Origin of the sequence: Yinghuangia seranimata (genome assembly GCF_029953285.1) — a bacterium.
Taxonomy (GTDB): Bacteria; Actinomycetota; Actinomycetes; order Streptomycetales; family Streptomycetaceae; genus Yinghuangia; species Yinghuangia seranimata.
This window is the reverse complement of the sequence record NZ_JASAOI010000082.1, coordinates 1-57,226: the sequence shown is the minus strand read 5'-3', so window position 1 is coordinate 57,226 and position 57,226 is coordinate 1. Positions and strand designations below refer to the sequence as shown.

At 72.1% G+C, this 57,226-nt stretch carries 52 protein-coding genes (1 of these 52 cut by a window edge); 27 read left to right on the top strand and 25 right to left on the bottom strand.

Features of this window, described 5'->3' with window-relative positions; genetic code table 11:
• From QI554_RS40065 to QI554_RS40055, 3 genes are all read left to right on the top strand, one after another.
• On the top strand, positions 1–2,059 hold the 3' portion of the coding sequence (locus QI554_RS40065; RefSeq protein WP_281477691.1) for an ABC transporter permease. Its footprint begins 530 nt before the window's first position; only the last 2,059 of its 2,589 coding nucleotides appear in the window; its start codon lies off the left edge, out of view; its stop codon occupies positions 2,057–2,059.
• Between the two features lie 869 nt (positions 2,060–2,928).
• The gene (locus tag QI554_RS40060; protein ID WP_281477689.1) at positions 2,929–3,495 is read left to right on the top strand and encodes an NUDIX domain-containing protein; all 567 of its coding nucleotides are present in this window, start codon (positions 2,929–2,931) and stop codon (positions 3,493–3,495) included.
• 122 nt (positions 3,496–3,617) lie between these two features.
• On the top strand, positions 3,618–4,169 hold the full coding sequence (locus QI554_RS40055; protein WP_281477688.1) for a TetR/AcrR family transcriptional regulator: 552 nt from the start codon (positions 3,618–3,620) through the stop codon (positions 4,167–4,169).
• A 130-nt stretch (positions 4,170–4,299) separates the two neighbouring features.
• Here the strand turns inward: QI554_RS40055 and QI554_RS40050 are convergent, their stop codons facing one another.
• The gene (locus tag QI554_RS40050; protein ID WP_281477687.1) at positions 4,300–4,860 is read right to left on the bottom strand and encodes a YceI family protein; all 561 of its coding nucleotides are present in this window, start codon (positions 4,858–4,860) and stop codon (positions 4,300–4,302) included.
• 149 nt (positions 4,861–5,009) lie between these two features.
• Entirely contained in the window at positions 5,010–6,215 is a 1,206-nt protein-coding gene (locus QI554_RS40045; RefSeq protein WP_281477686.1) for a PucR family transcriptional regulator, read from the bottom strand.
• Between the two features lie 375 nt (positions 6,216–6,590).
• Here QI554_RS40045 and QI554_RS40040 point away from each other — a divergent pair, with 375 nt between their 5' ends.
• Positions 6,591–8,681 (top strand): hypothetical protein, encoded by a 2,091-nt coding sequence (locus QI554_RS40040; protein ID WP_281477684.1) that lies wholly within the window; start codon positions 6,591–6,593, stop codon positions 8,679–8,681.
• 1,002 nt (positions 8,682–9,683) lie between these two features.
• Here the strand turns inward: QI554_RS40040 and QI554_RS40035 are convergent.
• A complete protein-coding gene (locus QI554_RS40035; protein WP_281477683.1) occupies positions 9,684–10,379 on the bottom strand; it encodes a hypothetical protein in 696 nt (231 codons plus the stop codon).
• 308 nt (positions 10,380–10,687) lie between these two features.
• On the opposite strand from QI554_RS40035, the gene QI554_RS40030 reads away from it, so the two are divergent.
• From QI554_RS40030 to QI554_RS40015, 4 genes are all read left to right on the top strand, one after another.
• Positions 10,688–12,001 carry a hypothetical protein gene (locus QI554_RS40030; protein ID WP_281477681.1) on the top strand — a complete coding sequence of 438 codons (1,314 nt, stop codon included), beginning with the start codon at positions 10,688–10,690 and terminating at the stop codon, positions 11,999–12,001.
• A gap of 373 nt (positions 12,002–12,374) precedes the next feature.
• The gene (locus QI554_RS40025; protein WP_281477680.1) at positions 12,375–13,448 is read left to right on the top strand and encodes a serine hydrolase; all 1,074 of its coding nucleotides are present in this window, start codon (positions 12,375–12,377) and stop codon (positions 13,446–13,448) included.
• A 47-nt stretch (positions 13,449–13,495) separates the two neighbouring features.
• Positions 13,496–14,260 carry an enoyl-CoA hydratase-related protein gene (locus QI554_RS40020; protein ID WP_281477678.1) on the top strand — a complete coding sequence of 255 codons (765 nt, stop codon included), beginning with the start codon at positions 13,496–13,498 and terminating at the stop codon, positions 14,258–14,260.
• Between the two features lie 138 nt (positions 14,261–14,398).
• Positions 14,399–15,427 (top strand): ketopantoate reductase family protein, encoded by a 1,029-nt coding sequence (locus QI554_RS40015; RefSeq protein ID WP_281477676.1) that lies wholly within the window; start codon positions 14,399–14,401, stop codon positions 15,425–15,427.
• Here QI554_RS40015 and QI554_RS40010 read toward each other — a convergent pair.
• Positions 15,399–15,884, bottom strand: a complete 486-nt coding sequence (locus tag QI554_RS40010; protein WP_281477675.1) for a DUF2000 family protein — start codon at positions 15,882–15,884, stop codon at positions 15,399–15,401. The genes QI554_RS40015 and QI554_RS40010 overlap by 29 nt on opposite strands.
• A 50-nt stretch (positions 15,885–15,934) precedes the next feature.
• Here QI554_RS40010 and QI554_RS40005 point away from each other — a divergent pair, with 50 nt between their 5' ends.
• On the top strand, positions 15,935–16,762 hold the full coding sequence (locus tag QI554_RS40005) for a helix-turn-helix domain-containing protein (protein ID WP_281477674.1): 828 nt from the start codon (positions 15,935–15,937) through the stop codon (positions 16,760–16,762).
• On the opposite strand, the gene QI554_RS40000 is transcribed toward QI554_RS40005, so the two are convergent.
• The 12 genes from QI554_RS40000 to QI554_RS39945 all read right to left on the bottom strand — a co-directional run bounded on the left by QI554_RS40000 (position 16,740) and on the right by QI554_RS39945 (position 29,271).
• The gene (locus tag QI554_RS40000; protein ID WP_281477672.1) at positions 16,740–17,669 is read right to left on the bottom strand and encodes a LysR family transcriptional regulator; all 930 of its coding nucleotides are present in this window, start codon (positions 17,667–17,669) and stop codon (positions 16,740–16,742) included. The two genes, QI554_RS40005 and QI554_RS40000, sit on opposite strands and share 23 nt — an antisense overlap.
• A gap of 165 nt (positions 17,670–17,834) precedes the next feature.
• Entirely contained in the window at positions 17,835–18,749 is a 915-nt protein-coding gene (locus QI554_RS39995; protein WP_281477671.1) for an SGNH/GDSL hydrolase family protein, read from the bottom strand.
• A 131-nt stretch (positions 18,750–18,880) separates the two neighbouring features.
• Entirely contained in the window at positions 18,881–20,725 is a 1,845-nt protein-coding gene (locus QI554_RS39990; protein ID WP_281477669.1) for an LVIVD repeat-containing protein, read from the bottom strand.
• Between the two features lie 56 nt (positions 20,726–20,781).
• Positions 20,782–22,056, bottom strand: a complete 1,275-nt coding sequence (gene kynU / locus QI554_RS39985; protein WP_281477667.1) for a kynureninase — start codon at positions 22,054–22,056, stop codon at positions 20,782–20,784.
• Complete coding sequence (gene dmpG, locus QI554_RS39980; protein WP_281477665.1) at positions 22,053–23,114, bottom strand: 4-hydroxy-2-oxovalerate aldolase; 1,062 nt, start codon at positions 23,112–23,114, stop codon at positions 22,053–22,055. Before dmpG ends, kynU begins: the two co-directional genes overlap by 4 nt.
• Positions 23,111–24,040 carry an acetaldehyde dehydrogenase (acetylating) gene (locus QI554_RS39975; RefSeq protein WP_281477664.1) on the bottom strand — a complete coding sequence of 310 codons (930 nt, stop codon included), beginning with the start codon at positions 24,038–24,040 and terminating at the stop codon, positions 23,111–23,113. The genes dmpG and QI554_RS39975 overlap by 4 nt, the downstream gene beginning before the upstream one ends.
• Positions 24,037–25,071 (bottom strand): amidohydrolase family protein, encoded by a 1,035-nt coding sequence (locus tag QI554_RS39970; protein WP_281477663.1) that lies wholly within the window; start codon positions 25,069–25,071, stop codon positions 24,037–24,039. The genes QI554_RS39975 and QI554_RS39970 overlap by 4 nt, the downstream gene beginning before the upstream one ends.
• A complete protein-coding gene (locus tag QI554_RS39965) occupies positions 25,068–25,703 on the bottom strand; it encodes a 3-hydroxyanthranilate 3,4-dioxygenase (protein WP_281477662.1) in 636 nt (211 codons plus the stop codon). The genes QI554_RS39970 and QI554_RS39965 overlap by 4 nt, the downstream gene beginning before the upstream one ends.
• Before the next feature lie 40 nt (positions 25,704–25,743).
• Positions 25,744–26,172 carry a RidA family protein gene (locus tag QI554_RS39960; protein WP_281477701.1) on the bottom strand — a complete coding sequence of 143 codons (429 nt, stop codon included), beginning with the start codon at positions 26,170–26,172 and terminating at the stop codon, positions 25,744–25,746.
• A gap of 23 nt (positions 26,173–26,195) precedes the next feature.
• Positions 26,196–26,978 carry a 2-keto-4-pentenoate hydratase gene (locus QI554_RS39955; RefSeq protein WP_281477661.1) on the bottom strand — a complete coding sequence of 261 codons (783 nt, stop codon included), beginning with the start codon at positions 26,976–26,978 and terminating at the stop codon, positions 26,196–26,198.
• A complete protein-coding gene (locus tag QI554_RS39950) occupies positions 26,975–27,784 on the bottom strand; it encodes a 2-keto-4-pentenoate hydratase (protein WP_281477660.1) in 810 nt (269 codons plus the stop codon). Before QI554_RS39950 ends, QI554_RS39955 begins: the two co-directional genes overlap by 4 nt.
• Positions 27,781–29,271 (bottom strand): 2-hydroxymuconic semialdehyde dehydrogenase, encoded by a 1,491-nt coding sequence (locus QI554_RS39945; RefSeq protein ID WP_281477658.1) that lies wholly within the window; start codon positions 29,269–29,271, stop codon positions 27,781–27,783. The genes QI554_RS39950 and QI554_RS39945 overlap by 4 nt, the downstream gene beginning before the upstream one ends.
• A 160-nt stretch (positions 29,272–29,431) precedes the next feature.
• On the opposite strand from QI554_RS39945, the gene QI554_RS39940 reads away from it, so the two are divergent.
• A complete protein-coding gene (locus tag QI554_RS39940; RefSeq protein ID WP_281477656.1) occupies positions 29,432–30,373 on the top strand; it encodes a LysR substrate-binding domain-containing protein in 942 nt (313 codons plus the stop codon).
• Between the two features lie 102 nt (positions 30,374–30,475).
• Here the strand turns inward: QI554_RS39940 and QI554_RS39935 are convergent, their stop codons facing one another.
• The 3 genes from QI554_RS39935 to QI554_RS39925 all read right to left on the bottom strand — a co-directional run bounded on the left by QI554_RS39935 (position 30,476) and on the right by QI554_RS39925 (position 35,612).
• Positions 30,476–32,716 carry a terpene synthase family protein gene (locus QI554_RS39935; RefSeq protein ID WP_281477654.1) on the bottom strand — a complete coding sequence of 747 codons (2,241 nt, stop codon included), beginning with the start codon at positions 32,714–32,716 and terminating at the stop codon, positions 30,476–30,478.
• Between the two features lie 128 nt (positions 32,717–32,844).
• On the bottom strand, positions 32,845–35,058 hold the full coding sequence (locus QI554_RS39930) for a bifunctional polysaccharide deacetylase/glycosyltransferase family 2 protein (protein WP_281477653.1): 2,214 nt from the start codon (positions 35,056–35,058) through the stop codon (positions 32,845–32,847).
• A complete protein-coding gene (locus QI554_RS39925) occupies positions 35,058–35,612 on the bottom strand; it encodes a hypothetical protein (protein WP_281477651.1) in 555 nt (184 codons plus the stop codon). Before QI554_RS39925 ends, QI554_RS39930 begins: the two co-directional genes overlap by 1 nt.
• A gap of 247 nt (positions 35,613–35,859) precedes the next feature.
• Between QI554_RS39925 and QI554_RS39920 the strand changes: the two genes are divergently transcribed.
• Positions 35,860–36,696, top strand: coding sequence for a hypothetical protein (locus QI554_RS39920; RefSeq protein ID WP_281477649.1), 837 nt, complete (start codon positions 35,860–35,862; stop codon positions 36,694–36,696).
• A 192-nt stretch (positions 36,697–36,888) separates the two neighbouring features.
• A complete protein-coding gene (locus QI554_RS39915) occupies positions 36,889–37,656 on the top strand; it encodes a helical backbone metal receptor (protein ID WP_425528132.1) in 768 nt (255 codons plus the stop codon).
• 40 nt (positions 37,657–37,696) lie between these two features.
• On the opposite strand, the gene QI554_RS39910 is transcribed toward QI554_RS39915, so the two are convergent.
• Positions 37,697–38,557, bottom strand: a complete 861-nt coding sequence (locus QI554_RS39910; RefSeq protein ID WP_281477645.1) for an SCO6745 family protein — start codon at positions 38,555–38,557, stop codon at positions 37,697–37,699.
• A gap of 273 nt (positions 38,558–38,830) precedes the next feature.
• Between QI554_RS39910 and QI554_RS39905 the strand changes: the two genes are divergently transcribed.
• Positions 38,831–39,043, top strand: a complete 213-nt coding sequence (locus tag QI554_RS39905; protein WP_281477643.1) for a hypothetical protein — start codon at positions 38,831–38,833, stop codon at positions 39,041–39,043.
• A 192-nt stretch (positions 39,044–39,235) separates the two neighbouring features.
• A complete protein-coding gene (locus tag QI554_RS39900) occupies positions 39,236–39,781 on the top strand; it encodes an SRPBCC family protein (protein ID WP_281477641.1) in 546 nt (181 codons plus the stop codon).
• A 510-nt stretch (positions 39,782–40,291) separates the two neighbouring features.
• On the opposite strand, the gene QI554_RS39895 is transcribed toward QI554_RS39900, so the two are convergent.
• Complete coding sequence (locus QI554_RS39895) at positions 40,292–42,040, bottom strand: bifunctional 3'-5' exonuclease/DNA polymerase (RefSeq protein ID WP_281477639.1); 1,749 nt, start codon at positions 42,038–42,040, stop codon at positions 40,292–40,294.
• 444 nt (positions 42,041–42,484) lie between these two features.
• Between QI554_RS39895 and QI554_RS39890 the strand changes: the two genes are divergently transcribed.
• The 3 genes from QI554_RS39890 (at position 42,485) to QI554_RS39880 (ending at position 46,883) form a co-directional block, all read left to right on the top strand.
• A complete protein-coding gene (locus tag QI554_RS39890; RefSeq protein ID WP_281477637.1) occupies positions 42,485–43,267 on the top strand; it encodes an AfsR/SARP family transcriptional regulator in 783 nt (260 codons plus the stop codon).
• A 30-nt stretch (positions 43,268–43,297) separates the two neighbouring features.
• Positions 43,298–46,288: an ATP-binding protein gene (locus QI554_RS39885; RefSeq protein ID WP_281477636.1), complete on the top strand. Its 2,991-nt coding sequence runs from the start codon at positions 43,298–43,300 to the stop codon at positions 46,286–46,288.
• A gap of 160 nt (positions 46,289–46,448) precedes the next feature.
• Positions 46,449–46,883 (top strand): hypothetical protein, encoded by a 435-nt coding sequence (locus QI554_RS39880; RefSeq protein ID WP_281477634.1) that lies wholly within the window; start codon positions 46,449–46,451, stop codon positions 46,881–46,883.
• Between the two features lie 53 nt (positions 46,884–46,936).
• Here the strand turns inward: QI554_RS39880 and QI554_RS39875 are convergent, their stop codons facing one another.
• Positions 46,937–47,407 (bottom strand): SRPBCC family protein, encoded by a 471-nt coding sequence (locus tag QI554_RS39875; protein ID WP_281477632.1) that lies wholly within the window; start codon positions 47,405–47,407, stop codon positions 46,937–46,939.
• Positions 47,404–48,330 carry an enoyl-CoA hydratase-related protein gene (locus tag QI554_RS39870; RefSeq protein WP_281477630.1) on the bottom strand — a complete coding sequence of 309 codons (927 nt, stop codon included), beginning with the start codon at positions 48,328–48,330 and terminating at the stop codon, positions 47,404–47,406. Before QI554_RS39870 ends, QI554_RS39875 begins: the two co-directional genes overlap by 4 nt.
• A 196-nt stretch (positions 48,331–48,526) precedes the next feature.
• On the opposite strand from QI554_RS39870, the gene QI554_RS39865 reads away from it, so the two are divergent.
• From QI554_RS39865 to QI554_RS39845, 5 genes are read left to right on the top strand one after another with little or no spacing between them, the layout of a single operon-like run.
• Positions 48,527–49,792 (top strand): aspartate aminotransferase family protein, encoded by a 1,266-nt coding sequence (locus tag QI554_RS39865; protein ID WP_281477628.1) that lies wholly within the window; start codon positions 48,527–48,529, stop codon positions 49,790–49,792.
• Complete coding sequence (locus QI554_RS39860; protein ID WP_281477627.1) at positions 49,789–50,856, top strand: SDR family oxidoreductase; 1,068 nt, start codon at positions 49,789–49,791, stop codon at positions 50,854–50,856. Before QI554_RS39865 ends, QI554_RS39860 begins: the two co-directional genes overlap by 4 nt.
• Before the next feature lie 16 nt (positions 50,857–50,872).
• On the top strand, positions 50,873–51,346 hold the full coding sequence (locus tag QI554_RS39855) for a type II toxin-antitoxin system RatA family toxin (protein ID WP_281477625.1): 474 nt from the start codon (positions 50,873–50,875) through the stop codon (positions 51,344–51,346).
• Positions 51,347–51,389: 43 nt separating this feature from the next.
• Entirely contained in the window at positions 51,390–51,935 is a 546-nt protein-coding gene (locus QI554_RS39850; protein ID WP_281477623.1) for an AAA family ATPase, read from the top strand.
• A 49-nt stretch (positions 51,936–51,984) separates the two neighbouring features.
• Positions 51,985–52,482 (top strand): GNAT family N-acetyltransferase, encoded by a 498-nt coding sequence (locus QI554_RS39845; RefSeq protein ID WP_281477622.1) that lies wholly within the window; start codon positions 51,985–51,987, stop codon positions 52,480–52,482.
• A gap of 4 nt (positions 52,483–52,486) precedes the next feature.
• Here QI554_RS39845 and QI554_RS39840 read toward each other — a convergent pair whose 3' ends face one another.
• Together QI554_RS39840 and QI554_RS39835 are read right to left on the bottom strand one after the other, a co-directional pair.
• Positions 52,487–52,672: a DUF397 domain-containing protein gene (locus QI554_RS39840; RefSeq protein ID WP_281477619.1), complete on the bottom strand. Its 186-nt coding sequence runs from the start codon at positions 52,670–52,672 to the stop codon at positions 52,487–52,489.
• Positions 52,669–53,121: a DUF5753 domain-containing protein gene (locus QI554_RS39835; protein WP_281477699.1), complete on the bottom strand. Its 453-nt coding sequence runs from the start codon at positions 53,119–53,121 to the stop codon at positions 52,669–52,671. Before QI554_RS39835 ends, QI554_RS39840 begins: the two co-directional genes overlap by 4 nt.
• Before the next feature lie 37 nt (positions 53,122–53,158).
• On the opposite strand from QI554_RS39835, the gene QI554_RS39830 reads away from it, so the two are divergent.
• From QI554_RS39830 to QI554_RS39810, 5 genes are all read left to right on the top strand, one after another.
• Complete coding sequence (locus QI554_RS39830) at positions 53,159–53,284, top strand: ATP-binding protein (protein WP_281477703.1); 126 nt, start codon at positions 53,159–53,161, stop codon at positions 53,282–53,284.
• 189 nt (positions 53,285–53,473) lie between these two features.
• A complete protein-coding gene (locus QI554_RS39825; protein ID WP_281477617.1) occupies positions 53,474–54,751 on the top strand; it encodes a hypothetical protein in 1,278 nt (425 codons plus the stop codon).
• Between the two features lie 211 nt (positions 54,752–54,962).
• A complete protein-coding gene (locus QI554_RS39820; protein ID WP_281477616.1) occupies positions 54,963–55,472 on the top strand; it encodes a hypothetical protein in 510 nt (169 codons plus the stop codon).
• Positions 55,469–56,533 (top strand): hypothetical protein, encoded by a 1,065-nt coding sequence (locus QI554_RS39815; RefSeq protein WP_281477614.1) that lies wholly within the window; start codon positions 55,469–55,471, stop codon positions 56,531–56,533. The genes QI554_RS39820 and QI554_RS39815 overlap by 4 nt, the downstream gene beginning before the upstream one ends.
• Positions 56,533–56,835 carry a hypothetical protein gene (locus QI554_RS39810; protein WP_281477612.1) on the top strand — a complete coding sequence of 101 codons (303 nt, stop codon included), beginning with the start codon at positions 56,533–56,535 and terminating at the stop codon, positions 56,833–56,835. Before QI554_RS39815 ends, QI554_RS39810 begins: the two co-directional genes overlap by 1 nt.
• Positions 56,836–57,226: the final 391 nt, after the last annotated feature.

Sequence of the window (57,226 nt, the reverse complement as noted above, 5' to 3'; positions counted from 1 at the left end):
GCCCGGCGACCACATCACCGTGCTGACCCCGGCGCCGGTGGCGGCGACGATCGTCGGTGTCGCCACTTTCGGCGACGTCGACGCGTTCGGCGGCAGCTCGTACGCGGGCTTCAGCCTCGAAGGCGCCCGCGCCCACGTCGCCCGCACCCCGGGCGAGATCACGTCCGTCTCCGTACGGCTCGCCGGCGACCCGGACAAGGCCGGCCAGCGCGCCGCCGCCGCCACGATCCAGAAGGTCCTGCCCCCGGGCACCCAGGCCCTGCCGGGCAGCGACGCCACACAGGAGCAGGTGGACGCCGTAGCGGACGGATTCCTCAAGGTCTTCCGCACGTTCCTGACCGCCTTCGCCGGGATCGCGCTCGTGGTGGCGGCGTTCAGCATCAACCACACGTTCTCCGTCGTGTCGGCGCAGCGCACCCGAGAGGCCGCGCTGCTGCGCGCGCTCGGCGCGTCGCGCAGGCAGATCCGGACGCAGGCGCTGGCCGAGGCGCTGATCATCGGCGTCACCGCGTCGGTGCTCGGCCTGCTCGCCGGTGCGGGGCTGGCAGCCGGCCTCAAGGCGCTGTTCAGCGCGGTCGGCATGGAACTCCCGGGCACGGGGCTGACGCTGCGTGGCGTGACCGCCGCGATCGTGCTGCCGGTGGGCATCGTCGTCACGCTGGTGTCGGCGCTCATCCCGGCGCTGAAGGCGTCGAAGGTCCCGCCGGTCGCCGCACTGCGGAGCTCGGCCGCCGAGACATCGGGTATCCCGGCCCGGCGCACCATCGCGGGGGTCGCGCTCACCGTGGCCGGCGCGGTGCTGGTCGCCCTCGCCGACAACGCCCTGGTCCTCGCGGCGGGAGCGCTGGCCGCACTCGCCGGTGTGCTGCTGGTGGCGCCGGTCGTCGTCCGGGCCGTCGGACGCGTGCTGACCGCCCCGTTCGCGAAGCTGGGCGCCGGCCCGATGCTGGCCCGCGGCAACGTGCTGCGCAGCCCGCGCCGCACCGCCGGAGCCGCGACCGCGATGGTCGTGGGCATCGCCGTCGTCACGGTCTTCGCGGTCTTCGCGGCCTCGCTCAAGCACGGCACCGAGCACGAGACGAACAGCACCCTCACCGACGGAGTCGTCATCGCCTCCTCGACCGGCGGCTACGCCGGCACCGGGCACAGCCCCGAACTGACCCGCAAGACGGCGGCGTTGCCGGGCGTCGCGGAAGCGGTGGGGCTCCAGCGCGGCAACATCCTGGCGAACGGCTCCAGCGTCGCGGTCATGGCCGGCGACACGGCGCACCTCGACCGCGCGCTCGACCTCGACCTCACCCACGGCACCGCCAACGCGCTCGGCACCGACAAGATCGCCGTCTCGCGCAAGGCCGCCGACGAGGACGGGCTCAAGGTCGGCTCGACCGTGCACGCCCTCTACCCCGACGGAGCGAAGGCCGACCTCACCGTCGCGGGCGTGTACGAGCGCAACTCGGTCGTCGGCGACTACCTGATCGACCGCACCGCCTGGGCCCCGCACTCCGTCGCCGACCTGGACGCCCTCGCGGTCCTGGCACTCGCGCCGGGCGCGAAGGCCGACACGGTGAAGGCCGAAGTGGAGGCGCTGGCGACCGCGTACGGCAACCCGAAGGTCTACGACCGCGCGGGCTACGTCGACGCCTCGCTGGCCCTGGTCGACATGTTCGTGATGGTCGTCTACGTGCTGCTCGCCCTGGCACTGCTGATCGCACTGGGGGGCATCGCCAACACGCTGTCGCTGGCCGCACACGAACGACGCCGCGAGATCGGCCTCCTGCGCGCGATCGGCGCCGAACGCGGCCAGGTCCGCGCGTCGCTGCGCTGGGAGTCCGCGTACGTCGCGGCCCTCGGCGCGCTGACCGGCGTGCTCCTCGGCGGCTTCCTGGCCTGGTCGGCGGTCGGCGTGCTGTCGGGCGCCGAGGACATCCCGGTCAGCGTCCCGGCGGGCCAGCTGGCCATCCTGGTCGCGGCAGGCGTACTCGGCGGCCTGCTGGCCGGCACCCGCCCGGCGGCCCGCGCCGCGAAGATGGACGTCCTGAGCGCGGTGGCGGCGGACTAGCAGTACTGCCTCGTGGGGTGGGCCTCGCCTGTTGCGGCGTGGAAACCGCCGGCCATGCACGGTCCCCGGACCTGCACGCCGGCGGTGGCCACCTCCCCCTCCCGATTGTGGATTGTCCGCGCGGCCGGTCGCCTGTCAAGGCGCGGTGGACCGGTCCTCGACAGGTGGCCTGTCCCGTGTCGGGGAGGCGCCTTGACAGCCGCCCGGCCGCGCTTCAAACCGCGGCAACTATCGGGAGGGGGAGGCGGTGTGGAGGCGCAATGCGTGCTTCGCGTCGCCGGGCTGCGGTCCCAGCGTGGGCGGGCGACCGCCTTTGACGACCGGTGACCGGGCTCCATGGGTCTCATATCGCACCAAATCCGGGCATTGGGGCGGCCGAACCCCTATTGACTTTGCGTCAAAAGAACCAAATGGCCACATGTTGCCATCTGGTTCTTTTGAAAACCGTTGTCAGTGAGAGGTGAGAGATCGGCGACCGCGGCCCGGCGGCGCGACCCGTCCCGGCACCCGGCCGACACCGACCGGCAGCGCCGCGCGCCCACCACGCTGGGACCGCAGCCCGGCGACGCGAAGCGAGGGAGCGGCGCCACACCTCCCGCCCCTCCCGCAGGTGCCGAGGATGTTCAGCGCGGACGGCCCGCGGGTCAAGCCGCCCCCTCCTGCACGGGACAGGCCGCCGGTACTTCAAAGGTCCACCGCGGCTTGACGCGCGGGGCGGCCGCGCGAAAATCAAAAGCGGGAGGGGCGGGAGGCCACCGACCACGGAGCAGGCCAGGAACGGTGCAGCTCAAAAGTGGTGCCAGCCGCAACGGACCAGGCCGGCAACGGTTCAGCCCCAACGCAGCCCCGACAGCAAGGAGGAACCACCCTTGACGACGTACCAGCCGCCCACCGACGCCGACCCCACGGCCATCCCCGACCCCACGGCCATCCCCGAACCCGACCAAGGCCTCCGAGACTTCGTAGCCTCGCTCCCCGGCGACCCGTCCGCGTCGATGGCCCTCATCCTCGACCCGGACCAACGCCTGGTCGTCGTCAACCCGTCCTACAAGGACGGCTGGGAGCTCCCCGGCGGCATGGTGGAGCCAGGCGAGTTGCCGCACGAGGCCATGGTGCGCGAGGTGGCGGAGGAGATCGGACTCGACGTCGTCCCCGGGCGCCTCCTCGTCGTCGACGCCACCTCCACCGCGGTGTTCGGCCGGGTCATCCTCAACTTCGTCTTCGACGCGCCGCCGCTCACCGCCGACCAGACCCGCGACCTCCAAGCCGTCGACATCGAGCTGATCGGCGCCGCCGCGCTGCCCGTCGACGAGGCGCTGGCCGCGCTGCACCCGCGTACCGCACGACGCGCGGCCGCCGCACTCCGTGCCCGCGAGACCGGCGGGTGTGCCTACCTGGTGAACGGTTGCCCGTTGCCCGGCGCCCAGGATTTGTAGACTCCCTGCACAACGGCAAGAGATACACCGAACACAGGCAAACGAACCGAAACCCACTCACAACCCCGGACCTGATCACGGACACAGCAACCCCGTCGAACGAAGCCGCACCGGTCCGCCGCATGCGCCGAGTCGAGCGCCGAGAGCAGATCCTGGACGCCGCGACCCGAGCCATCGTCCGGACCGGCTTCGCGAACACCAGCGTCGACGACATCGCCGCCGAAGCCGGCATCACCCGCGTTCTGCTGTACCGCCACTTCGACTCGAAGCACGACCTGTGCCTAGCCGTCTTCGTGCGCGCCCGCGACCGTCTGATGGCAGGCGTCGGATCGGGGAACTACGGCGAGCACAGCCTCGCGGCGTTCCTCCGCGCGGCCGCCGCCGACCCCGACGGGTTCCGTGTGCTGTACCGGTGCGCCGCACGCGAACCGGAATTCCGCGAGCTGTACGACGAGTTGGCCCAGGTGTCGGAGCATCTGGCCGGCCGCAGCCTGGCAGGCGTCCTACCACCCGGCGCATGGACGGACTGGGCCGCGCGTCTGCTGCCCGGTGTCGCCGTAGACGCCGTCATCGCGTGGCTCGATCTCGGACAGCCGGACCCGGAAGAGGCGGCCGACCGCATCCTCAGAGTCATGAACGGCGTCCTCGACGCAGCGCGTTCTAGCCGGACGTAGCCGGGAAGCCGCAGCCACCACCACACGCAACCCCGGCAAGAAACACGAACACAACCCACAGCAACAAACACGGACGCCGCCGCGCCCGCTCCCCGGGGCACGGCGGCGTCGGCCGCTTAGGCGTGGCGCGTCAGCTCGCGAGCGCCGCCTCGATCTCCAGGTCGATGCGCACCTTGTCCGCGATGGCGGCCTTGCCCGACGGCAGCGGGTAGTGCGGTCCGACCTCGAAGTCGCTGCGCAGGATGGTCGTGGTCGCGCTGAAGCCGGCCTTGAGCGCGCCGCTCTGCGGGTCGGTCTCGGTGCCGTTGAAGGTCAGCGTGAGCTCGACCGGCTTCGTGACGCCCTTGAGCGTCAGCTCGCCCTTGACGTCGAACGTCTCGGCGTCGACCTGGGACACCGCACTGGACGTGAACACCGCGGTCGGGTGCTCCTCGGCGGCGAAGAAGTCGGGGCTGAGCAGGTGCCCGTCGCGGGCCTCGTTGAAGGTGTGGATCGACGGGATGGCGATCTCCGCCCGCACCGAGCCGGCGAGGACGTCCTCGCCGACGGTGATCTGGCCGGAGAACTCGCGGAAGCCGCCGCGCACGGCCGCGAGGCCGAAGTGCCGGACGCTGAACGTCACGGCGGAGTGGGCCGTGTCGATCACCCAGGTGCCGGCGGAGAGTTCGGGGCGTGCGAGGGCGGTGGTCATGGTGACTCCCGGGGTGCTGTGGGGGGTGTGAGCCTGACGCCGGGCGGAGTCGCGCGCCCCCGCTGCGGTCGTTCCGAATTCAACCACCAGATCATTGCGTCTTCAACCATGTTTGAAGATCAACGATTTTTGTTCATCAATAATTAGCATCAGACCCGCCCGGCAGGCCCGGCACGCCCGGCAGCCTCGGCAGGCCCGGCACGCCCGACAGGGCCGGCCCGAAGGGCCACCAGCGCCGCCCGGATCCTCGGCAGGTCGGTGGCCCGGGCCGCGTTGAGACCCGTCAACACGGCGATCCGCCGCACCCGGTAGTCCACCGTGTTCGGATGAACATGCAATCGAGCCGCGGCCTTCCGCCGGCTCAACCCCGACTGCACGAACACCTCCAACGTCTCCAGTAGTTCCGGACGCGTCGCCAGCGGAAGCAGGAGCCGGGCAAGCTGCTCCCTGGCCTCGCCCGGACGGCTCAGTTGGTAGTCGAGCAGGACGTCCGCCAGCCGGAACAGCCCCGTCCCACGCCCGGTACGCCGTACCAGGTCCACGACCTCCGCGGTCTGCCGCGCCGCCTCCGGCACCCCCGACGGTGCGGCCACAGCACCCGCCGCCGTGATCTCCGCTCCGGCGGCCTTCGCCGTACGGTCCACCAGCCCGCACAGTTCCTCCCATGCCGGAGGCCCGCCCGCCGCGGGAAGCAGCACCGTCCCACCGCTCGCATCGATCACCATCAGCGCGGGCTCGTCGGTGAACCGCTCCAACTCGCCCTGCACTCGCCGCAGTTTGCGACGGGCCGCGATCTTCGGGCTGCCCGAGCCCGGCGCCTCGTCGGGGTGCGGACCGATCACCAGCGTGAGCACGACGTAGTGCGGCGCCGGACGCAGTCCCGCCCGCTCCGCGATGCCGTCGACCGGGTCGCCCGCCATCAGCGCGGTCATCAACGACCGGCGGCCGTGGTGCTCCTGCGTCTCCAGCGTCCGGCGCTCCTCCAGATACGCCGCGCTCACCGCGACCGTCACCTGCCGTAGCATGTGGAGCAACAGTCGCAACGCGGCCTTCACATCAGCGATTTCGTCTGGGGCGGCGGCCTCGGACAGCTCCTCCCACGCCGCCTGCATGCCGACGTGGTACGCGCCGAGCACCGCGTCCAACGGCACGCCTTCTTCGGCCCGCCGTGCCGCCGACAACCGCTGCGCCGCCAGTTCCTCCTCCGAGGCCCCGCGCCGGTCCGCGAACACCCGTGCCAGCACGCGCAGGTTGTGCTCGACGATGTCGGCGATCTCGCCGGTGACCTCCTCGCGCGGCAACTGCCGGTACACCGGCAGCTCGTCGACGATCCGCCGTACGACGTCCCCGCTCATCCGCGCCGCGCGCCCGGCCAGCCACTCCCCGATCGGCCGCCCTCCAAGCGTGAGCGGAGGCACCGCAACCGACGGAACGTCAGAACACGCGGCGGAGCCGACTTCCGAGCTGGGGCCGGGCCGGGCGCCACCCCCCGCTCCGGGGGCCTTTGCTCGGCCCGCACCACCCGCTCCGGGGGCGTCGGGCCGTGCGCCACCATCCGCTCCGGCCTTGTGACGGGTCACCACGCACCCCCGTTAAGTCTGCGTAACTTCCCAGGTGGCATTGCGTTGTTCGACCAGCAGGATGTCAGTGAACCACGTCCGTCGCAGGCCTCGCAGGTCCGTCCCAGGCTCGTCCCAGGCTCGTCCGCGTCGTTCCCCGGAGGTGGCCCGTTGCGTTCCAGACCCCTGTCCGACAGCATCCGCCCCGCTGCCCGATCCGCCCGGCGGAGTCGTGCGTTCGCCGCGGTCGCGGCCTGCGCGCTCGTCCTCACCGGGCCCGCGGCGACCGCGTCCGCAGACACGGGGGCGGGAAGCGACCCCGGTGACGGCGGCGAACTCGCCGCCGCCGAGGCCGCGTCCACGCCCAGCTGCGACCCGATCGACCCGACTGCGTGCCTGCTGCCGTTCCCCAACGACTGGTACACCGTGCGCGACCGGTCGACCGAGACCGGGCGTCGGGTCGCGTTCACCTCGGCGATGCTGCCCACCAACGCCCTTGGCGCGTCCGTCGATCCGGCCGCGTGGAACCGCTCCGACGGGTTCTCGCCAGGCTCGATGCTCGTCGTCCACGTGCCGGGGCTGGACCTCGCCCGCAGCGGCGCGGCGCCCGTCACCGACGTCGCCCGCTCGCTCGCGCCAGACGCGCCGATCGTCATCGTCGACACCGAGACGGGACGCCGCTGGCCGTACTGGGCCGAACTCGACGCCACGGCCACCGACCCGGCGCGCCAGGCGCTGCTCGTCCACCCGGCCCGCTCCTTCACGCCGGGGCACACGTACGCCGTCGGCCTGCGCGGGCTGCGCGACACGGCAGGCGCGCCCATCGCCGCCGGGCCGGTCTTCAGCCGGCTCGTCGGCGGCAACCTGCCGCGCACCGACCCGCTGTGGGCCCGGCAGAAGCGGCTGCGGCCCGCGCTGCGCGAACTCGCCGACCACGCACACGTGGATGTGCGCGGGCTGTACCTCGCCTGGGACTTCACTGTGGCGAGCACCGAGAACCTGACCGGGGCGCTGCTGCACATGCGCGACGACGCGTTCCGGGACCTGCGGGGTAAGGCGCCCTCATACACGATCACCTCGGTCACCGACCGCACGCCCGACCAGGACCCGCGGATCGCGCGGGAGGTCAGGGGCGTCGTCACCGTCCCGAGCTACCTCAACCAGCCCGACGGGCCGCCGGGTTCGTCGTTCAACTACGGGCGCGACGGGCTGCCGCGGCAGCTGCCGGGCAACACCCAGCAGGCGGCGTTCCAGTGCGAGATCCCGCGCTCGGCCTTCGACGCGCCGTCGCAGGCCTCGCTGTACGGGCACGGCCTGCTCGGCAGCGAACGCGAGGTTGCCGCGGGCAACGTCAAGGCGATGGCGCAGGAACACGACTTCACGTTCTGCGCGGCGAAGTGGATCGGCATGAGCGAGGACGACATCCAGGTCGTCGCCGGCAGCCTGACGAACATCGCGAACTTCCCGGCCGTCGCGGACCGGCTCCAACAGGGCGTCCTCGACACGCTGTTCCTCGGCCGGCTGCTCGCCCACCCGAAGGGGCTGTCCGCCGACCCGGCGTTCCGCACCCCCGACGGTCGGCCGCTCGTCGACCAGCGCAAGGGCGTCGTGTACGACGGCAACAGCCAGGGCGGCATCATGGGCGGCACGGTCGTGGCCGTCTCGCAGGACGTGCGCCGCGCGGTGCTCGGCGTGCCCGGCATGAACTACAGCCTGCTACTGAGCCGCAGCACGGACTTCGTGCCGTTCGGGCAGCTGATGAACCAGAGCTACCCCGACAAGCTCGACCAGGAAACGGTTTTCTCCCTCCTGCAGATGCTCTGGGACCGCGCCGAACCCGACGGCTACGCCGCGAACATGACGGACCATCCGCTGCCGGAGACCCCGCGCCACCAGGTGCTCATGCACATCGCCTTCGGCGACCACCAGGTCACCAACGTCGCCGCCGAGGTCGAGGCCCGCACCATCGGGGCCCGCGTCCACACCCCGGCGATCACTGACGGCCGCAACCCCGACGTGACCCCGTACTGGGGCATCACGCCGATCGGCGACTACCCCTACCGGGGTTCGGCCTTCGTCGTCTGGGACAGCGGCAGCCCGGCCCCGCCGACCACCAACCTGCCTCCGGTCGGACCGCAGTACGGCCGCGACCCGCACTCGGATCCGCGCAACAGCGCCCTCGCCCGCGAGCAGAAGGCCGTGTTCCTGACCACGGGAACGGTCGTCGACGTCTGCGCCGGCGCGCCGTGTAAGGCCGGCTGACCGGTCACCCGGCCTCGGGGCCACCGCCGTCGTCCGGCGGCGGCCCCGAGGAGAGCACCGAATGACGGTGTAGGCCTCGGCTGTTCCGGCGTGGACGTCGAAGACCTGCACCGTCCCGGGCCCGTCTGCCGGCGGTGTCCTGGCGCCCCTCCCGACTTTTGATGGTCCGCGCGGCCGAACGGCTGTCAAGCCGCGATGGATCTTCGACGAACAGGTGGCCTGTCGCGTGCTGTTGGGGGCGGCTTGACAGCCGCCCGTCCGCGCAGAAAACCCGGCAGCTATCGGGAGGGGCGCGGGGTGTGAAGGCGCTTTGGTCGCGTTGGTCGTGCCGGGCTGCGGTCCCAGCGTGGTCGCCGCCGACTCCGTCGCCGGAAAGGCCCGCACCCCGCTCCCTCGCCACCCGCTCCACGACCCTGGGAACCCAATGGACGCTGAGCGTCCATTCCGTTCCCACGATCATGAACAGCCCAGCCAATATGCCGGATTCAGGGCCTTTATGCTCGCTGGGAGTGCGGAATCGGTGCCCGCCGCCCTCCCACATCATGATCATGAGAGGTGGGGGGCCACCGAGTTGCGGCGCCCGGGCCTGAACGTTGTAAGGCCGGGCCCCCCCACACCATTTACCTGAGCGGGGCGCGCAAACATATCCCCGCCAACCTCTCATGATCTTGGAAAGCCCGGGCCGCCCCGGCGCCCACCACGCTGGGACCGCAACCCGGCAACGCGAAAGCACCCGATGCGCCTCCACACCGCCTCCCCCTCCCGATAGTTGCCGAGGTCTTTAGCGCGGCCGGGCGGCTGTCAAGGCGCCTCCCCGAACACGGCACAGGCCACCGGTCCGTACATGATCCACCGCGCCTTGACAGGCGACCGGCCGCGCGGACAATCCACAATCGGGAGGGGGAGGTGGCCGCCGCCGGCAGACAGGTCCGGGACGGCACATGGCCTGCGGTGTCCACGCCGCAACAGGCGAGGCCCATCCCGGCGATCCGGGGCATTGCGTCAGATCCCCCGTGACAGCGCGGACTGAGACCCGACGCCCCGTTCGTTCCGGCGCGTCGTCCGGACGACGACGAACAGGACCGCCAACGCACAGGCGGCCTGGACCAGGGCCAGGGCGATGCTGCGGTGGACGAAGTCGACTTCCACGTCCACCTGCTCGTCGCCCGGCAGCCCGGGCGACTCGCCGAGCGGGCCGGTCACCCGCAGAAACGAGGTGTAGAGGAACACCAGGGCGGTGAGCCACAGCACCCACGCCGGTCCGATCGCTGTACGCCGCGCCCCGGGAGTCCACCGATCAGGGCTGTACGCGCCGGCGAACCCGCGCGACCGACCGTAACGGGCATCGCGATTGCGGAGCGCCAGCACGGCCCATCGGATGAGCAGGACGACCGTCACGAGCGCTACCAGCGCGATCACCTTGACCATCGTCGTCGTGGCCTCGTTGCCGTGCGGAACGATCTTGTGGGTCGCATGCAGCGCCGCTCGCTCGTCGGGATCGTCGACGCGCGAGGCGAGTTCGGTGCGCCAGCGGAGGTAGACGACGCAGGCCATGACGTTGACCAACGCGAAGGCCGCCAGCCCGGCGGAGGCTGCGAGGCTCCAGCGGCGCAGGCGGCCGGGTGCGGCGGGATCAGACGGCTGCCCCGGATCGGGCTCGTGTGGCCATCCCGGTGAGAACGTCGACGAATTCGGCATGACGCCGCCCCCCGTTCGGAACGTGTGCGTCCCCGATGCTGGTCGTCTCGGGGGCAGACCGACCAGACGGTGGGCCGGTTCGTGCGCGAATCGTCACCGTGCCGTGTCGGGCCCGCTAGGCAGAACGCGGCCTGGCGGCCTCGTGCGACGACGGCGCGACGCGTCGGCGAGACGTCCCCGAACCCCACGTTGGGCCGTACGGGTGGACTTCCGGGTGGTCTCCGGCGCTTGGGCATCCGTGGGCGTTATCAACCCGTGATGATCTTGTAGCGTCAACCGCTCCGACATCCGACGGGAGGAGCGGCGCTGTGCGCACGCGCGGAAGGGCGGCCTTGGCGGCCGCCACGGCGGTCATGACCCTGGCCTTCACCGGCCCTGCCGGTCAGGCCGCGGCGGGCGGGGCGGCGGACCCTCGTACGGACGAGCCCGGGTGGCACGTGTGGCCGCTCGGTTCCGCGCGCGACCAGCAGGAGTTACGCGCGGTGGCCGCACTCGGGCCACGCGACGCGTGGGCGGTCGGCTACCAGGGCTCGCTGGACACGGCACGCCCCCTCGTCCAGCACTTCGACGGCATCGCCTGGCAGGCCGTCAACGTTCCGGGCCACGGCCTCAGCGGCCACTTCGAGACCGTGCTGCCGCTCGGCGCGCGCGACGTGTGGGCGATCGGGCACTGGAACGACATGGCCGCGCACAACGACCGTGCGCTCGCGGTGCACTTCGACGGGTGGACGTGGCGCGAGACGCCGATGCCGTACGAGCCCGAGGACCGCTCCGCCTACCCGTTCGCCGCCGCCGCGCTCGGGTCCGACGACGTGTGGGCGGTCGGCGCGACCGCCACCGACCGGCTCGTCGCGCCCGCGCCGCTCGCGTACCACTGGGACGGGCTCCGCTGGCGCTCGGCGCGTACGCCCGACACCGGCGGCGACGCCATCCTCCTGTCGGCCGCCGCGGACCGGGCCGGCGGCGTGTGGGCGGTCGGCGTCGCGTACGACAAGGACGGCGTCGGGCGGCCGCTGGTCGAGCACTGGGACGGCACCGCGTGGCGCCTGGTGACGGTGCCGTTCGACGCGCAGCACGCGTACAGCCTGGAGGGAGTCACCGCGCTCGGCCCCGACGACGCGTGGGCGGTCGGCAGCGTCAGCACGGAGTCGGGGGAGTCGCGGCCGCTCGTGTACCACTGGGACGGCGCGGCGTGGACGCAGGTGCAGGCCCCGGCCATCGACGCCGCACTCCACGCGGTCTCCGCAGACCCGGCCACCGGCACGGTCTGGGCGGTCGGCGGCCGCGCGACCGGCGAGACCCCGGCCCTGACGCTGCGCTGGGACGGGGCGGGCTGGCGGGAACTCCCGGCCGCGCCCGAGCCGGGCGGCGTCGGCGCGTCACTGTTCGCGGTCGCCGCCGTGCCGGACGCCCAGCCGGGCGGCGTCACGGTATGGGCGGCCGGCTCGAACCTGCCGTCCACGCCCGAGACCAACTGGCACGCCGTCATCGAGGGCTACGGCACGGCCCCGCGCCCGGCTGCGCCGGCCGCCGCGACCCAGGCGTCCCCGCTCCCCGGCCCGGCCACGCCCAGGGTGCTGCCGCGCGGCGGAGCACACGACCACGGCGTCAGGTCGCACTGAACAGCGGATCAGCGGATCAGCGGATCGGCGGAACGGCGGATCAGCGGAACGGCGGTCGCTGGACCGGTGATCGGCCCGCGATCCGGAGCCGGTCGACAACCGCCTATGACCCGCCTCGCGCGGGCGACCACACCTAGCGACGGGCGAGCGCCCAGCGCCGTGGAGCGTGTCCGCGGCACCCGACGACGCACGGCACGCGGAAGGGCCGACTGGGCCCGGCGCGACGGGCGGGTTCCGGTCGACGGCGTCCCCTGGACAGGCCCGAGCCGGGCCCGCGACGGGTGCCCTCGCCCGCCCCCGCGGCCCCACCTTCTCAGGCAACGTTCAGGTTGCCCTCAGAGCCCTACCAGGTGGGCTTGCCACGGTGGAGTCCATGAGCCGGATTCCCCCGCGCCGGGCGCACCCTTCGACGGTCATCCTGTTCTCGCTGCTCGCCGTCATCGCCGCTTTGGCGGTGCTGATCCGCAGCCCGTACGGCCAGGTCGCCGAGGAGGCGGATCCGACCGCCACCCCCGACACGGGCACCGCTCAGGACAGCGCCGCACCGGTCGGCGCCACCGTGCCCACGGCGCCCGCCTCGTCGGCGGCGCCGACCCCGGCCGACACCGCCACCACTCCGGGGGTCGACACCGCCACCACTCCCGCGGCCGACACCAGCACCGCACCCGCGGCGGAGACCGCCCCCTCCGCAGCCGTCACCAGCGACTCGTCGGTGCAGTCCCGTGTCGTTCCGTCCCTCGACGAGCGTCTCGCCGCCGCGCTGCCGCAGACCGCGGGCAATGTCTCGGTCGGCGTGCTGGACATCGCCACCGGGGTGTCCGCGACCAGCGGCGGCGACCGCTCGTACGCGACCGCCAGCATCGTCAAGGTCGACATCCTCGCGACCCTCCTCCTCCAGGCCCAGCAGGACCGCCGCACGCTGAGCGCTTCCGAGCGCCAGACCGCCGAGGCCATGGTCGAGGAGAGCGACAACGACGCCGCCGACACGCTCTGGGACGAGATCGGCGGCGCGCACGCCCTCGCCACCGCGAACGCCGCCCTCGGCCTGACCTCCACCGTCCCCGGCGCCGACGGCCTGTGGGGCCTGACCTCGACCACGGTCGGCGACCAACTCGCCCTGCTGCACGACGTCATCGCGGAGGACTCGCCGCTGAACGCCTCCTCCCGCGCGTACCTCCAGGACCTGATGGGCTCCGTCGACGCCGACCAGGCGTGGGGCGTCTCGGCGGCCGCGGACGGCGGGGACACCGTGCTGAAGAACGGCTGGCTGCCGCGCGACGAGACCGGCCTCTGGGTGATCAACAGCATCGGCCGGATCTCCTTCCAGGGCCACGAACTCCTGGTCGTGGTGCTCTCGGACGGCCAGCGGAGCGAGGAGGCGGGCGAGGCCCAGGTCGAGGCGGTCGCGAAGGCCGCGGTGCCTGCGGTGGTGTCCGCCGCCGCGTGACTCTAGGTTGACCTGGTCAAGCAAAACCGGGTGCAGCGGAGGCAGGCATGGCGGAAGCGGCGGAAACCGTCGTCCACGAACGGCACGGGCGCGTCCTGGTGATCGCGCTGCGCCGCGAGCACAAGCGCAACGCCGTCGACCAGGACATCAGCGACGGCATCGAGGCCGGGCTCGACCTCCTCGAGTCCGACCCCGACCTGTGGGCCGGCGTCATCACCGGCACGACGACGGTCTTCTCGGCCGGCACCGACCTCGCGGCCGGCTACGCGCCGAAAACCGAGCGCGGCGGCCAGTACGGCGTCATCCGCCGCCCCCGCACCAAGCCCCTGATCGCCGCCGTCGAAGGCCTCGCGTTGGGCGGGGGATTCGAGATCGTCCTGGCCTGCGACCTCGTCGTCGCCTCCCGCACCGCCGCGTTCGGCCTGCCCGAGGTGCGCCGCGGCCTGCTCGCCAACTGCGGCGCGATCTTCCGCGCGCCCCGAACCCTCCCCGTCAACGTCGCCCGCGAACTGCTGCTGACCGGCGAACCCACCGACGCCGCACGCCTTTACCAGCTCGGCGTCGTCAACCGCCTGACCGAGCCGGGCGAGGCGCTCGCCGGCGCGCTCGCGACGGCCGAGGCGATCTGCCGCAACTCCCCGACGGCCGTGTCCCAGACGCTCCAGGCGGTCGAACGCGCCATCAGCGCCGACGACGAACTCGGCTGGCAGGCCACCGAGGACGGCTTCCGCACGGTCGTCGCCTCCGCCGACGCGACGGAAGGCCTGACCGCCTTCTTGGAAAAGCGCCCCCCGGAGTGGACCGGCCGCTGACCGCTCGGCTCGTCCCCAGCCGATGACTCGCACCCGCATGGACACCACCGCCCGGTGGGCGACAGGATCGGGGGCGTCCAGGTGGTTGACGGGTCCCGCGGCGATCCCGCACGGGTCCGGCGGGGAAGGCGGGTGTCCATGCGGTTCGTCGTACACGGGGCGGGCGCGGTCGGCGGGGTCGTCGGCGGGCGGTTGTTCCAGGCCGGGCACGAGGTGGTGCTCATAGCCAGGGGCGCGCACGGTGCCGCGATAGCCGAGCGCGGGCTGCGCGTGGTCGCGCCGGACCGGGACGACACCCTGCCCGTGCCCGTCGTCGCCCACCCGCGCGAACTCGCCTTCCGGGACGGCGACGTCGTCCTGCTCGCGGTCAAGACCCAGGACACCCCGGCCGCGCTGCGCGACCTCGCGCTCGCCGCGTCCGCCGACACCCCGCTGGTGTGCGCCCAGAACGGCGTCGCCAACGAGGACCTCGCGCTGCGGCACTTCGCGAACGTCTACGGCATGCGCGTCGTGCTGCCCGCGCTGCACGTCGAACCCGGCGTCGTCCAGGCGCACTCCGCGCCGTACGCCGGAACCCTCGACCTCGGCCGCTACCCGCACGACCCCGACGCCGCCGACCCCACGGCCCACGCGATCGCCGAGGCGCTGCGCGGCGCGACGTTCGGCGCCGAGGTGCGTCCCGAGATCATGCGCTGGAAGTACGCCAAGCTGCTGCTGAACCTGTCCACCGCCGTCGAGGCCCTGTGCGGTCCCGAAGGCCGCCGCAACGCCGTGCAGCGGCTCGCCCTCGCGGAGGGCCACGCGGTGTACGAGGCCGCCGGGATCGTCCCGCTCGACGACCCGGCCGATCCGCCGCGCCGCGAACGGGTCGTCGACCTGCCGGTCGGCGGCGTGCCCCGCCCCGGCGGCTCGGCGTTCCAGAGCCTGCTGCGCGGTGCCGGCTCGATCGAGACCGACTACATCAACGGCGAGGTCGTGCGGCTCGGTCGGCTGCACGGCGTGCCGACCCCGGTCAACGAGGCGGTGCACCGCATCGCAGTCCGGCACGCCGTGGAGGGCCGCCCGCCGGGCACGGCGACCGTCGCGGACATCCTTGCCGAGGCCGACGCGATCACCGCCCGGCGGCGGTCGGGCCGGCTCACGGATGCATCCGCGCGCCCTTCATGACCTTGTCGACGGCGTTGCGCGGGCCGTGCACCGCGATCCCGACAAGGTCGAGCGCGTCGCGCCGCACCGCCCGCACGGCGGCGCGGTTGTCGCGGTCGTTGCCGGTCGCGAACAGGTCCGCGGTGAACACCGCGACCGCCAGCCCCCGGTCGAGCGCCCGCTGGTGGGCGGTGGTCAGCGTCTCCGCCGCGCCCTCGAACACCAGCACCGGCTGCCGGAACATCGCCAGGTACGCGGTGCCGTCGGCGTCCGCGTAAGGCTCGCCGATCAACTCCGGATTGGCCGCGGTGACGCCGCTGACCAGGAACGAGCACACGTTCAGGCGCTGCCATACCGCCAGGTCGTCGCGCAGCAGCACCGAGATCTTGGTGTCGAACCGGACCGGCGCGAGGTCCGGGGACACCACGTCGGACGGGGCGGCGGTCGGCGGGGCGTCGGGCGTCGTCAGGGAGTTCATGCCGGAAGCCTCGCCGACGCCTCCCGGGCCGGTCTTGTACGTTCTTGTCCATGGCACGAGGCGGCGTTACCGGCGACGCGGCGGCGAAGGAGACCGTCGCGGCGTGGCGCCCTGAAGTGCCCGGTGTCGCCGAGGTGCTGTACGCCCGGTTCATCGAGCACGCCTACCCCGCGCACACGCACGACACCTGGACGGTCCTGCTCGTCGACGACGGCATGGTCCGCTACGGGCTCGACCAGCGCGAGCACGGCGCGCCGACCGACACCGTCGCGCTGCTGCCGCCGCACGTCCCGCACACCGGCCGGGCCGTGCACGAGACCGGGTTCCGCAAGCGCGTGCTGTACCTGGACGAGGACCAGCTGGGCACCGAGCTGATCGGCGCCGCCGTGGATCGGCCGAGCGTGCGGGATCCCGCGCTGCGCCGCCGGCTGCACCAGCTGCACGGCGTGCTCGGGCAGCGCCATGAGGAACTGGAGGCGCAGAGCCGCCTCACGCTGATCCGCGAGCGGCTCACCCAGCACCTCACCGACCGGGTCGGGCCGCCGGAGGCGCCGCGGGACCGGCGGCTCGCCGGCCGGCTGCGCGAGCTGCTGGACGCGCGCGTCGCGGACGGCGTCACGCTCGACGAGGCCGCGGCCGTGCTGGGCGCGAACCCGGCGTACCTGGTGCGCGCGTTCCACCGCGAGTACGGACTGCCGCCGCACCAGTACCTGACCGGCCGCCGCGTCGACGTCGCGCGCCGCCTCCTGCTTGCGGGGCAGCGCCCGTCCGAGGCGGCGGTGGCCGCCGGCTTCTACGACCAGTCGCACCTCAACCGGCACTTCCGCCGGGTGCTCGGGACCAGCCCGGGCCGGTTCATCCGGCAGCCGGATCGGTGACCTGCGGGATTCCCTTCGCGACGGCGATCTCCGCGGCGACCTCGGCGAACGCGCGCACCCGGTGCAGCTCGCCCGACGTGCGCCAGACCAGGCCCCACAGGATCGGGTCGGCGTCCCTGATCGGGACGTAGGCGAGGCTCGGGCGCCGGTAGAACTCGACGACGTGCTCGGACGCGAACGATATGCACTGCTCGGTCGCGACCATCGTCAGCAGTTCCTGGAACGTGGCGGCGCTCGGCCCGCGGCGGATGGGCGCGCCGCTCTTCGTGAACGCCGGAGCGTGCCCCTGCTGCCAATAGGCGGGCACCGGCGCGCTCGCGTCCACCGAGACGACCAGCTCGTCCGCCAGGTCCTCCAGCGACACCGACTCGCGGCCGGCGTACCGGTGCCGGGCGGAGACGCACAGCACGTTGCCCTCGCGGTGGACGACCGGCCCGACGGTCAGGTCGGGCTCGCGCACCGGCATCCACAGCACCGACAGGTCGATCTCGCCCGACCGCAGCCCGCCGAACGGGTCGCTGAAGTGGACCTCGCGGATCTGCACCTCGCAGTCGGGGTGCCGCTTGGCGAACCCGTCGAGGACGTCGATCAGCAGGTGCCCGACGGCGCCCATGATGCCGACGCGCAGCACGCCGCCGACACCGCGCGCGGTCGCCCGGGCCCGCTCGATCGCGTCGCCGATGCCGTCGTAGAGCGGCCGCAGGTCCTCGTACAACCGCGCGCCGAGGGGAGTGAGCAGCACCTTGCGGCTGGTCCGCTCGAACAGCGGAGCGCCGACGTAGCGCTCGATCTTCTGGATGGTCTGGCTGACCCGGGCCCGGGACACCAGCAGCCGGTCGGCCGCGCGCGCGAAGTGCAGCTCTTCGGCGACGGCCAGAAACGCTTCGATCTCGTGGCGTTCGAGCACGCCCGGCCCCTCCCCGCATCGCGCCTACGGTCGACCTCGTGGGTGGTCGTTCAGACCGCCGATTGTGTCACCGGCGGGGCGCTGGGGCGGGGGAGGGGCCGGACATCCCGGAGAAAACCGCCGGTTTCCGCGTTGTCTGGACAGTCCCCGGAGTTTCAAGACGCCCTACAGGGCGGCCCGCAGGACCGCCGCGTAGTTCGCCTCGCCGCGCTGGTTCGGGTGCAGCGGCGCGGCCAGGTTGGTCGGTACGAAGCCCTCGATCCAGCGGGCCGACGAGGACCGGCAGATGTCGTGCCCGGCGCTCGGGCCGCGCACGTCGACGTACTGCGCGCCGTGCGCGGCGGCCTGCGTGGCGATGACGGTGTTCAGCCGGTCGACGTTGGCCTGCAGGTAGTCGGCGTCGGTCGGCAGCACGGGCTGGACCGGCCAGCAGCCGCCGGGCTTGACGTACAGGCCGTACCCGGTGACGACGACCCGCGCCGCGGGGGCCTTGGCGTGGATCGTGTCGAGCACCGTCGCGAGCCGGGGCCCGACCGCGTCGACGCGCTGCGCGACCTGGTCGACGCCGCCCGCGGTGTAGCGGCTCTTGCAGGTGGCCGCGAACGGGTTGAGGTTGACGCAGTCCTGGGCGACCCCGACCAGGCCCGCGTCGTTGCCGCCGATGGTGAGGGTCACCAGCGTCGTGTCGGCGGACAACGCGTCGAACTGCGGCGCCGCGTACCCCATGTCGACGCCGAGCAGCGACAGGTGCTGCGGCGACGTCATGTCGCCGGTGTCGGCGCCGCTGCACGTGACGTCGCGCAGTTCGTCGACGCCGAGCGAGGCGGCCAGTTCGTGCGCGTAGTTGTGCGTGGACCGTGCGCACGCCAGCGGCCCGGTGACGTCGGGGATCAGCGGCCCCGACGCCATCGAGTCCCCGAGCGCGACGTACACCTCGCGTTCCACGGCGGCGGAGGCCTGTCCGGCCCCCGCCCCCACGGCCAACCCCGCGAGCGCCACGGCTGCGAGCACGCCCCGGCCGACCCCGAGCCGCCGACTGATCACCGTGCGCCAGAACCCTTGCCGGTACGAGGACTTCATGTTTCCCCCTACTGATGGCGGAGAGCGGAATGCGCTGCCGCACATCATGCAGGCTGGGAATGTCCCGGTTAACTGGCCGGTACGGCAGAAATCCGCACCGCGGGTTGTGACGCGTGACAAGCCGGAACGAGTCAGAACTGGCTGTTGCGGAACGGCTGTTCGGGTGCGCCGAGGTTCGGCTTGCCGAGCACGTCGCGCGACGACAGCGCGTAGATGCCGTGGTTGGTCAGGACCCACACGATGTTGCGGTCCCACTCCACGTACACGCCGTGCGTCTGGTTGCCCTTGGCCCAGTCGGGGAACGTGCCGTCCTCGGTCGGCCAGTCCTTCGTCGTCGTGCCGTACGCCTTGGGCACGAAGTACGCCTCGATCTCCGGCTTCGCGGGGTTCTTGACGTCGAAGATCTGCGCGCCGGCGTTGTAGAAGCCGTACACCAGCGTCCCGTTGTCGTGCTTGCCCGGGTTGGTGTAGTAGCCGGTGCGCTTGGGGCCGAAGCTGCCGCGCCGCTGGCAGTAGTCCGTCATGCCGGACGACTTCGGCGGCGTCGGCCTGGGCAGCTGCCCGACGATGCGCGGCGCCGCCGGGTCGCGCACGTCGACCTGGAAGACCGGCTTGTAGGGCTCGTAGCAGTCCTCGGTCAGCGGGTAGCCGGACACGTAGACCATGCCGGTCTTCTCGTACTGCGACACGTCGATGTTGTCGCCCTCGGTGCCCGCGACCGACGGCGGCAGGTCGAGGTGCGAGACCTGCTTCATGTGCGCGGGGTCGGAGATGTCGAGGACGGTCATGCCGAAGCCGCCCTGCACGGCGAACGCGTACCGTCCGCCCTGCTCGACGGGCTTGGGGACGAACAGCGGCATGCGCGCGCCCATCCAGCTCGTGCGGTTGCCGCAGCGCGGGTTCTTCGCGTACGCGGCGTCCTCGCCCTTGACCTGGCCGGGGAGGTGCCAGGTGTCGAGCAGCTTGGGGTGCGCCGGGTCGGACATGTCCCACGACTGGTAGCCGGCCGAGTGCAGGTTGGTCGGGTACTCGGTGTTGGAGTAGGTGTCGTTGGGGGCGACGGCGATGAACATGTACTTGCCGCCGTCCCACATCGGGACGTCGAGTGAACCGGACCCCTGCTGCGGCTTGGTGAGGTCGCTGTGCAGCGGGTCCTGCTGCGTCGAGTCGGTGGAGACCGTCGCGAGGAGCTGCCAGTCCTTCTTGGTGGGGCCGTTGAGCTTGAAGACCTTGAAGCCCTTCAGGCCGAGTTTGGCGCGCACCGCGGCGACGCCCGCCTGGTTGTCGAACTTGTCCTTGCCGGGCTCGGGTTCGAGCTCGTGGATCTGCCGCTTGTCCTCGAACGACATCACCATCACGTACGCGTTGAGCGCGGCGTTCCACTGGATCGTGGTGCCGCCCCAGTAGTCGTAGGCGTTCCACGAGCCGTTGGCCTTCGACTCGTCGCCGTCGACGTCGTTGCGGCTCATCCGCTCGACGACGGTGACGTGCTTGACGTCGGTGATGTCGTAGACGCGCCCTTCGGAGCGGTCGTACTGGAACATGTACCGGCGGCCGTTGAAGTCGACGATGTTCTGCCACGTGTGGAAGAAGTCCGGGGTGAAGGCCTCGCCCTCGTAGGACGCCTCCACCTTGACGTTCTTGCTGTAGGACCGGCCGTCGTAGTCGTCCATGCGGCCCGGGAACGCGTGCGGGTTCTCCTCGTCGACCGGGGTCGCGGCCGGGCTGAGGAAGCTGCCGTCGAGCTGCATGCCGTAGCTGCCGGGGTCGACCGGCTCAGGGCGGCGGTTCTCGCAGACGAACGGGATGTTCGGGTCGGTGCCGTCGGGCGCGGCGGCGACGGGCGCCGTGCGCGGGGTGCCGCCGCCGGACGGCGCGAGCAGGGCGGCGGTCGTCGCGGTCGCCACGGCGGCGGCGACGAACGCCCCGGATCTGCGGCCGAGCGGTGGACGGGGGAGGGATCTGGGCGTGCGCATATAACGGTCCTTCCTCGGGGGATGTGCGGAGGGCCGGTGCAGGGGATGGGGGTTGCTCAGGTCACGGTCGCGCGGGCCGCGTACCTGTCGTCGGCGTACTCGCCGCCGGCTGTGACGCGCAGCAGCTCGGCGACGACGCCGTACACGTCGCGGTGCGTGACGTACAGCGCGTTGAAGCCGAACCGGAGGATGTCCGGCGCCCGCATGTCGCCGATGAAGCCGTGCGCGGTCAGCGCCTGCACCATCGGGTAGGCGTGCTCGTGCCGCAACGAGACCTGGCTGCCCCGGCGTTCGGGCTCGCGTGGGGTCGCCACGGTGAAGCCCAGGCCGTCCAGGAGGATGTCGGCGCAGTCCAGGAAGAACCCGGTCAGGGACAGCGACTTGGCGCGCAGCTCCGGCAGTTCGACGCCGTCGAACGCGGTCAACGCCGCCTCCAGGGCGAGCATCGACAGCAGCGGCGGCGTGCCGATCCGGGCCCGGGTGATGCCGGACGCCGGGGTGTAGGTGCCCTCCATCGCGAACGGCGCGGCGTGGCCGTGCCATCCGGTGATCGCGTGGTCGAACGCGTCCTGGTGGCGGGCGGCGACGTAGACGAACGCGGGCGCGCCGGGGCCGCCGGACAGGTACTTGTAGCCGCAGCCGACCGCGAAGTCCGCTTCTATCGCGTCGAGTTCGACGGGAAGTGCGCCCGCGGCGTGGCACAGGTCCCACAGCACGACCGCGCCCGCGCCGTGGACGGCGGCGGTGAGGGCGGCGGTGTCGTACAGCTCGCCGGTGCGGTAGTCGACCGGGCCGTACGCCGCGACCGCGACCCGGTGGCCCTCGGCCGCCAGCACGTCCGGGAGCTCGGCGACCGGTACGCGGCGCACGGTCAGCCCGAGGACGCGCGCGACGGCGTCGGCGATGTACTGGTCGGTGGGGAAGTGGTCCGGGTCGGTCAGCAGCAGCGTGCGGTCGGGGCGCAGCCGGGCGGCGGCGGTCAGCGCGTTGTAGAGCTGCACGCTGGTGGAATCGCCGCACACGACCTGGCCGGGCGCGGCGCCGACGAGCCGGCCGATCGCGTCGCCGATCCGGGTCGGGGCGTCCCACCACGCGTTGTCGTTCCACGAGCGGATCAGGTCGGTGCCCCACTGGCGGCGCACGGCGTCCTCGACGGCGGGCGGCACGGCGGCGGGCAACGCGCCGAGCGAGTTGCCGTCCAGGTAGACGACGCCGTCGGGGAGCAGGAAGCGGTCGCGCAGGTGGGCCAGTTCGTCCGCGGCGTCGAGCAGCGCAGCCCGGTCGGCCAGGCGCTTCAGCGCGCCGGCGACACGCGTGTCGGGGTCGGTCACGGCTGCTCCTTCCGGGCCGCCTCGGCGCGCGCGACCAGGTCGAGCGCGACGTCCGGCAGCAGGTCCTCCTGGCCGCCGACCATGCGGCGCGCGCCGACCTCGACGAGGATGTCGCGCGTGTCGACGCCGTAGCGGGCCGACGCGACCTCGGCGTGCCGCAGGAAGCTCGAGTACACGCCCGCGTAGCCGAGCGTGAGGGTCTCGCGGTCGACCCGCACCGGGCGGTCCTGGGTCGGCCGCACGAGGTCCTCGGCGGCGTCCATCAGCGGGAACAGCGAGCAGCCGTGCTCCCAGCCGAGCAGGTCCATGACGGCGACGAACGGCTCGAGCGGCGCGTTGCCGGCGCCGGCGCCCTGCCCGGCGAGCGACGCGTCCACGCGCCGCACGCCGTTCTCCACCGCGACGACGCTGTTCGCGACGCCGAGCGCGAGGTTGTGGTGCGCGTGGATGCCGATCTCGGTCGCCGGGTCGAGCACGTCGCGGTACGCGCGCACGCGGTCGCGTACGCCGTCCATGGTCAGGCGGCCGCCGGAGTCGACGACGTAGACGCAGTGCGCGCCGTACGACTCCATGAGCCTGGCCTGCGCCGCGAGGAGCTTCGGCTCGGCCATGTGCGACATCATCAGGAAGCCGGACACGTCCATGCCGAGCTCGCGGGCCAGGCCGATGTGCTGGGCGGAGATGTCGGCCTCGGTGCAGTGCGTCGCGATGCGGATCGACGCGACGCCCAGGTCGCGGGCGCGACGCAGGTCGTCGGCGGTGCCGATTCCGGGCAGCAGCAGCGACGTCAGCTTCGCGCGGGTGAGCACGGACGCGGCGGCCTCGAGCCACTCCCAGTCGGTGTGTTCGCCCGGCCCGTAGGTGAGGGAGCCGCCGGACAGGCCGTCGCCGTGCGCGACCTCGACGGCGTCCACGCCGGCCGCGTCGAGTGCGGCGGCGATCGCACGGACCTGGTCGAGGGTGTAGCTGTGCCGGATGGCGTGCATGCCGTCCCGCAGTGTCACGTCCTGCACGTAGACGTGCGGAGTCGGGGATATGCCTGTGGAGTCGGTGGTCATGCGGCGGCCCTCCCGGCGGCCAGGTGCTCGGCGGTGCGCAGCGCCGCCGCCGTCATGATGTCGAGGTTCCCGGCGTACGCAGGCAGGTAGTGCGCGGCGCCCTCCACCTCCAGGAACACGCTGACCTGCCAGCCGCCTTCGGCCAGCCCGGCCATGCGCGCGGCACGGTCGGACGCGGCGACCGGCAGGAACTGGACCTCCTGTTTGAGCCGGTAGCCCGGCACGTACGCCCGGACCCGCTCGACCATCCCGTGCACGGACTCCCGGACCGCGTCCGCGTCGGCCTCGGGCACCAGGCAGTGCACGGTGTCGCGCATGATCAGCGGCGGTTCGGCCGGGTTGAGGACGATGATCGCCTTGCCGCGGCGCGCGCCGCCCAGTTCCTCCAGGGCGCGCGCGGTGGTCTCGGTGAACTCGTCGATGTTGGCGCGTGTGCCGGGGCCCGCGGACCTCGACGAGATGGACGCGACGATCTCCGCGTACGCGACCGGCGCGACCGCGCTCACCGCGGCGACGACCGGCACGGTGGCCTGGCCGCCGCAGGTGACCATGTTGACGTTGGCCGCGTCCAGGTGCGCGCCGAGGTTGACCGGCGGCACGACGTACGGGCCGATCGCGGCGGGCGTCAGGTCGACGAGCCGCTTGCCGTGCGCGGTGAGCGTGTCGTGGTGGTGCCGGTGGGCCTTCGCGGAGGTGGCGTCGAAGACGATGCCGATGTCGGCGAACTCGTCGAGCTTCACGAGGCCTTCGACGCCGTCGGCGCTGGTGGCGACCTTGAGGCGGCGGGCTCGGGCGAGGCCGTCCGAGTCCGGGTCGATGCCGATCATCGCGGCCATCTCGAGGTGTTCCGCGCCGCGGATCACCTTGATCATCAGGTCGGTGCCGATGTTGCCCGAGCCGATGATCGCGACCTTGGTACGGGTCATCGGGAGACCTCCGAGGGGAGCGTGCGGGTGCCGGCCAGGTGTTCGAGGCCGAACAGCCGTACGGCGTTGGCGCCGAGCAGCAGGGCCTGGTCGGTCGCGGACAGCGCGCTGGACCGGATCAGCGCGCCCGGCTCCGCCTCGCCGAGCGGGAACGGGTAGTCGGTGCCGAGCAGCACCCGGTCGGCGCCCATCACCTCGACGAGCAGCCGCAGCGAACGCTCGTCGAACACCGCCGAGTCGACGTGGAACCGGTCCAGGTAGCCGGACGGCGGCAGCGCGCTGTCCTTGCGCACGATGTCCCGCCGGTGCCACGCGTTGTCGGCGCGGCCCAGCAGGTACGGGAACGCGCCGCCGCCGTGCGCGAACACCAGCTTCAGGTCGCGCGGCAGCCGTTCGAACGCGCCGGACAACGCCAGCCGCAGGATCGACAGGTGGGTCTCGGCGGTCATCCCGACCAGCCACGCCAGCATGTACTGGTCGGTGCGGCTGTCGGCGGCCATGTCCCACGGGTGGACCAGCACCGCGGCGCCCTCGTGCGCGCAATGCGCCAGGAACTCCACGACCGCGCCGTGGTCCAGGTCGCGCGGGCCGACGTGGTTGCCGAGGTGGACGCCCTTGTGCCCGGCGCGCACCGCCTTGCTGACCGCCTCGCAGGCGGCCTCGGTGTCCTGCAGCGGCACCTGGCACAGCGGCACGAGGCGGTCGGGGGCGGCGGCGCAGTGCTCGAGCATCCGCTGGTTGACGAGGTCGCACCACTCGGCGGCGCGCGCCACGTCGGCGTCGTACCCGAACATCAGCGGGGTGCTGGACACCACCTGGACGTCGACGCCCACGGCGTCCATCTCCGCGACGCGGACGGCGGGGTCCCACAGGGCCTGCGTGACCGGGCGGTACTCGGTGTCGCCGGCCATCATCATGCCGGTGCCGTCGCCGTGGTCGCGCAGCCACGGGCCGTCCTGGTCGCGCAGCACGCGCGCGTCGGCGCGGGAGATCCGGGGGAAGACGTGCGCGTGCACGTCGATGACGGTCATGGTGCGGGGGCTTCCTGACGGTTCGTGGGGTCGTCGGGTGTTCCGGGCCCGCCGGCTTCCGCGGCGGTCCGGGCGGTCTGCGGCCGCAGCTCCTCGGGCCAGTCGCGGCCCGGGTGCAGGGCGCCGCAGTGCGGGCAGGTGCGCGCGGCGTCGTCGCCGTAGAAGGCGGCGAAGAGCGGCGGCAGGTCGTCGACGATCGACTGGAGCTGCACCTCGCTGCGGTGCACCAGCCGGTGGCACGCCGTGCAGTACCACTCGAACGCGTCGCGCACGCCCTCCGGACGGGCGAACTCGACGACCAGGCCGATGCTGCCCGGCTCCGGGCGCTGCGGCGAGTGCCGCAGGTGGGCCGGGGCGAGGAACACGTCGCCCTCGCGGATGGGGATGTCGCGCGGCGGCTCGCCGTCCTCCTCGTGCACGCGCAGCACCATGTCGCCGCGCAGCTGGTAGAAGAACTCCTCGATCGGGTCGTCGTGGAAGTCGGTGCGCCGGTTGGGGCCGCCGACCAGGGTCACCATGAGATCGGCGTCCTGCCACACCTGCACGTTGCCGACCGGGGGCTTGAGCAGGTGCCGGTTCGCGTCGATCCAGGCGTTGAGGTTGAACGGGGCGCGCGGCCTTGCGCCGGACATGGGCGCTCCTCGGTGTCTCTCGGTGTCTGGTGACGATCGGTCAGCGGGCCGGTGCGGAGATCGAACGGGGTGATCCGCCCGGAATTTCCGGAAGGTACGCGGTCGCGCTGATCTCGATCAAGAGGTGCGGATGGGGGAGCTGGTGCACGGCCACGGTCGTGCGGGCCGGGCCGGTCTCGTCGAAGAACTCGGCGTAGACCTCGTTGTAGCCGCCGAAGTCGTTCATGCTGACCAGGTACGTCGTGACGTTGACGAGGTCGGTGAGCGACCCGCCCGCGGCGGCGAGGACGGCGCCGATGTTCTCGATCACCGCGCGGGTCTGGGCGCGGATGTCGAGGTCGGTGACGCCCATCGGGTCCGCGGAGGCGCCGGCGAACGTGCCGTCGGGGCGGCGCGAGCTGGTGCCGGAGACGAAGACCAGGTCGCCCGCGCGGCGGAAGTGCGGGAAGCGGCCGCGGGGCACGGCCATGCCGGGCACGACGAGCGCGTCGGTCACGACGCCTCCCGCGGCACGGACGCGGTGACCTCGACGGCGCCGAGGCCGGTGACCGTGGCCCGCACGTGCGCGCCGGGGGACAGCGGCACGGCGGCGGTCGCGGCACCGGCGAGCACGACCCATCCGGGCTGCAGGGTCGTCCCGGCCGCCGCCGCGAGCCGGGCCGCGGCGGTGAGCGACCGCACCGGGTGCCCGAGGATCGCGGCGGTCGAGCCGGCCTGCGCGAGCCGGCCGTCGACCTCCAGCAGGACGCCGAGGTTGTCGACGTCGCGGACCGGTTGCCAGGCGCCCACCGCGAAGCCGGCGGAGGACGCGTTGTCCGCGACGACCTCGGGAAGCGTGAACGAGAAGCCTGTATACCGCGAGTCGATGATCTCGAGCGCGGGCGCGACCGCGGCGACGGCGGCGAGCGGTTCGGTGTTATCCGCTCCCGCGCCCAGCGGTTTGTCGAGCAGGAACGCGACCTCGGGCTCGATCCGCGGGTGCAGCAGCGCGCCGACGTCGACCGTGCCGCCGTCCGCGACCCGCATGCCCTCGGTGAGCCAGCCGCTGATCAGGTCGTGCACGCCCATCTGCCGCATCTTGGCGACCGAGGTGAAGCCGAGCTTGAACCCGGCGATCCGGTCGCCGCGGTCGAGCCTGCGGCGCACGAGCGCGCGCTGCACCGCGTAGGCGTCGGCCAGCGACACGTCCGCGAGCTCGGTCGGCCCGGAGAGCGGCTTGCGCCCGGTCGCGGCGTCGTCGAGGGCCGCCGACCAGCCGTCCACACGTCCGGTCATTCGTTGGCTCCGTTCTTCGCGAACGCGGCACGGACGCTGCCGAGCCCCTGGATCCGCGCCTCCATGACATCGCCCGGTGCGGCCGCGACCATCGGGCCCAGGGCTCCGGTCAGTACCGTGTCCCCGGCCCGGAGCGGATCCCCGAGCTTGACGAGTGCGTCGGCCAGCCAGAGCGCGGCGTTGAGCGGATGCCCCAGGCATGCCGCCCCCGCGCCGACCGAGACCTGTTCGCCGCGGCGTTCCATGACCATCCCGGCCTCGCGCAGGTCGATGTCCCGCAGCAGGGTCGGGCGGCCGCCGAGCACGTACAGGCCCGACGAGGCGTTGTCGGCGACGGTGTCGACGATGGTGATGTCCCAGTCGCGGATCCGGCTGCCGACCACCTCGATCGCGGGCAGCACGAACGCGACCGCGCGGATCACGTCCGCGACCGTGTGCCGCTCGTGCGCCAGGTCGTGCTCGAGGACCAGCGCGACCTCCGCCTCGGCCCGCGGCTGGAGCACCGCTCCGACCGGGATCTCCGCGCCGTCCGGCACCGCCATGTCGTCGAACAGCACCCCGAAGTCGGGGCTGTCCACGCCGAGCTGGGCCTGCACGGCGGCCGACGTCAGCCCGATCTTGCGGCCGACGACCCGGTGCCCCGCGGTCATCCGTCGTTCGGTCTGGAGCTGCTGCACCTGGTACGCCGCGGCCACGTCCCCGCGCGGCAGCACGTCCCGCACCGGCGGACACGGCGTCCCGTTCCGCCGCGCCCAGTCCAGCTGATCGGCGGCTTCCTTCAGCGCTTTCGCGCGTTCGTCGGTCACAACTTCACACACACATTCGTCGGTTCGGAGAAGAACTCGAGGGAGTGGACGCCGCCTTCGCGGCCGATTCCGGAGGACTTGACGCCGCCGAAAGGGGTGCGCAGGTCGCGCAGGTTCCAGCAGTTGACCCAGGCGATGCCGACCTCCAGGCGCGGCGCGACACGGTGGGCGCGGGAGACGTCGGAGGTCCAGACGGTCGCGGCGAGGCCGTACGGGCTGTCGTTGGCCAGCCGGACCGCCTCGTCCTCGGTGTCGAACGGCGCGAGGTGGCAGACCGGTCCGAAGATCTCCTCGCGGACCACCGGGTGGGACTCCGGCAGGCCGGCCAGCACGGTCGGCTCGACGTAGAACCCGCCGTCCCGGTCGTCGCCGAACTCCGGTACGCCGCCGCCCGCGAGGACCGCGCCGTCGGCGGCGGCCCGCCCGTAGTAGCCGAGCACCTTGGCGCGGTGCTCGGCGGAGACCAGCGGCCCGAGCCGGGTCGCGTCGTCGTACGGCCGGCCGAGCACCAGGTCCGCGGCGCGGGCCGCCAGCGCGGCGGCGAACTCGTCGAAGATCTCGCGCTGCACGTACACCCGCTCGGTGCACAGGCACACCTGGCCGCCGTTGGTGAAGGCGGACGCGACGGTGCCCTCGACGGCCTTGTCCAGGTCGGCGTCGGCGAAGACCAACCCGGCGTTCTTGCCGCCGAGTTCGAAGGAGACCGGGGTGAGGTTGCGGGCGGCGGCGCGCATGATCGCGGTGCCGGTGCGCGTCTCGCCGGTGAAGGCGATCGCGTCGACGCCCTCGTGCGCGGTGAGGAACTCGCCCGCGCTGCCCGTACCGAGGCCGTGCACGAGGTTGAACACGCCTGCGGGCACGCCCGCTTCGTCCATCACCTCGGCGAGCAGGGTGGCCGTCGACGGCGTCAGCTCGGACGGTTTGGCGACGACGGTGTTGCCGGCCGCGAGCGCCGGGGCGACCTTCCACGTCAGGAGCAGCAGCGGCAGGTTCCAGGGGGACACGACCGCGACGACCCCGAGCGGGCGGCGCACGGTGTAGTTCAGCGCGCCGAGGCCGTCGGGGGTGGTGGTGCGGTACGCCTCCTCGGCGCGGCCGAGGGCGAGGTCGGCGTAGCTGCGGAAGTTGGCGATGCCGCGCGGGATGTCGACGGTGGAGGCGAGCGCGTACGGCTTGCCGGTGTCGGCGATCTCGGCGGCGGCGAACTCCTCGAAGCGCGCCTCGATGCCGTCCGCGACCCGGCGCAGGACGCGGCACCGCTCGGCGGTGTCCATCGCGCCCCAGGGCCCGGTCAGCGCGGCACGCGCGGCGGACACCGCACGGTCCACGGTGGCCGCGCCGGCCTGGGGGACGCGGCCGAACGCGCGCCCGGTGACCGGGTCGACGAGCTCGAACGGGTCGCCTTCGCTCGTGGCGTCGAACCGGCCGCCGACGTAGTGCTCCCATCGGGTCGGCTGCGGCGCGGTGCGGGGCGGCGGCAGGGGCACGGGAACGCTCTCCCTCGGAACAGGCGGATCCGGGCCGAACCGCTGGGGGCCGGAACCGTGGCGCGATTGCTTACAGCACGCATCATGGAGCCGCCGAGCCATGCCGAACCAATGCTGATTCTGCTGGCTCGTATATCCACATCGGTATAACGTGGCCGACATGACCTCGCTCGACCTGCTGGACGGCCGCCTCAAGTTCCGGCACCTCACGCTGGCCACCGCGATCGCGGACCACGGCAGCGTCGTGCGCGCCGCCGAGGCCCTGCACCTGACCCAGCCCGCCGCGACCCGCAGCCTGCGCGAGCTGGAGGAGCTGGTCGGCGCGCGGCTGTTCGAGCGCGGCCCGCGCGGCATGACGGCGACGGTGTACGGCACGGCCTTGGTCGACCACGCGCGGCTGATCCTCGCCGAGGTCCGCCGCGCCGGCGAGCACCTCGCGGGGCTGCGCGAAGGCCAGACCGGCACGGTCACGGTCGGCACGCTCCTGGCCGGCACCAGCGTCCTGCTGCCGCGCGCGGTCGCGGCGCTCAAGCGGGAGCGGCCGCAGGTCACCGTGGTGGTGCGGGAGGCCACGTACGACGTCCTCTACCAGCAGCTGCTGGCGGGCGAGGTGGACCTGGTCGTGGGGCGCCTCAGCCCGCCGCCGGAGCCGGGGCGGGTACGGCAGCACACGCTGTACCACGAGCCGATCCGGCTGATGGCCCGCCGCGAGCACCCGCTGCACGCCGCCCGCGGCGAACTGGCACTCGCCGACACGCTCGCCCACCCGTGGATCCTGCCGCTTGAACAGACCACGCTGCGCGGTGAGTTGGAGGGCGTCTTCGACCGGCACGGCCTGCCGCTGCCGACGGACCGGGTGGAGTGCACGTCGATCCTGACGGTGCGCGCACTGCTGACGGCGACCGACATGATCGCCGCCCTGCCCGAACTGGTCGTCACCGGCGACGACCGGCTCGCGGCCCTGCCGGTCGCGCTGGAGTCGGTGCGCAGGACCGTCGGCACGACGCTGCTCGCCGACCGGCCCGCGACCCCGGCGGTCCGCGAGTTCCTGCGGCACCTGGAGACGGAGGGCGACGCGCTGCGCGCGGCGTTGAAGGGGTGATGCCGGAGGGGCGGTGCGGTCGGAGCTTCCCCACTCCGTTCCGCACCACCCCCAGCGACTCCCCGGGCGGCCTGGCGTACTTCCCCGACGGCCGCCGCCCCGTCACTGCCCCATAAGCGCCCCCACATTCATCGCGGAGGTGCCCAACCGGGCGGGAGGCCCGGCGATCACCGAGGGGGACGGCACCGAGGTCGCGCCCCGCGGCGGGCGGCCCGGAGCCGCACCGAAGTTCCGGCGCAGGTCGTCCTCGGAGTAGCGGGCGGCCGCGCGGTGCCAGTGGAGGAGGCCGGCCATCCAGTCCTCCAGCTCGTGCGTGTACGCCTCCACTTGCTTGCGGGTGCCCGCGTCGAGTTGCAAGTCGTCGCACAGCATGGGTAGTTCGTGCTCGGCGACGTGCCGGAACTGGCTCATGCGCGAGTTCATCAGGTCGGCGACGACGCGCATCGCGGTCGGGTAGTCGCAGCCGAAGAACCGCTCGACGACCAGCACCGCGTTGTGCATCTCGCCTTCGAACTCCACCTCCTTCTGGTACGAGAACAGGTCGTTGACCAGGCACCCGTAGTCCGCCGCGGCGTTCTCCAAGGACCGCATGGGCCCGCTGCGGAACACCGCCTCCGGAATGCCCGGGTGGCCGAGCCGGCACAGACTCGTCGTCAGGTCGGACCCGAACGTGGCGCGCCGCATCTCGATGTAGTCGACCGGGTCCGGCACGCGCTGCTGCGCGAGGTTCGCGACCTCCCAGACCCACGACTCGAGCATGACCTTGTTGGCGTCGCGCAGCGCGCGGCGCTGTGTCTCGTCGAACTCCTTGGTGGTGCGCTCCCATACGTCGGCCAGGCCGCGCTCGATCGCCGGCGTCGCGGGCGGGGCGGGCGTGCCGTCCACGGGCATCTGACGCAGCAGTCGATCGACCATGAGCTTCGCGCCGACGACGTCGCCGACCGCGCCGAAGCGGGCCGGGAAGTAGTCGTCGGCGTACGTGCCCCAGGTCAGCCACAGCGTCGACGTGAGCAGTTCCGCCTCCGTCGCGTCGGGGTCGAGCCCGGCCGCGCACAGGGCGAAGTCGAAGCCGGCGAGCTTGGCTTCGTCCCACACGTGCGAACCGGGGTCGCCGGGCTGCGGATCGAGCAGGCCCACATCCCGGGCCCACGCGATGGAACCGCGGCGTGCGGAGTCGAGGTGCGGGTTGATGGAGACCTCGAACGGCATGGCGAACTCGGGGAGCAGCGAAGGCCCGACGGGGCGACGGGTGTGGCCGCGCCGACCGAGGCGGGCGAGCGACGCCATGACGTTCGCCGCGGACATGCCGAACCCGGTGGGGGCGGCGCCGAAGACGTTGCCCGCGAGGTTCGCGTGTTCGTTCATGTAGCGGCTCGACCGCATGTGCCACTCGTGGCCGCCGGACTGCCAGTCCTGCAGGCCCTTGACGTACGCGAGCACCTCGGCGGCCTGCCTGCCGTCGATGCCGTGCTCGGCGAACAGCGGTGCCAGCTCGGTGAACACGGTGTCCTCGAACTGCTGGAGGCGCGAGGTCAGCACGTCGTTGACGGCGTTCGCGGCCTCCTGCGTGCCGCATTCGAAGAACGTCTCCAACACCAGGACGCCGTTGCTGAGTTCGCCCTCGTCGCCGACCTCCCGTTCATAGGAGAAGAGATCGTTGCGCAGGTGGACGCCGTCCGAGAACGCCTCGCGCAGAACACGTAACGGACGCGATTCGGCGATGACGGACGGGACTTCGGCGCCGGCCGCGAATTCGACCAGGTTCGCCGACCACGGAGCGCCGCCGACCTTGCGGCGCATCTCGATGTACTCGACGGGATTCGGAATGCGACGCGCATTGATGTTCGAGAGTTCCCACAGGGATTCGTTGAGCAGGTTCGCGGTGTGCTCCGCGAAGCGCGCCCGCCATTCCCGTGACATTTCCGGGCAGGTGCGCGCCCAGAGGTCCGCGAGCCCCGCCTCGACGGGATTCGTCGGCTCCGGGAGCTCGGCGTCCAGGTCGAGCGGCATGAACAGCGGCAGCCGGTCCAGGTACGCCTTGCCGCCCTCCCGGTCCTGGCTGCGCTTGAACACCTCGAGGAAGTGGTCGTCGAAGAAGAAGACCCACACGTACCAGTCGGTGACGAGCGAGAGCTTCGGCCCCGAGGTGTCGGGGTGGGTGTACGCGCACAGCAGCGCGTAGTCGTGCGCGTCGAGGTCCTCTTCCGTCCAGATCCCGGACCCTTCGAGCATCCCCATCTCCCGGGCCCACGCCTTGGTGTGCGCGCGGGCCTCCTCGAGACGCGGATTCAGGCGCGCCGGATACGGCAGATAGAAATCCGGCAGTTCGAACGGCTGTGCCACGGAACGAAACCCCCTCTGCGATCCCGGTGATCCACACCCGGACGAGAGGGCATTACCCGGTACGCCACACGGGCTATTCGCCCGCCGGAAAGGTCATACAAACTGCCGGGGTTCCGCGGTGACGCCGTTCAGACGGCCGCGCCGCCCGAGCGGGCGAGCTGCTCCCCCGCCGTACCCGTGCGCTTCATGCGCTGCCAGCGCACCCGGTTGCCCAGCACCGCCGTCACCACCGACTGGATGACCACCAGGTACATCAGCTGCCGGTACACGAACTGCTGGAGCGGCAGGGTCCACAACGGTCCCGGCTTCTCGTGGTCCAGGTGCAGCGCGTACAACGCGGTCAGCAACTGGGCGACGAGGAACGCCGACCAGATCGCCAGCGTCTGGCCCAGCCCGAGGAAGACCAGGCCGTACAGCGCGAACACGTCGACCACGGGGGCCAGCAGCGGCATCATCACCTGGAACAGGAACAGGTACGGCAACCCGCGCCGTCCCAAGTGCCCCGCGGCACCCCGCTCGACGACCGCGCGCCGGTGCTTCCACATCGCCTGGAGCGTGCCGTAGCACCACCGGTAGCGCTGCCGCCACAGCTGCCGCAGCGACTCGGGCGCCTCCGTCCAGGCCAGCGCCGTCTCCTCGTACACCACGCGCCAACCCGACCGGCACAGCGCCATGGTCAGGTCGGTGTCCTCGGCGAGCGTGTCCTCGCTGACGCCGCCCACACCGGCCAGCGCCTCGCGGCGGAACGCGCCGATGGCACCGGGTACCGTCGGCATGCACTTGAGCACGTCGAACATCCGCCGGTCGAGGTTGAACCCGATCACGTACTCGAGGTGTTGCCAACGCCCGAGTACACCACGCCGGTTGCCGACCTTCGTGTTACCGCTGACGGCACCCACGGCCGGGTCGGCGAACGGCTGGACGAGCCGGTGCACGGCGTCCGGCTCGAACACCGTGTCGCCGTCGATCATCACGATCAGCTCGTGCGTCGACCACGCGATGCCGGTGTTCAGCGCCGACGCCTTGCCGCCGTTCTGCTGTCGGATCACCGTGACGCCGGGCAGCCCCAACGATTCGGCGATGTCCGCGGTCTCGTCGGTCGAGCCGTCGTCGACCACGATGATCTCGACGTTCGGGTGCGTCGACGCCACGAGCGAGCGCAGCGTCGCCTCGATCCCGGCCGCCTCGTTGTACGCCGGGACGATCACCGACACCGGGTCCCACACGGCCGGCGGCCGCTCCCCGCGTCGGCGCGTACGGCGCACCCGGCGCACATGCACGCGCGCGGCGATCAGCATCACCACCAGCCGCAGCACCGTGATCACACCGGCCGCGGTGAGGATCCAGGTCATCGCGACCACGAACCAGTGCGCCCCGCGCTGCGCCCAGATCAGCGCGCGGCCGCGCCACACCGCCGCGGTCCCGGCCTGTTCCTCCCGGGGCAGGCCGAGCCCGTCGGAGACCGTGGTGAAGCGGTAGCCGTCCTTCTGCAGTGTGGTGAGCAGCCGGTCCAGCCCGTCCACGGTCTGCGCGCGGTCGCCGCCGCCGTCGTGGAACATCACGACCGCGCCGCGGCCGCCGTGCGGGGTCGACGCGCCCACGATCGAGTCGACGCCGGGCCGCGCCCAGTCCTTCGAGTCCAGGTCGGCGGCCACCACGAGGTAGCCGTCCGCGCCGATGCGGCGCACCGCGTCCCAGGTGGCACCGCAGAACGCCGACGGCGACGACGAGTAGGGCGGGCGCATCAGGCGCACCTGTACGCCGGCCGCCCCGGCGATCGCGTTGCGGGTGAGCGAGAGTTCGAGGTCGGTGCGCCAGGCGGGCAGCGCGCCGACGTCGGCGTGGGTGTACGTGTGCGAGCCGATTTCGTGGCCGGCGTCGTGGACCCGCCGCACCAGGTCGGGGTGCTCGGCCGCCTCGGCGCCGATCATGAAGAACGTCGCCTTCGCGCCGTGCCGGGCCAGCACGTCGAGGATCCGCGGCGTCCACGTCGGATCGGGCCCGTCGTCGAACGTGAGCGCGACCGTCTTGGCGGGCATCGCGGCGGACTGCGTGTCGCCCGGGGCGTTCCGGATCACCGGGCCGCCGTCGCGGATCTCGGGCGGTGCCGGGGTGCAGGACGCGGGGTCGGCCGACGCCGACACGGTGCCGGCGTCGCCGACCGTGTGCCGCGCATAGCCGTCCAGCAGCAGAGCGGCGGCGGCGACCAGGAGGGTGAAGACGAGGACGACCCAGTGCGCGCGGGCCTCCCGTGGCCGGCCCCCGGCCGCGGCACGGCGCGGGGCGGCGGGTGCGGTCGAACGAGCCGCGGCCGGACGGTCTTTGCGGCGCTGACCCGCCACTAGCGCCCGCCCTTGTTGGTCTGCGCGTTCGTCGGTGCCGCGGTCGGCCGGTGAGACTGCCCGGGCGGCTCTGTGGGCGCGTTGCCGGGCTTGGTCGTCGCGACCGTGGGGGCGGCGGTGGTACCGGGCACAGGTGCGGGCGCGGCCGGGTTCGTCGCCGAGCCCTGGGGGGCCGGTGGGTTGGGTGCGGCCGTCGCGCGCGCCGTGGCCGGTGCCGTTTTCCCGCCGCGCGTCGGCGTGCCGGGGGTTCCGGAGCCGGGCTTTCCGGATTCGGCGCCCGCGGAGGCGTCGTCGGACGGTTTTTTGTCGCCGTCGTGGTCCCCGCCGTTGTCGTTGTTGGCCACCCAGGGCGGCGTGCCGAGCGGCGAGGAGGAGACCACGCCGGTCGCCAGGAGGCCCAGGTATGCGGCGCAAGGTATGCAGAGCCCCAAGGCGCCGCGCCGCATCCAGCGCTTACGGCGTCCGCTCGCGTCGACGAATATCTGCTCGTCGGAGGGCGTGTCCGGGCCGGCGACACTCGCGTGCCGCCGGGAACGCCGTGAGGGCGGGGTCATGGCGCGGCAGTCTAGGGCCCCGCGGGTTCCGTTCACCACGGTGTCGGGCGCACATGCGGGCGTGTCGGATAGTCGATGACAAATCGGATGGTTGGCGGAAATTGTTATGGTCGAGCGGCCGTCCAGATGATGCCAAAAGGGACGTGTGGTACGGGCGTTGGTTGACGTGGGCGGTGTGGCGCAAGAAGGTGAGCGCCTCATTGGGAGCCTCTGCCTGGGTCCCCATCACGTCACAAGGACGATCGCGATGCGTCTTGCTGTCTCCGCCCCGGCCCGCGTGGCCGGCGCCGTCGCCGCCACCACGGCCGCGACCGCTCTCGCACTGCTCCCGTCGGCCGCGTTCGCCGTCGCCGCGGACAACGGCACGGTGAAGGTGCACGACGCGACCACGGGCGAAGAGCTCACGAAGAACGAGCCGCACGTCTGCACGTTCTACCTCGACGCGTTCTTCTTCGACGCCGAGCAGAAGTTCAGCTGGGAGATCCAGGTCTGGGCCCCGGGCGACGACGACAAGGGCACCGTGGTTAAGACCGGCGGCCTCGTCGGCGACAAGGACGGCCACAAGCGCACCGAGGACATCGCCCTGCCGGACGGCCACTACAAGCTGTTCTGGAACTTCGCGGGTGAGAAGGGCGCGGCGAAGCACAAGGTCTTCTGGGTCGAGTGCGAGAAGCCCGGCGGCACCACGGGTGAGACGACCGGTGGTCAGACCACGGGTGGTCAGACGACGGGCGGCCAGACCGCGGGTGGTCAGACGACCGGCGGGCAGACGACGGGTGGCCAGACGACCGGGGGTCAGACCACGGGCGGCCAGACTACGGGTGGCCAGACGACCGGTGGCCAGACCACCGGCGGCACCACCGCGGGCGGCCAGACCACCGGCACCACGGGCGGCAGCGCCGCCGCCGGCTCGACCACCACGGGCGGGACCACCAACACCGGCAGTGGCGGCGGCACGCTCGCCCAGACCGGCGGCTTCGCGGTCGGCGGCATCGCGGCGGTCGCCGCGGCGCTGGTCGGCGGCGGCTACCTGCTGCGGCGCCGCGCGGCGGCTGCGGCTGCGGCCCACGGGGGCGACGAGTAAGGCCTGCAACGCACCTCGGGGCCTGCGGGGCTCGCCGAAGTTTCGGAGTCGAGCGCCGTACCGCATGCCGCGGTGCGGCGCTCGGCCGCGTTGGGGGACGGAATGGGTCGCGGGGCGGAGTGGGTCCGCGGTCGGTGTGGGTCCGGAGTGGTCTTGGGTCGCGGCGGGTCCGGCTAGCGTGCTGGCATGGACATGACTGACGACCTGGGTTTCGATGTTCCGCTCACCCGGCCGGTGCGCCGTGTCGTGTCGCTGGTGCCTTCGCTCACCGAGGCCGTCGCCGCGACGGCGCCCGGGGTCCTCGTCGGGGCCACCGACTGGTGCACGCATCCGGGTGGGTTGGATGTCGCGCGGGTGCGCGGGACGAAGAACCCGGACGTCGACGCGGTCGTCGGGCTCGCGCCCGACCTGGTCGTGGTGAACGAGGAGGAGAACCGCGTACCGGACCTCGACGCGCTGCGGTCTGCCGGCGTCGCGGTGTGGGTGACGCGGATCCGGACGCTCGACGAGGCCTTCACCTCGCTGGAACGGCTCTTCGCGGAGGCGTGCGGCTTCGGTGTGCCGGCGTGGCTGGACGACGCCCGGGCCGCGTGGGACGACGTCCGGCCGCTCGCCGACCGGCCGGTTCCGGCCGTGGTGCCGGTGTGGCGCAAGCCGTGGATGGTCGTCGGCCGCGACACCTTTGCGGGGGACGTGCTCGAACGCCTCGGCGTGCGGAACGTCTACGCGGCGCACGCCGACCGCTACCCGCGGATTCCGATCGATGAACTCGGTGAGTGTGGCGCCGAGTTGGTGGTTCTGCCCGACGAGCCGTACCGGTTCACCGCCGACGACGGGCCCGAGGCCTTCGCCCCCGTCCCGAGCGCCTTGGTGAGCGGACGTCACCTCACCTGGTACGGCCCGTCGTTGGTCGAGGCGCCGGACGTGCTTGCCAGGCAGCTGGCGGCCGCCTTCCGCTGACGCGACGGCAGGTCAGGGGTGGTAGGTCAGGGGCGGTAGGTCAGGGGTGGGGGACGCCGATCGGGTTGGGGACGAGGAACAGGCCTCGTTCCGAGATGCGGCGGCCGATGGAGACGGCGAGGGTGAGGGCCTCCTCGACACCTTCGGTTCCGAGAGTGTCGGCCTGGGACGATGCGAGGCGGTCGGTGGTGTCCTCGATCTCCCGGCGCAGGTTCCGGCCCTTGTCGGTGAGCCCGCCGCCTTCGGCGATCAGTCCGCGGGTGGTGAGGCGTTCGACCGCCTGCTCCCACTCCTCGTCCGTCCACGCGCGCGTGGTCTGGATCAGCTCCCGCGACACCTCGCCCGTGGCGACGTGCGTGACACCGGCCTCGAGGCCGCTCAGGCCGTGGTATGTCACCGCGATGACGTGGCCGTCGCCCCGGTGTTCACGTAGCACCGCGGTCGCGAGCCACAGCCGGGCCTCCGGGTCGGCGGGGCGCGGCACGTCGGCCCATCCGGCGGCCAGTGCCCGGCCCTCGAACGCGCAGCCTTCGACGGCCAGTTCGAAGAGATCGGCGAGCCGGGCGATGGCTTTCCGCTCTGCGCCTGCGCCTTTCAGCGTGGTGGACACCGCGTCGAGGCGGGCCTGAACGACCTTGTCGGGGGCGGCGATGGCCCAGGCCTCCGGTATCGCGCGCTCGACGCGGCGCGGGGCGAACGCGAAGCTGAGCGCGGATGCCGTACGTGCGTCCACCGCTCCGACGGGAGCGAGCCGCCCGGCGAAGTAGCCCATCCAGTAACCGATCAGGCCGAGACCGCGGGTGGCCTCGATGGACTCGGGGGCGTAGTAGGCCACTCCGTGGATCGGCTCGATCGCCCGCCAGAGACGGCGCGCGAGTTCGGGCGTCACGGTGGTTGTCATCGGCGCCCCAGGTGGTGGTCGGGCCTTGACGGCACCTAAGCATGGATGCCCGTCATGTTCACTCGTTCGGCGGTGGTTTTGTTTCCGGGGTTGTGCTGGCGGTGTGTGGTCGGGGGGCTTTGCAACCGTCTTGCGGACCTTCTGACCTGGGGCGGGAGCGGAAAGTGACCGCTCAAGAGGCGGAGAGTGACGAGCGGTGTCACAGTGAAGAGGAGTCCGGATCCAACGGATTCATCCGGTAGGGGCCGTAAGGCCGTCAAGGAGGATCACCCCATGGCCAAGCAGAAGGCCAAGCCGCACATGCAGAGCAAGAGCCCGATGTTCGCGGACGCCGCTCGCGCGGCACACGGCGACGAAGAGCGCGCGCACGAAGGCGCGACGCTGGTCTCCGAGCGCGACAACGCCCAGCAGCAGCGCCCCGCAGCGAAGGGCCGCAAGCAGTCCCGCGGCCAGCAGAACGGTCCGCGTGGCCGCGGCCGCCAGTGACAGCGGCCGATTGATCGGAACCGCACCTGAAGCGCGCTCGGCGTGACGCCGCCCGCGCGTGCGGCCGCCCGGTCCCGAGGGCCGACGGGATTCACCCCCGTCGGCCCTCGTTGGCGTCCCGTCCTGCATTCATGTGGACGGATCCGGGTACGTCTTGATCGCGGGGATATTCCGCTGCGATTGAAGGTTGCCATGGCCACCCACGAGCGCGCGGTCGAGGTCGCCGCCCCGCAGGACACGGTGTTCCACCTGCTGGCCGACCCGCACCGCATTCCCGACTACCTGGACGCGGTCGTCCGCGTCGAAGAGCACGGTCCCGACTCGGTGTGGCTCACCGCCGCGGAGCGGGACGGTACGACCCACCGGTCGATCCTGCGGACGTTCGCGGACTGGGATCTCTGGCACGTCTCCTGGGAACTCGACAGCCCGCGCTGCCGAGGGGAGGTCGCCGTCACTCCGGGGCCGGACATGGACGGCTGGAACTCCTGCATCGTTCGGGCGAAGCTCGACGACACCGCGTGGGGGCTGCGTCCTGACGGGACTCCCTGGGGTCATGCCCATGCCCCTGGACGCTTCGGTGGCTCCCCTGGCTACGAGGGGTTGGCCATCGGGAACGTGTCCGGGCACCCTGGGTTGGTCGATCCGCAGGGGGGCGGGGCGGTCGGGCCCGGGGAGACGCTCGAACGGGCGTTGGCGGGGTTGCGGGACTTCATTGCCGCGGCGCGGCTGAAGACCTGACCTTGGGTTGCGGGCTTCCCTGCACCGTTCCTGACCTGGTTTTCGGTGGTGGCCTGACGCCCCTCCCGCTTTTTGATGTTCCGCGCGGACGGCCCGCGCCTCAAGCCGATGCTGGCAGCGTTTGGTCATTTGGCCTTGTCCTGTTGCGGCTTGACCCGCGGGCCGTCCGCGCTGAACCACCTCGCACCTGGCGGGAGGGGCGCGGGGTGTGGATGCGCTTGTTTCGTTTCCCCGCCGGGCTGCGGTGTTGCTTCGTTTTGCGGTTCTGCTTCACCGCTCCTGGCGCTGCGCTGCCGGGCTGCGGTTTCGCTTGGGGTTCCGGGCGGGTTTTGTTGCTGGGGTTTGTTGCGCTGCCGGGGGTCGTTCCAGCGGGGGCCGCGCCTGTTTGAGTCGGTCGGGGGCGCGGCCTCGACCCCCCATCACTTTGCCGTCACGTATGCGAATCACCAGAACTCCCTCATTGGGGGGTGTTCGCGTCACACCTGCGTCACACAGTGGTCAGGGCATCCATTACTTCGCGTCGGCGTAGCTCTCGACGATCGTCGGGACCATCGGCAGGCGCACCGGGGTCTGGCCGAAGGTCAGGCGTTTGGCTTCGTCGGCGGATTCTGTGATCAGTTCGGCGACCCGCTCCGCCAGTTCCTTCGGGGCGTGGACGACGATCTCGTCGTGCTGGAAGAACACCAGCCGGGCCGGCGCCGCCTCGTCGTGCAGTCGGCCCCGGAGGACGGCGAGCAGGACCAGGGCCCAGTCGGCGGCGCTGGCCTGGATGACGAAGTTCCGGGTGAACCGGCCGCGGGAGCGGGCCGAGCGGGCCACGTCGTCGTCGGCGCGGTCGGCGCGGTCGGCGCCCGGTTCCAGGCCTTCGGTGCGGTCGAGCCACTCGGCGGACGGCGGGGGACAGGTGCGGCCCAGGACCGAGCGGACCAGGCCGCCGTCCTCGCCGGTGCGGGCCGCGGCCTCGACGTAGCCCATGGCCGCCGGGTAGCGGCGTCGCAGGGTGGCCAGGAGCGGGCCGATGTCGCCGCTGGTCTGGCCGTACATCGCGCCGAGGAGGCCGAGCTTGGCCTGGTCGCGGTCGCCGCCGAAGGCCTCGGCGGCGAGGGCTTGGTACAGGTCGCCCTCGGCGGCCGTGCGGGCCAGGCCCGCGTCGCGGGAGAGCGCGGCGAGGACGCGTGGTTCGACTTGGGAGGCGTCGGCGACGACGAGGCACCAGCCCGGGTCGGCGACCACCGCGCCTCGAAGGATTCGCGGGATCTGCAGCGCGCCGCCGCCTCGTCCCGCCCAGCGGCCCGAGACGACGCCGCCGACGACGTATTCGGGGCGGAAGCGTCCGCCGCGGACCCAGGCGTCCTGCCAGGCCCAGCCGTGTGCGGCGTGCAGCCGCGACAACTCCTTGTAGTGGATGAGGATTTCGGCGGCCGGGTGGTCGATCTCCCGCAGGTGCCGCGTGCGGGTCGAGGCCAGTCGTACGCCCTGGTCCGCGAACGCTTTGATGACCTGCGCGTGGGAGTCGGCGTTGAACGGCCTTCCGCCGAGGGCCTCTTGCAGTCGCTGTGCGGTCTCGGCGAGCTTGGCCGGGAGGGCGCCGCGCGTCACGGGGCGCGGGCCGAGCTTGTCGGCCAGCAGCGCGTCGTGGACGTCGTTGCGCCAAGGGAGTCCGCCGTACGCCATTTCCGCCGCGACCAGCCCGCCGGCCGACTCCGCGGCGACGAGGAGTCGGAACCTGGCCTTTGTTCCGTCGCTGTCGTCCAGCGCGGCGACGCGCCTTTGCTGGTCGGCGTGCACGGCGACCACGGCGGTCAACGGGTCGGTGCCGGGCGGTAGTTGGAGGCGGTCGGGGGCGAACAGGCTGTCCTGGTCGCCACTGTCCGCGCCGACGCCGAGGTCGTCCGGCACCGGCAGACCGTGCAGCCGTGCCCATGCGGCGCCGAGCGAGCGCGGTTGTCCGAAGGCGCCGTCGTGTGCGACCAGGAGTGCCTCGGTGAGGGCCAGGTCGTGGCATCGGGTGACGCGTCCCGGGAGCATGGGCGTGTAACCGCTGTCGGCGGCCGCCCACACCCAGCGCGGGGCGGTGCCTCGCGCTTCGACTGCGGCGACGGCGGCCCACACGTCGGCGGCGCGGGCGGCGGGGCCGGTCGGGGTGCCGTCTTCGGCGAGGGGCTGGAGGCGTCCTCCGCCGCCCTGCGGGTCCGGTACCAGCGCCGCGCGCGCGGCCCGGTCGGGCCAGCCTTCGGGCACGGGGTCCGCCGCGCTCATACCGCCTCCTTCTCGCCGGATCCGGGCCCCCAGGCCGGTGCCGTTCGTTGTCGTCCTCGCCCGGGCCGGGTTCGGTGAGCCCGTCGCTTCGGTCGGGGCCGATGGTGGGGCGCCCTTGACCTTACGGGTTGGCTCCGACACTGCGGTGCGACCGTCCGTCGCCGCGTTTTGGTCGCGGAGGGTGACGGGTGCGGCTCGGACTGGTTTGCGTCACACCCGTTCTGCACCCGCGTTGTGCTGCGCCACATCACCTTCGCGGGCGCATCCGAGCAGGTCGACGCGCGTCTACAGAGTGTCTACGTTTCGTCTATATGGTCACGCTACGATCCGTTCGGTGTGGATCGGGGGGCACCGCACCGAGGGTCCCCGAAGGTTTCCAGGGGGGAATCCTTGACACCCTTCAACGTGCTGGGCCCCTTGGAAGTCGTGCGCAATAACGTTTCTGTGCCGCTGGGGGGCGTGCGTCGGCGCGCCACCCTTGCCTACCTGCTCCTGCATGCGAACTCCACGGTTCCGGTCAGCCGCCTTGTCGATGCTTTATGGACCGAGGAACAGCCCGACACCGCCCGCAAGATCCTCCAGAACGCCGTCTCCAGCCTGCGCCGCTCCGACGAGCTGCTGTGCTCGATCGTCACCACCCGCGACGGCTACCGCCTCCAGGTGGCGCCCGAGCACATCGACCTGTCCCGCTTCCGCGACCTGGCCGCGCGCGGCCGCGCCGGACTGGTCGCCGGCGAATGGGCGGACGCTGCGGCTCTGCTCCGTCGCGCGCTCGGCCTGTGGCGCGGCGAGGCCCTCGCCGACCTGCTCGAGGCAGGCCTCAAGTGGCCCGAACTGGCCGAGCTCAACGAGGCGGGCCTGGCCGCCTTCGAGGACCGCGTCACGGCGGACCTGCTGCTCGGCCGGCACACAGACGTCGTCCCCGAACTGCACGTCGCACACCACACCGACCCGTCCCGCGACCGGCTGTGCGGGCAGCTCATGCTCGCGCTCTACCGCAGCGGACGGCAGACGGACGCCCTGGACGCCTGCCGGCGCACCCGCCGCGCCCGCCAGACCGGCCCCCTCGGCCGGGCCGATCAGGCTCAGGAAGGCAGGCCGCCCGACGGCCTGCGCGAGCTCGAACGCGAGATCCTCACGCACGCGCCCGGCCTCGACACCCCGGAAGCGGCCCTGCGCTTCGTCCACTGGCCGAGCCCTGGCACTACACATGCGTTACCCACGTGACCGCGCACCCCCGAGCGCACCGGAGGCAGGATGCCGTACGGAACGCAGTTCAGGATCCTCGGGCCACTCGCCGCCGTACGCCACGGCAGCGAACTGCCCCTCGGCGGAACCCGGCAACGCGCCATGCTCGGCTACCTGCTCCTGTCCCCGAACCAGGTGGTCGCCACCAGCCGCCTGATCACCGCCTTGTGGGGCGACGCGGCGCCCGCGTCGGCGCGCAAGGTCCTGCAGAACACCGTGTGGCGGCTCCGCAGGCTCTTCGAACCCGAGCCCGGCACGCCCGAGTCCATCCGCCCCGACGTCGAACTCCTCACCCGTGCGCCCGGATATCTGTTGCGCGTCGAGCCCGCGCACGTCGACCTGCACCGCTTCCGCGCCCTTGCTGCTGAAGGCCGTTCCGAACTCGACGCCGGGGCGCCCGCGGCCGCCGCCGAACTGTGGCGCGACGCGCTGGCGTTGTGGCGCGGGCCGGTGCTGGCCGATCTTGTGGAGGACGGCGTCCGCTGGCCCGAACTGCGCGCCGTCGGCAATGCCAGGCTGGACCTGCTCGAGGACTTCTTCGAGACCGAGCTGGCGTTAGGGCGGCATGAGGCGGTCGCCGCCGACCTCCAGGCGACGGTACGCGCCGAACCGCGCCGCGAACGCCTGCTCGGGCAGCTGATGCTGACGCTGTACCGCTGCGGCCGCCAGACCGAGGCCCTGGCCGCCTTCGACGCCGCGCGTGCCGACCTCGTCGACGAGCTCGGGCTCGAACCGGGCCGTGAGTTACGGGACTTACGGCAGGCGATCCTGACGCACGACGCGCGGTTGCTGTATCCGGGGCCGATGCGGACGGACCGAGGGGGTCCGGCTTCCGCTGTGGTGGGGACAGCGGGAGGGGTCCCGCCTGCCGTCGGGGTGCGGACGGATCAAAGGGTCCCGGCCTCCGCCGTGGTGCCGTTGAGGGAGGGGGTAGGGGGCGAAGGTTCCGTGTTCGTCGCGCCGTTGACTGATCCCGGGCGCGGCTTCGCCGCCGAGTCGGGCGTGTGTGCCGCGGCTGATGTCACCGTGACCGAGCGCAAAGAGGTTGCCACCCTCGTTCTTCGGGTCACCTTCGAGCCGACGCAGGGGCGCGCCGACGCCGAGGACATCGACACGGCGCTTGAGCGCGCCGACACCGCGATCCGGCGTGAGATCGCGCGTTTCGGCGGCCTGCTCGCGACCCGGATCGGCTCGCTGTGGGTGGCGTTCTTCGGGGCCCGCCGCAGTCGTGACGACGACGCGCTGCATGCGGTGTTCGCGGCCCTGGCGATTCGGCACCGGATCGCGGGGAGCGGGTCGGCGACGGCGCTGCCCGGGGTGTCGGTGCGCGCCGCTGTCGCCACCGGCTCGGCGTTGGTCCGGTATCAGGCGGAGGCTGCGCAGGCCGGTCGCGCGCCCGAGGCCGCGGGTGCGCCGCGGGTGACCGGGCCGGTGCTCGACCTGTGCCAGTCCGCACTGCCGCTGATCCCGCGTCAGGAGGTGTGGGTCACCGAGGAGACCCGCCGCAACACGGACACCCGCGTCGGCTATGAGCCCGCCCGCGCCACCGCGTGCGCCTGGTCGGCGGCGGGGCTGCGTGACCCGGCCGCCGAGTCGTCCCCCTGTGCTCCGTTGTTCGGCCGGGACGACGAACTGGCTTTTCTGGTGGAGGCCTTCCGTGCGGGTCGGGGTGGCGGGCCGGTGGTCGTGACGGCCGAGGCCGGGCTCGGCAAGAGCCGGCTGCTCGGCGAGTTCGAGGCGGTCGTGCGCCGCGACGCCAAGCGGGAGGACACGGACCCGCTTGTGGTCCACATGGTGCCGAGGCTCGTTGATGAGAGCCTGCTCGGGCTGATCGCCGAAGGGCTGTGTGTTTGCTGCGGGTTGGTGTGTGAGGGCGGGGTGGGCGTGGAGGTTGGGGGCGGCGTCCGGGCTGCTCGGACCTCGGGGGCCGCGCTCGGCGCGGCTGTTGCCACGCCCGAGGCCCTGCGCGAACGGCTCTGGGAGCACGTCCACGCCGCGGCCGAGACGCCGCGGGAGGCGGAATGGCTGCTGTCACGGCTCTATGCGGCCTTCGGCGCCGGGCAGGAGCTGGGCGAGACGATCGACCTCGAATCGATCGTCACCGCGTGGTGGGTCTTCCTGGAGCGCCTCTCCGCGCGGCGTCGGGTGGCCGTACTCATTGACGACCTGCATGCCGCTGACGACACCGTCCTGGATCTGGTCGATCGCACCGCGCGCGGTGTCTCCGGGCGCGAACAGTGCGCCGACAGCGGCCTGTTCGTGCTTGCGGCGGCTCGTCCGGAGCTCGCCGGCCGGCGTCCGCAGTGGAGCGCCGCCGACACCGTCACGCAGGTGGCCCTCCGGCCGCTGTCGGACCAGGACGTCGACCGGCAGGTCCGGTACCTGCTTCGCGAGCACGGCCTGCCGCCGGAACCGGCCGTCGCGTCGGACGACGAACTCGCCGCGCTGCTGGTGTCGTTGGCGGACGGCAATCCGTTCTTCGCCGCCGAGTTCGTCCGTTCGTTCGTGGACGGTGTGCGCCCGGGACGTGCCGTTCCGGCGCCCGACCTCGCCGCCCGTCTGCTGCCGAAGGCCGTCCGCCGCGTCATCGCCGCCCGCCTCGACCTGCTGCCGGACGAGGCCAAGACGGTGCTGCGTGATGCCGCGGTCGTCGGCGACACCGTGTGGTCCGGCGCCGTGGCCGCTGCCTGTGAACGTGGCACGCGCGAGACCGAGGCCCTGCTGGACGCCCTGGCCCGTCACGGCCTCCTCGACCGCGCCCCCAGCAGCGCCGTCGACGGCGACGCCCAGTACACCTTCCGGCACGGCCCGGTACGCCACGTGGCCTACGCCCGCATGCCGCGCGCGGCCCGTGCGGCCGCCCAGGCGCGGGTCCAGCACTGGCTCGAACAGCGCGACGACGCCGAGACGTTGCGTGCGCTGACGGCGGCGGGACCCGCGTCGAACGGGCTGCTGCGGCTTGCCGCGTTGACCGAGCGCTGGAGTCCGCCAACGGGATAGTGGGGCCCGGTCGTCCGACCTTTGCGCGCCTACGACCGTCCGTCCGTGTGGTTACGCACATTCACCCCTTCGGCTGGGGTGTGTCGCTTAAAGGGATGAAATGCCCGGCCGCAGCATGAAATGCGCCGCGGCAAGTGGCCACGGCGGAAGGAGAAGACGGATGAGAAGGACTTCGTGCGCCGGTACCGACCGGCGCCGTGGGGGGAAACGACTAGGCGGCGCGTTCATCCTGGCGGCGGCCATCGTCGCCCTGGGCCCGGCCGGTGCCGCCATGGCCGACACCATGGACGACCAGGACGCGTCCCGGGGCATCGGCGTGGAGTACCCGGAGCACTCGGAGCACTGGGGGCTGTGGGTGCACGGCCACGTTCCGTGGACCCCGCCGTCCTGGCACAAGGACGACTGCCCGCCGCCGCCCTGCCCGCCGGAGCACAAGCCTCCGGAGCACAAGCCGCCGCACGTGCCGCCACCGCACGAGCCGCCGTGCCCGCCCGAGCACAAGCCGCCGGAGCACAAGCCCCCGCAGCATGAGCCGCCGTGCCCGCCGGAGCACAAGCCGCCGGAGCACAAGCCCCCGCACAACCCGTGTCCCTAAACGTTTAGCCCGCCACAGCTCGTGCCCAGGCCGTCCGGCCTGGGCACGAGTCGTTAGGGGGCGTCGCCCTCGGGCTGCTCGTGCGGCCGCTCTTCCAACTGCGTCTTGAGGGCCGCGAGCGTGGCCTGCATGGTCCGCCGGTTGTGCGGGGGCCGGTCGCGTACGCCCGTCACCACCGTGCTGAGCGCCTTCATCAGCATCCCGCGCCGGTCGTACCAGGTCTCGGTCACGACGGTCCCGGTTCCGTCCTCCGTCGGCGCGAACTCGTAGCGCCAGGAGGAGATCGGGAAGCCCGCGGACGCGACGTCGAAGGCGAACTCCCGTCCCGCGTCCGCCGCGACGACCGTGCAACGGGTCGACCAGCGGAACCGCCCGTTGCGGTTGTGCCCCGTGAACCGCGACCCGACGGCCAGCGCCCGGGAGTCGCGCAGCGTCACGCCGACGGTCTCCGGGCTGCGGCTGCCGATCGAGCCCACGTCGACGACGACGTCGTACGCCGGCTTCGGTCCGACCGCGATGGTCACGGACTCGGTGACTGCTCCTGCGGCTGAGATGATCCCTCCTCGGAGGCGGCCGTCCATGGCAGGTAGTGAGGCAGGTCCTTGCCGATCCGACCCGGGAAGTGCGGGTCGCGGCGGTGCAGGAAAGCGTCGAACCCCTCGGTGGCGTCCGGGCTTTGCAGGCTGTCCGCCATGAGCCTCGAGTCCAGGCGGTGCGCCGGGGCGGGAGACTCCAACGCGCTCATCCGGTATACCATCCGCCTGATCACGGCGACAGACACCGGCGCGGTCTTCGCCGCGATGGCCCCGGCGAGGCGGTACGCCTTCGGGAGCAGCTGGTCGGGTTCGTGGACGCTGTGCGCCAGTCCGGACGCCATCGCCTCGCGCGCGTCGAACGCCCGTCCGGTGATCAGCCAGTCCAGCGCGACGCCCAGCCCGACGATGCGGGGCAGGAACCACGTCGACGCGGCCTCGGCGTAGATGCCGCGCCTGCTGAAGACGAAGCCGAACCGGGCGTCGCTCGCCACGAGCCGGTAATCGGCGGCGAGCACGATCGTCGCCCCCGCGCCCACCGCCGCGCCCTGGACGGCCGCGATGACGGGCTTGTTCATGGTGAACATCCTCATCGTGCACGCGCCTGCGGGCTCGGACCACTCGTCGCCTTCCCCTTCCGGGGCGTTCGCGGCTATCGCGGCGATCTCCTCGGGCGCCAGGTCGAGTCCGGCGCAGAAGTGGTCGCCGGCCCCGGCGAGGACGACCACGCGAACGTCGTCGTCCACGTCCGCGCGGTCGAAGGCGTCGACCAACTCCTCGCTCATGCGCAGCGTGTAGCCGTTGCGGGCGGCGGGGCGGTTGAGGGTGATCGTGGCGACGCGGTCGGCGACCGCGTACGTGATCTGCTCGTACGGTTCGGCGGAGGGCGCCGGACCGGGCTGGATGCTGTCCACGCCGCCAAGCTAGCCATGAGCGCCGGGAGTCGACCCACCGCGCGATAACCGTGCGGTCGCGGCGTCGGCGAAACCGGGCGGTTACCCGACGGTGGACGTCGGCCGTCCGCGCGTGGGTAGCTTGGCTCGCGTGTCTGATGACAAACGAGACGAAACACCTTTTGAGTCCCGTGAGTTGGCCGAACCATCCGAGGTCGTGGAGCCCTTGGATCGTTCGGACATCATCGATCTCTACCGCAGACATCTGGGCGAAGGCCAGGGCCGGGTCGCGACGTTGCTCGACCTGCCCGTCGAAGAGGCCGCCCAGGGCGCGCGGGTGCGCTGCCAGGACGGGCGCGAGCTGCTGAACTGCGGCGGCTACGGGACGTTCTTCGTCGGCGCCGGGCATCCCGCCGTACTCGCCGCCGTGCGCGGCCAGCTGGAGCGCCAGGCGCTGTCCACGCGCGTGCTCATCAACGAGGCCGCGGCGCGGGCCGCCGCCGCGCTGACGCGGATCACCCCGCGGGGTATGGACAAGGTGCACTTCTCGTGCACGGGCGCGGAGGCGGTCGAGACCGCCATCAAGATCGCCCGCGCGAACGGGCGGCGGCGCCTGATCTCCATGGTCGGCGGCTACCACGGCAAGACCATGGGCGCGCTGACGCTGACCGCGCGCGCCGTCTACCAGGACCCGTTCCGGCCGCTGCTGCCCGACGCGGTGCACGTCGCCTACGGCGACGCCCCCGCCCTGGCGGGCGCCTTGGGGGACGACGCGAGCGACGCGTGCGTGATCGTCGAGCCGATCCAGAGCGAGGGCGGCGTCGTCCTGCCGCCGGGCGGCTACCTGAAGTCGGTCGAGGCGCTGTGCCGCGAACGCGGCGCGATGCTGGTGCTCGACGAGGTCATGACCGGCCTCGGCAGGCTCGGCGCGTGGTGGGGCGCGGACCTGGAAGGCGTCGTGCCGGACGTGATCCTGGTCGGCAAGTGCCTCAGCGGCGGGATGGTGCCGGTCGCGGCGACGGTGGTCAACGACGCCTACTTCGCGCCGTTCGACGCGGACCCCTACCTGCACACCTCGACGTTCTCGGCGGCCCCGGTCGCGATGGCGGCGGTGCGGGCGACCGTGGAGACGATCGAACGCGAGGGGCTCGTCGACCGCGCGCGGTTGCTCGGGGAGCGGTTGCTCGCCGCGCTGAACGGGCTGGTCGACACGTACATCCCGCACCTGGTCGCCGACGTCCGCGGGCGCGGCGTGCTGATCGGTGTCGAGTTCGTGGACGGGCACCTGGCCGCGGAGTTCCTGCTCGACCTGCTGGACGCCGGCGTCATCGCGAACCACTCGATGAACGCGCTGCCGGTGATCCGCTTCACGCCGCCGGCCGTCCTGACCGAGGACGAGGAACGGGCGCTGGTCGAGGCGGTGGAACGCGCGTGCGCCGCGTGCGCGAAGCGGTTCCCGCGCGGGGCGGAGGCCCGGCGGTGAGCGGCCGCGCGCGTGTGCTCGTCACCGGCGCGAGCGGTGTGCTCGGGACGGCTCTGCTGGCCGTCCTCGACGAGTACGAGGTCGTCGCGGCCGTGCACCGCCGACTGCCCGCCGGGTCCGGGCGGGTCGTACAACTCGACCTGACCGCGCCCAGGTTGGGGCTGGAGGCGGGTGACTACCGCAGACTCTGCGCCGAGGTCGACGTGGTCGTGCACTCGGCGGCGATCGTGAACTTCACCGCCGACCAGGCCGAGGTCGACCGCGTCAACATCGAAGGCCTGGGTCGTGTCGTCGAGTTCGCGGCGGACGCGGACGCACTGCTCGTGCACGTGAGCACGGCCTTCGTCGTGCGGCACGTCGACCTGGGCGGCACGCTGGGCGCGGTCGACGCGGCGAAGTCGTCGGCGCGGCCGGACGAGTACGTCAGCTCCAAGCTCGCGGGCGAACGCATGGTGCGCGGCTGCGGGTTGGACGCCGTGATCGTCCGGCCGTCGGTCATCATCGGGGACTCGCGCACCGGCGAGATGCGGCAGTCGCAAGGCGTGCACAGCCTCGCGGAGGCGACGCTGCGCGGCACGATCCCGTTCATCCCGGCCGTCGAGGGCGCGCAGGTCGACGTGGTGCCGCAGGACTATGTCGCCCGGTGCGTCAGGGCCGTGCTGGACAGCGAAGTCCGGGACGGCGACTACTGGGCCACGGCGGGAGAGCACGCGCTGTCGATACCGCGCTTCATCGAACTCGTCCGCGAGGTCGGAGGCGAAGCGGGTCTGGTCGTACCTGAGATCCGGATCGTGGAACCGTCGATCGTCGACCGGCTCGTGCGGCCCGCCTTCGAGGACGTGCTGTCACCGGAGGACCTCAAGAAGCTCGACGGGCTGCTGGCGGTGTGCGGGTTCGTCGTGATCCCGGACAAGCTGCCGAGCTCGCTCGACGCGCTGATCGCGGGCGAAGTACCGCTCGGCAGGGACGACTACGAGGAGGCGTGGCGGGTCTCCGTCCGGCGCCTCATCCGCGAACTGAACGCGCCGAACCGGCACGCACCGGCGTTCTCGTGGGCCGACTAGGGGAGGAACCACCCAGATGGAATGCTCGGTTGTGCTGGACGCCCGACTGCCGGGCCGCCGGCCCGACGACGCGTTCGCCCTCGTCGCGGACTTCGAGCGCTACCCGGAACTGACGGACAACGTCCGCAACGTGACGGTCCGCCACAGCTCCTCCGACGGGCTGCTGGACTCGACGTGGGAGGTCACCTTCCGGCGCGGGATCCTGATCTGGAGCGAACGCGACCACCTGGACCCGGCCGCGCGCGTCATCGAGTTCACCCAGACCAAGGGTGACTTCGCGAAGTTCACCGGCACCTGGCGGATCGACGAGACGCCGGACGGGTCGCTGGTCACCTTCACCAGCCGCTTCGACCTAGGCATCGCCTCGCTGGCGTCACTCGTCGACCCGGTGGCGTGCGCGGCGATGCGGGACGGCATCACCGACATCCTCAAGGGCCTGTTCGGCAAGGACACCGAGGTCCGCGAGATCGAGGCGGCGCCGATCGGTTGAATCCGCGTCGATGCGCGGCGGCTCCTCGTCTACGATCCGTCAGATGACCATCCCCCCGATCGGCCGCGTCCTCGTCCTGACCGGCCCGCCCGGCGCGGGCAAGAGCACCGTGGCGGGGCTGCTGGCCCAGGAGTTGAGGCCGAGCGTCCACCTGCGGGGCGACGATTTCTGGCACGTCATCAAACGCGGATCGATCCCGCCGTACCTGCCGGAGGCGAACCGCCAGAACGAGGTCGTCACCCAGGTGTTCGCCGAAGCCGCGACCGGCTACGCGTCCGGCGGCTACCAGGTGGTCGCCGACGGCGTCGTGGGCCCGTGGTTCATCGACCGCTTCCGCGACGCCGCCCGGGCCCGCGGCGTCCAACTGCACTACGTGGTCCTGCGCCCGGACGAGGCCACCACCCTCGCCCGCGCCACCGCCCGCGACCCGGACGCGCTGACCGACCCGGAACCGGTCCTCGACCTCCACCGCCGACTCCGCGACCTCGGCACCTACGAACCCCACGCGCTGGACTCGACCCACTGGGACGCCGAGACCACCGCCGACGCGATCCTGAACGGCCTGGTCTCGGGCGCGTACCTGATGTAGCCGGATATCCCGTTGCCGGGCGCGCGGTCCGCCGTGCACTATCCCCGGCATGATCGAAATGCACGTGTTGTCCGCCGACGACTGGCCCCTGTGGCGTGACCTGCGCCTCCAGGCCCTGACCGAGGCGCCGAACGCGTTCGGCACGACGCTGGCCGAATGGCAGGGCGACGGCGACCGCGAGGAACGCTGGCGCGCCCGCCTCGACATACCCGGCTCGTACAACCTGGTCGCCCTCGTCAACGGCCGGCCGAGCGCGATGGCCTCGGGCATCCCGGGTCCGGACGAGGAGCCGGGCGTCGCCGAACTGATCTCGATGTTCGTCACCCCGCCTGCCCGCGGCCACGGCGTCGTCGACGCTCTCATAGCCGACATCGCCCGCTGGGCGGCGGAACGCGGCAACACGGTCCTGCGCCTGTCCGTGGTCCCCGACAACACCCGAGCCACCCACGCCTACGAACGCAACGGCTTCCAGCACACGGACATCCTCGGTGACCCCACCCCGGACGGCCTCAGCCGCGAGCTGGTCATGGAACTGCCGTTGGCGTGACGGCCTACTGACGGCTGAGACCAGCGGTCATCGCCGCCCATGAGGTGATGGGGACGGTGAGGACACCGCGAGAGATGTCCTTGCTGTCCCGGACGGGGATGAGGGCGGATTCGCTGTGGGCGACTTCGACGCATTCGCCTTGCTCGCTGCTGTACGTCGACTTGCGCCAAACTCGCCCCGTGTCGCTCACGAACCCTCCATACGAGAGTGGATCAGCTGCGCGGACTTGTCTGATGACAAGGCTTCCGTCAACAAAAGATCGTAGCGACGCCGCAGGGACGCAACTCTCATGAAGTCCGAGATCACCAGTCCACCGCCCGGCGGCTCGACGTATCCGAGGTCGTCGGAGCCGGTGAACGACAAAAGAGTTTGAGAGCCGTCGCGGCCCGCATGCACGCCGTGGTTGATCGGAACCACGAGGACCGTAACGTTGGGCAAGTCGCCCAAGTCGAGCAGCGTCTGCAGTTGGGGCTTGACGATGGAAGCGCCTGACGGCCAGCGCATAAGCACGACCTCGTCGAGCACGATCCAGACCTGAGTCGGGTCGGCACGCGTGAGGATCTCTTTGCGTGCCATCCGAGCCTCGACCTTGGCCTCGATCTCGTCGGGCGAGAGCGGTGGTTGGGCGGAGGAGTAGATCGCGCGGGCGGTCCCGCCACCGGCCGACGACGGCGCCGTGGACGGGCGCGGGCTCGCCGTCCTCGCCTCGCTCGGAACCTGGGGCGCGGAGCGCCGCCCGCACGGCAAGGTCGTCTGGGCCGAGATCCCGGTCCCGCTCAGCCCTCGCTGGACACAGGAATGAAGGGGCGCGCTAGCATGTCGCCTCAGCAGCGAACGAACGTTCGTTTGCAGCCAATTGTCATTCCAGGCCCGTCGGTTGCGCCGCTCCGCGGCGACGCGCGAGCGCGCCTGAGGACGCGATCAACGGGGGATGATGCGTCGTGCCTTCTGCATGTCCGAACACTCCGGTCGGGCGCCGGGCAGGTCGAGCATGAGTGGAAATCCGGCCGCGTACCCGAATCTGGGCTTCGACCCTGCCCAGGGTGTGCCCGACAACGTGCAGGGCCTCGTCGACGCGCTGAACCGCGCGAAAGTCGCGCTCGACGAGGCACGTTCGGCGACGCAGACCGTGGCCAACGCCGACAGCTCGGCCTGGCAGGGCAAAGCTGCCGACGCGTTCCGCAAGGACATGCGGGAGAACCTGCCGAAGCGCCTCGACAAGGCGCAGCAGTCTTTCGGTCGTGCGGCCGGTGAACTTGCCCAGTGGCACACGATGCTGATGGGCCATCAGGACACCGCCCGCAACCTCGAGGCGGAGGCCGCCGCCGCGAAGCAGAAGCTCGCCGCCGCGGACCAGACCGCGCAGCAGGCGTCCGGCAACGCCGACCTGAAACTGGCCGGTGCGAAGGCTGAGACGGACGCCGAGCTGAGCAGCCTCCAGCAGCGCTACGACGCGGCCGTCGGCGCGGTGAACCGGGCCAACGCCGACCTGAAGAACGCGCAGGACGCCCTCAAGGACATCAAGCGCCGTGCCGAGCAACTGGACGACCGGCACGACGACGACGCGAAGGGCGTCGCGTCCCGCCTCGACGACGCCGACGACATCGCGCCGCACAAGCCGAAGAAGAGCGTCTGGGGTTCGATCAAGGACGCGGTGAAGGGTGCGATCGACAAACTCGCCGACGCGGCCGACGTTCTGGCCATCGTCGCGGGCGTGCTCGCGACGGCCGCGCTCATCGTCGGAACGGGCGGAACCGCGGGCGTGGTTCTGCTGATGGCCGCCGGCGCGGTCAGCGCGGCCGCGGCGGCCGGGCACAGCAAGGACCTCATCCAGAATCCGGGCGACTGGAAGAACTGGCTCTCCGTCGGTGCCGACGTCGCGGGCGTCATCCCCGGCTTCGGTGCGGCGAAGTCGGTGGTCACCGGAGCCGTCGCGGGCGCCCGGGCGGGCACCGGCGTGGTGTCCGGTGCCGCGCAGGGCTTCCAGGCCGCCGTCGACGCCGCGAAGAGCGGCGGCGCGAACGTCCTTGTGAACGCGGCCTCCGAGGCGATCGAGGGGGCGAGGGCCGCGAAGAACGGCCTGATGATCCCGCTCGGCTCCGTGGCGGTCACCGCCGAGGACATGGGCAAGGCCCTGGCCGCCACCGGGGTCGCGGTGAGCGGTACCGCATACGTGGCGGACAAGTTCGGCGTTGACGTCGACACGTCGGCCTTCGACTCGCTCGGCCTGCTGACGAGTGTCGGTCCGGCCATCGTCGCGACGCGCTGACCAGGAGAACATCGTGCTTGATACAGCGGTTGAGCGGGGGGCGGCGGTCGCGGCGTCCGAGCGGTCTGTGTGGCTGTCCCTTCCTCCGGGATTCCACGCGGTTCCGCTGGCCGGAGACCCGAATGAACTCGCACTCCGATGCCGAGAGTTCATCGACTCGTTCGCGGACGACGCGGGGCGGCGGCAAGCCGAGGCGGCGGTGGGAGCCGCGATGAGTCTGGTGCTCGATCTATTGGGTCAGGGCGTACGCCTGTTCGCGATGGGGACCTTCCAGCGGGAGGACGGCACCATGAGCACCTGCTGCCTGACGCTGACCACGCTGACGTGCGAGATACCCGACAGCGGTACCACCCGGCATGCCGTGGCCGGACTCGTGCGGGGGAAGTGGGCCTGTGAGCCCGAGGAATTCGACGTGCCCGCGGGCCCGGCGGTGAAGTGGTCGAGCAGCGTTCCGGTCACGGCGACGGGTGTCGGAGGCGACGAGGACGGGCGGCGAGAGGTCGGACTGGCCCACCAGGCGCACGCGGCCGTCGTGGATCCCACCGGAACGCTCATAGCGGTCCTGGAGTGCTCCACGATCGACGGGGACGTCCTGGGTGAGTACGAGGAACTCGTGGCGGGGATCGCGACGACGTTCTGGTTCGACGGTGAACCACCGAGTCTCTCCTCACCGGTTCCGCCGCCCGCTGGCGGCACGGACATTCGGGCGATCCTCGGATGAGTAGCGACGCGAAGGTGGGCGACGACCTGTTGCTGCGCGCCAACCGCGAGCGGCGGGGGCGTGTGGTGGTCAGCACGTTCTTCCTCGCTGTCGGTTGGGCCTGGTTCTTGATCGCGGTGGCCCGGCTGGTGCCAGAGGACTCGGCGATGGCGGTTGCGGCCCCCGTCGTCCTTGTCGCGGCGTGGCTTCAGTTCATCGGCTTTGTCCTGACCGGCCGCGCCGACGCCCGTTCCGTCCGTCGCCTGCTCACGGCGTTCCCCGTGGAACCGGCGACGTTCGAAATGCAGCCCGTGGACGGAAAGTTCAGCAACGTGACGGTGACGGTCGGCACGCGGCGCGGACGCATTCCCGGTCCGCCCTGGCGACGCAAGGTGTGGGAGAGCGTCCCGGGCGGCGGGACCGGATCCGTTTTGTGCGCAGGGGACCTGCGGAGCGGCATCGTGCTGGCCGTGGCCGGTGCGGGCCGGGTTCGGTACGTTCCGGCGCCGCCGATGCCGTACTGGCCGGTCACGGACGTGGAGTCGGACCGGCGTGCTCTGGCGGCCGGGGTGTTTCCCGCAAATACGCCGTTCGTGGCTGTCGTCGACCGCCGAGACGTCGATTTCAACCTCGAAGCGCCCTTCGGCTACCTGCCGCGGTCTTCGGTCGAGTCGGTGCGGCGTGACAAGAAGGGGCGCCCGATCGGCAACGTCTCGTTGAACACCGCTGGTTGGCACAAGGACGCGCCCGAGCCGGTCTCGCTCCGCTGGGACCAGCTCGAAGAGGTCGTCTTCCTGGGGCAGTCCGTGTTCGGCGTCGTGCGGAGCCCCGCCGACGCGGTCGCCTGGGGCGGTGCCCGGCTCGGATGGGCCGGGGTCTACGTACCGCTGATGGAGCGCGCCGACGCCTTCGGGGTGGCCGACGACGTCGACGCCATGGCCCGGTTCCAGGCTGATCTGGTCCACATCGCCGACAGCTCGGGCAGCGGTGTACGGGTTCTGCTGCCGATCGGCGTGCGGGCTTACGCAGGTGAGGAGTTCATGGCGCAGGCCGGGCTCCGTTCGACAGGCAGGGGAGTCTGATGGGTACCGAGATGTTCCAGGTCAACGTCGACCAGATGCGCGCTTTGGTCACCAAACTCCAGGCTGCCCAGGCCGCGATGACCGACGCCATGGCGGCCATGAACAAGACCGACGCCGACCGCGTCGGGACCAAGAAGCTCGACCAGGCCTGCAACACCTTCCAGAAGAAGTGGAAGTACGGCCTCGACCAGATCGAGAAGGACATCGACGCGACGATCAAGGGCGTCGACGAGGCGATGAAGGCCTACCAGGAGGTGGACAAGGCCCTCGCCGGCCTGTTCCCCTCACCCGGCGGCCCGTGACCTTCGTTTCCCGTGACTCCGGTGGCCTCGTCCCGCCTCAGCGTTTGCCGCGGCTGCGGACGGCGAGGGCGGCCATTGCCAGCAGCACCGGTTCGGGGTGGGCCTGTTCCGTTGCGGCGGGGACGGCGCCAGGCTGCACCGTCCCGGGCCTGTATCGCTGTTGGCGGCCTCCCGCCCCTCCCGCTTTTAGATTTTCGCGCGGCCGGCCCGCGCGTCAAGCCGCGGTGATCCATCCACGGACAGGCGGCCTGTCCCGGGGCCGAGGGGGCGGCTTGACCCGCGTGCCGTCCGCGCTAACGACCTCGGCAACTAGCGGCAGGGGCGGGGAGTGTGGCGCCGCTTTGCCCGGCTGCCGCTGCCCGCCCGCGGCCCCAGCGTGGTCGCCGGATGA

Bases quoted from the DNA above. Each gene is read 5' to 3' on its own strand.
- QI554_RS40055 (WP_281477688.1), top strand. From the start codon at position 3,618: ATGCGCCGAGTCGAGCGCCGAGAGCAGATCCTGGACGCCGCGACCCGA.
- QI554_RS40050 (WP_281477687.1), bottom strand. From the start codon at position 4,860: ATGACCACCGCCCTCGCACGCCCCGAACTCTCCGCCGGCACCTGGGTG.
- QI554_RS40045 (WP_281477686.1), bottom strand. From the start codon at position 6,215: ATGAGCGGGGACGTCGTACGGCGGATCGTCGACGAGCTGCCGGTGTAC.
- QI554_RS40035 (WP_281477683.1), bottom strand. From the start codon at position 10,379: ATGCCGAATTCGTCGACGTTCTCACCGGGATGGCCACACGAGCCCGAT.
- QI554_RS40025 (WP_281477680.1), top strand. From the start codon at position 12,375: ATGAGCCGGATTCCCCCGCGCCGGGCGCACCCTTCGACGGTCATCCTG.
- QI554_RS40020 (WP_281477678.1), top strand. From the start codon at position 13,496: ATGGCGGAAGCGGCGGAAACCGTCGTCCACGAACGGCACGGGCGCGTC.
- QI554_RS40015 (WP_281477676.1), top strand. From the start codon at position 14,399: ATGCGGTTCGTCGTACACGGGGCGGGCGCGGTCGGCGGGGTCGTCGGC.
- QI554_RS40010 (WP_281477675.1), bottom strand. From the start codon at position 15,884: ATGAACTCCCTGACGACGCCCGACGCCCCGCCGACCGCCGCCCCGTCC.
- QI554_RS40005 (WP_281477674.1), top strand. From the start codon at position 15,935: ATGGCACGAGGCGGCGTTACCGGCGACGCGGCGGCGAAGGAGACCGTC.
- QI554_RS39995 (WP_281477671.1), bottom strand. From the start codon at position 18,749: ATGAAGTCCTCGTACCGGCAAGGGTTCTGGCGCACGGTGATCAGTCGG.
- QI554_RS39990 (WP_281477669.1), bottom strand. From the start codon at position 20,725: ATGCGCACGCCCAGATCCCTCCCCCGTCCACCGCTCGGCCGCAGATCC.
- dmpG (WP_281477665.1), bottom strand. From the start codon at position 23,114: ATGACCACCGACTCCACAGGCATATCCCCGACTCCGCACGTCTACGTG.
- QI554_RS39975 (WP_281477664.1), bottom strand. From the start codon at position 24,040: ATGACCCGTACCAAGGTCGCGATCATCGGCTCGGGCAACATCGGCACC.
- QI554_RS39970 (WP_281477663.1), bottom strand. From the start codon at position 25,071: ATGACCGTCATCGACGTGCACGCGCACGTCTTCCCCCGGATCTCCCGC.
- QI554_RS39965 (WP_281477662.1), bottom strand. From the start codon at position 25,703: ATGTCCGGCGCAAGGCCGCGCGCCCCGTTCAACCTCAACGCCTGGATC.
- QI554_RS39960 (WP_281477701.1), bottom strand. From the start codon at position 26,172: ATGGCCGTGCCCCGCGGCCGCTTCCCGCACTTCCGCCGCGCGGGCGAC.
- QI554_RS39955 (WP_281477661.1), bottom strand. From the start codon at position 26,978: ATGACCGGACGTGTGGACGGCTGGTCGGCGGCCCTCGACGACGCCGCG.
- QI554_RS39940 (WP_281477656.1), top strand. From the start codon at position 29,432: ATGACCTCGCTCGACCTGCTGGACGGCCGCCTCAAGTTCCGGCACCTC.
- QI554_RS39925 (WP_281477651.1), bottom strand. From the start codon at position 35,612: ATGACCCCGCCCTCACGGCGTTCCCGGCGGCACGCGAGTGTCGCCGGC.
- QI554_RS39920 (WP_281477649.1), top strand. From the start codon at position 35,860: ATGCGTCTTGCTGTCTCCGCCCCGGCCCGCGTGGCCGGCGCCGTCGCC.
- QI554_RS39915 (WP_425528132.1), top strand. From the start codon at position 36,889: ATGACTGACGACCTGGGTTTCGATGTTCCGCTCACCCGGCCGGTGCGC.
- QI554_RS39910 (WP_281477645.1), bottom strand. From the start codon at position 38,557: ATGACAACCACCGTGACGCCCGAACTCGCGCGCCGTCTCTGGCGGGCG.
- QI554_RS39905 (WP_281477643.1), top strand. From the start codon at position 38,831: ATGGCCAAGCAGAAGGCCAAGCCGCACATGCAGAGCAAGAGCCCGATG.
- QI554_RS39900 (WP_281477641.1), top strand. From the start codon at position 39,236: ATGGCCACCCACGAGCGCGCGGTCGAGGTCGCCGCCCCGCAGGACACG.
- QI554_RS39895 (WP_281477639.1), bottom strand. From the start codon at position 42,040: ATGAGCGCGGCGGACCCCGTGCCCGAAGGCTGGCCCGACCGGGCCGCG.
- QI554_RS39885 (WP_281477636.1), top strand. From the start codon at position 43,298: ATGCCGTACGGAACGCAGTTCAGGATCCTCGGGCCACTCGCCGCCGTA.
- QI554_RS39880 (WP_281477634.1), top strand. From the start codon at position 46,449: ATGAGAAGGACTTCGTGCGCCGGTACCGACCGGCGCCGTGGGGGGAAA.
- QI554_RS39855 (WP_281477625.1), top strand. From the start codon at position 50,873: ATGGAATGCTCGGTTGTGCTGGACGCCCGACTGCCGGGCCGCCGGCCC.
- QI554_RS39850 (WP_281477623.1), top strand. From the start codon at position 51,390: ATGACCATCCCCCCGATCGGCCGCGTCCTCGTCCTGACCGGCCCGCCC.
- QI554_RS39845 (WP_281477622.1), top strand. From the start codon at position 51,985: ATGATCGAAATGCACGTGTTGTCCGCCGACGACTGGCCCCTGTGGCGT.
- QI554_RS39825 (WP_281477617.1), top strand. From the start codon at position 53,474: ATGAGTGGAAATCCGGCCGCGTACCCGAATCTGGGCTTCGACCCTGCC.
- QI554_RS39820 (WP_281477616.1), top strand. From the start codon at position 54,963: ATGAGTCTGGTGCTCGATCTATTGGGTCAGGGCGTACGCCTGTTCGCG.
- QI554_RS39815 (WP_281477614.1), top strand. From the start codon at position 55,469: ATGAGTAGCGACGCGAAGGTGGGCGACGACCTGTTGCTGCGCGCCAAC.
- QI554_RS39810 (WP_281477612.1), top strand. From the start codon at position 56,533: ATGGGTACCGAGATGTTCCAGGTCAACGTCGACCAGATGCGCGCTTTG.